Origin of the sequence: uncultured Algibacter sp. (genome assembly GCF_947490405.1) — a bacterium.
Lineage (GTDB): Bacteria > Bacteroidota > Bacteroidia > Flavobacteriales > Flavobacteriaceae > Algibacter_B.
In genome coordinates this window covers 1-57,671 of the sequence record NZ_CANLGU010000004.1, presented here as the reverse complement: position 1 = coordinate 57,671, position 57,671 = coordinate 1, and the positions used below count along the sequence as shown (strand labels likewise).

Genomic DNA, 57,671 nt, shown 5'->3' with positions numbered 1-57,671 from the left:
GTTCTGGCCTTGGACCTATCAAACTCATTTCGCCTTTTAAAATATTAATAAACTGCGGTATTTCGTCAAACCTTGAGTGTCTCAAGAATTTACCAAAAGGGGTTACTCGTACATCTCCCTTTTTTGCCCATGCTATGCCAGATTGTTCCGCATCCTTTATCATAGTTCTAAACTTTATAATCTTAAAAAGTCTACCATTCTTACCAACACGCTCTTGTGAATAAAATAATGGCCCACGATTTCCTATAAAATTTCCTAATAAAACAAACGGAATTAAAATTCCCCCTATTAAAACACCAATAAATGATATTATAATATCGAAAAGACGATGAAAAAAAAGATAAAGTTTATTCTGATTATTTCTACTGAAAGGGAAATACTTATAAAAATCTTTGCCTACAAACTGAACAGGTATCCGCTGTGTTAAATCCTCATAAACTTGTGTGTACTCATTTATAGGAAAACCTTCTTCCAATAGTTTTATAAGTGTATAATAAATTTCAGAAGTAATATTTTCTGAACTATAACTTGCAACAACAATCTCAGATAAATTTTCTTTTTTTATAACATCAATGATATGTCTTGGCGCGTATTCCTTAATAGCATTAAATTTTACAGACGACAATTTATCGCGCTCACAATTAACAAACCCAACAATTTTGTAATTTGGATCAGAACTTTTGAAGGCTTCAACTATAGTTTCAATATTTGAAGTTTCTCCAATAATTAAAACTTTCTTGTAAAACCTTGGAGACACTATAAACGTGATATAAGCAAAACGCCATAAGAACAAGGCAAAGAGAATTGAAAAATAAAAGAATAATATTTGCAACCTGTTATCTGGCAAAACGGGTGTATAAAAAGGTGTTAAAAGATAAAAAAGCACGGTTGTAGATACTGTAAATACAATACCTGAAGCTATTTTATCAATTCTACTAGATTTTTGCAAATCATAAAGCTCAAAAACGGTAGCAAAAATAGATACGTATAAAACAAGCACCAAAACCCACGTCCAGTTTTCTTTAGTGATTGTAAAATAATCAAAATCAAAACTATTACTAACGAAATAAAGTGTAAAAAGAATAGACAATACATCGAAAATACGGAGAAGTATTTTCCGTTCAGATATATTAAAATGAATACCACTATTAGACATTCGTCATAAATGAAAATTGAGAGATGATAAAGATAGTAAGTAAATTCAATTAAGCACCAATTATTTTAACAGTTTAATCCAACGCTTCTTAACAATTCCCCAATCAAACTGCTCTACATAATATCTAGCTTCTTTAGCTATTTGATTCGTTTTTTCTTCAGAATCAATAACCTCAACAATACTTCTTATAAATTCATCTGCACTATTAGGAGGTACCAAAAATCCATTTTTTTTATGTTCTATTAAAAAAGGTAACCCACCAACATTTGTAGATATTACAGGCAAACCTAGGGCCATAGCTTCTATGACACTAACAGGCATATTATCAAAATTTGTGGTATTTATAAAAATATTATAATGCTCTGACAACTTAACCCATTCCTCTTTAGTTAATTTTCCTTTAAAATCAACTTTTACTCCCAATTTATCTGCATGCTTTTTCACTTCAGATAAGCTCCCATCACCCTCTGGACCTACCATACAAAGTTCGCTATCAATATTTTTTTTCTTCAAACCGTTTAAAACTTCAACAGCCAATACCGGGTTATAAATTCTTGAAAATGAACGTACCCATAGCAATTTTACTGTGTCGAAAACTTTTTCTTTAAAAGCATAATTATTAACTTCAATTGTATTGGGAATACAAATAACATTTTTAATACCTAAGATCTCAAAATTTGACTTTACATATACTGAAGGTGCTACATTGGTATAGGCATTTTTAAATATAGCCTTAGACAATTTAGGCGATCTTTTTAATCGATCTGGAAGGTTACCTCCATGAAGAATTGGAATATAATTTAATCTCAATGCTCTACACAATTGACTCACTAAAAAAGCATAGTAGAAATTTAAAGTACTATAAACGTCAATTAAGACATAATCTGCTTTTCTACTATATTTTATACAAACCCAAAGCATATCCAACAACCTAATAACTATACTCCTTTTAGAGGACGCTGAATAAACGCTATAACCTGTCTCTGCCAATAAATTACCCAAGACATCTATAGAAGATAAATTTGCTTCTTTTTTTACGCCTTGTTTATTTCCAATATAGATTAAGGTTTTCAAGATTTCACAGAGATTAGTTTCTTTTTAGATTTTGAACGATTCAACTGCTTTACTTTACTATTTTTAAATTGTATATCTAACAAACAAAGTCCATAAACAAAAGCAGGAGCTGCAATTCGCATAGAAGAGTGATTAATGGTTAAAAACCAGAACAAGTAACATGAATAAAAGAAAATATTGGATTTATGCTGTATTCGAAATAATAAAGGTGTAAATAATAAAATTAAAAATGCAGCCATTCCAAATAAGCCATGTTCTGACAAAATTCGACTCATCTCATTATGAGAAGCTGCCTCTATACCTTCGCTTTTTTGTCTTAATTCTTTAATTTTCCCAACACCAACTCCTAAAACTGGATTTTTTAAAAACTCATCTATTTCAAAAGACACTAAATCTGCACGTCCTGTAGAAATATCAGCTTTCTCCCTACCAAGAGCATCTCTATTAGTATAACGTTTATCAATTAAACCACTCGTTTGTATCGAAGAAAACAACCATATTAATAAACCTATACTTATAAATAAAAAAACCGTCCTACTAATTCTAAACTTTGCTTTAGCATTTACTTTAATAAAATAAAAATAGATGAATGCCACAATCATAATTAACGCAGTAATTACCCCACCACGACTAAAGGTTACAATAGCTCTATAGCTTACTAGAGCCACTATAAATCCATTTATAAGTTTCATAAAAAGAGAGGGAGAGAGCATAAAAAACCGAATACTATAAACAAACATACCTAGTCCCAAAACAGTAGATACTTGATTTGGTCCAAATCCTCCTGATGCTGCAAAGTTGGATCCTGTTCCTGTTAGTGTATCTTTTATACTTGGTGTGTACAAAAACAGATATACCATTGTAGATAATAGAGGTAATGCCATAGCCAATAACACTCTATGCATATCTTGATAAGCAATTTTTCTCTTATAACAAAAAATGGATACAATACCCAAACAAACGGGGCCGCTTAAATTAAATGCAATGGCTGTTCTAATTGTAGTTTGTTCTGTAATATTAAATCCAGCTACTAATATTCCTGGTATCAATAAAAAAATATAAATAATGTATGGTATGGGTTGCTTTAGCCTTATGCCTACAATACCAAATAAACAAAACAGAATAACCAAATATTTTGAAGTTTCGTATAAGAAACTACCTCCTGTCATTCTTAGAAACACCTCTGCTCCTACAACATAACTACAAGCCATTAAAACCTGAACTACCTTTTTTGACGGCGGGCTCCTAAAAATCTGATTTGAAAAATATATAAAAATACCCAGCAGATATATTTTAGAAAGAAATTCTAAACTATAAATTGCAAACCCAATTAAGATATGTAAGCCAATGAGTTTTATGTAATTTAAATTTTTCAAACTAATGTGTTGCTTTATTATATACTTCTAAAACCCTATTTAATTGAGATTGTTCTGAGAAGTTATCCTTAACATGTTGGCTAAACTTAGTTGCGTACTCATTTCTAATTGAATCATTTTCTATATAAAAAATTAAAGCTTCAGATAGCTCTTCATAGCTTAATGCTTTAACTACTAAACCATTAAAATTATTATCAACCACACTACTAACCTCACCAACACTTGTAGCTACTACAGCTAAATTTGACAATCCATATTCTAATAAAGCTACTGGCAAGCCTTCAGATTTAGATGACAATACACCTATTTCACATTGCGTTAAAATATTAAAAACATCAGGTTTACTACCATAGATAAACACAGATTCATCTATATTCAATGTTTTAATTTTAGACTTAACTTGAGACGAATAATTATCATTAAAGTCTTTACCTACACAATGCAAAGTCCACTCAGGATGAAACTTTAAAACATTATTAAAAGCATCAAGCAGAGTGATGTGATCTTTTTGAGATCTTAGATTTGCCAAACAAACTATACGTTTACCTGCATTACCATTTAAAACTGTTGACGCATCATGACTATCAACTGAAGCAAAATTTGGTAAATAAGAAATATTTTTAGCTCTTAAATTTTGTTTTGCCCAAACCTCTAAAGCTCTATTAACACTAAAAACATGAAAAAAATACTTAGAGCAAAATTGCAACATACGAGATTTTCTGCCACTAAGAAACTCACTATTTCCATAATGATCATGCCACAAAACAATCAAATTTTTATTAAAAAACTTTGCGATTACTGCCAAAAAAAAAGATGATGAGTGCGCATGAATAATGTTTATACCATTCTCCTTTATAAAACGATTAAGTAACCTTATGGCTTTTAAATCAATAGTTTTTTTCTTTTCTAGAAAAAGATAACCTACTTCATTAAACAAACTTTTTTTTAACAACCCTTCTTTTCTAGTGGCACACAAAAAAGACGCCTCTATCTTAGCAGATAAGGCATTTGCCAAATTAACGGCAACACGTTCTGATCCACCAGTATCTAAAGAATCTATTAATTGTAAAACGCGCATTAAGTTTCTATTAATTTAATAATTTCAGTCTCAAAAACATCTAAAGTATAGCTTTGTGACCACTTAAAAGCATTTTCTGATATTGATTTTAAGCGCTCTGAGCTTTTCAAACTATTCAAAACACACTGTACTGCATTTTCTAAGTTATAATCAATTAAAATCCCTCTTTTGCCGTAATCCAGCATATATGAAACACATGAAACCGAAGTTGAAATAGGTATTACACCAAAAAACATAGCTTCCGCAATGGCTTTTGGCCAACCTTCAGATCTTGATGGCAGTATTAAAAAATGTGCTTTCTGAAATGCTTGTTTAAGCGTGTTCTTATCTCGATTACCCTTCAATTTAATATAATTATCAAGGTTATTATCATCAATATACTTTTGCAATTCTGATTTCAACACACCATCCCCATATAAGCACAATTCAGCTTGAACCCCTATTTTAACTAGCGCTTCAACAACTTGAATTGCGAATAATGGGCGTTTACCCTCAACTAAGCCACCAACAAACACGAATAGAAGACGATCTGAATAATCACGCACTTTTGGAGTTAAACGTTCTTCATTTTTATATGTTGCAGTAAAAAAAGGTTTTATGTTTTTTGATTGATTCTCCCAATCACCATAAACCAAAACTTTTATGTTTTTTGTTAGAAAGGTATTAGAAAGTATCCATTTTTGAAATTTATAACTTAATGGCTGGCTCGCATCAGGATCCCAGTTTCCAGCATACTTTGCTGTTTTAACTTTTTTAGGAAAAAGTATTTGAACCAAACACCCTAGCAACCCAATATTACCTGGACATCTTAAATGAATATGATCTGAATTTTTACATGCCTTAAAAATTTCAAAGAGTATTGAAGGTATTTTAAAAAGTGACAAAAACGCCTTTTTTACATTTGTAAACTCTATTGAATATACCTCTTTAAAATTCAGATTATCATGCTTATAATGTAAATCAATTAAACTTTTACTTTTATCACTTTTTGGCGCCAATAAAACCACCTGATCTACATGTTTTAACCATATATTCATTTCCCGCACATAGGGTGCGTATGCACAAATACCATCTTCATCCACTAAATGCGGCACATGAGTTATGATTAAAAAATTCATTTTTTCAAGGTATAGAATACTTTTAATAAATCTTTTGGTGTTCTTTTAATAGTATCTTTTTTAAAAGTAAAAGCATTACCAACTGGCATGGATACAGTTCTCTTACTTGGTTTTAAACCTCTAATTTTATCTAAATATTTTAACCACCCAAATAAGAATCTAGTTATAAATAATAAAGCACTTCTTATAATTCTTTTAGAACTAAGGTTTACTAAATAATTTGAAATTACAACTGCAACTAAAGAGGCACTACCTTCTGTAATTTCACTTTTTATAACTTCGCATTGAGGGAATAAACTCCTTAAACCTGTGTAGGTAAATCTAAAAAAATCATAAGGCTCTGCATGATAAGGAAAATTTTGAGGCGCTTCAATTTGAATAATCCCTCCAACCTTTGTTACGCGTTGTAATTCTGAGCAAAATAGCCATGGATTGATTGTATGCTCTATAACTTGTGCTGCTAAAACAATATCAAAGCAATCATTTTTAATAGGAATAAAATGTCCATCAAAAATATAATCAGGTTTGAATTGATTATGAACATCAGAAGTTACAATATCACAATTAGGAAACATTTTTTTATAATAATCACTTTTCTCTCCTACACCAACAATAAGCATTTTACTATTATCTGGCAAAGATTTAGCAAGCGTTGTATACCTATTGTTTATATAAAAATCTTTATTTAATGATGGTAATAATTGCCTTCTAATATAGTTTTTAAGGTTTGATTTATCTAGGTGCGCTTTGTCCTGTGTTGTTGCTTTAGCTTTAATAATATCCGATTCATCAAAAATAGACTCTCTACCTAATAATATAGGTATTCCATTAAACACAGGTAATTTAGATTGGTCCTCAAATAGATAATAGCTATCTGTAATCTCAATTAGTTTTGAGTGTGTATCAGGGTGAATAATATTATTAAACATTATAATTTATTAAGATATTAAAACTTTAATCCAACTTATAGTTCGCCCTAAAGCTTCACTAAATGCCTCCTTTTTTTTTGGTGTTGTTATCGTATTACTAAATCTAATTAAAATTAATAATAGCGTAATGGCATGCCATTTTACTTTTACTTTTAAAGTTGGCTTTGGGTTTTTAGTTCGCCATATATGGAAGCCATTCCTAACAACCATTTTACCATATTTATATAAATTTGGTCTGCCTGAAGCTTCATGGTAATGGTATACCTTTGCTGCGGTATTTAAAAATAATTTACCTGTTTTTGCAACACGTATTGAAAAATCGGCATCTTCGTATAATCCATAGCCTTCAAAAAAAGTAGAGAATTGATGTTTTTCAAAAACATCCTTTTTAAAAGACGACACACCTCCCATTAATAATTCAACTTGATAAACTTTATTACTTGGCGGCAAAAAACTAACACTTCTTGCATGAGAAAATAATGGCAAAATACCTGGTGAACAATCACAATCTAATCCAAACTTTTTTCGAAGTATAAAACGCTTACTGTCTTTACGTTTCCAACCATCAAAATAAAACTCATCAATTTTAGGCTTGTAGTTATCTCCAACAAACTCAAAATTAGTCTCATTTACAATATAACCACCAACCCCTAAAGCATCAGGGTTTTCACTATAAGTATTTAATATGCTTTCAAAATAATCTGGTTCTAAAACCGTATCATCATCTAAAAAACACACGATTTTAGAAGTTTTTGAAACCAAATTGATACCAAAATTTCGTTGCTTTGTTAATCCTCTTTGGGCTTCTTCAACCCTAAAATACTTTAAGTTATTAAATTTATTTTGCTCTAAAGAAATTTTTGTTTTTTGATTGGTAGAACCATCAACAATAAGTATTTCATCAGGATAAGATGTTTGATTTTGTACCGATTTTAGCAACTTAATTAGTGGCTCACCCCGCATGTAGGTACAAATAATTAATGTAAATTTCATATTCACACAGTATTACTTAAATAGTTAGCCCACTTGTTACTTACTTGCCATTGTTTTTTAAATAATGAAATATATTTAAACGGGTTTTTAATTGACTGATCTTTATAAAACTTTAAAAACAATATGGTTTTATAACCTAACAATTGATACTTAGTTGAATTTATTTTTCTGTAAAACATTACTGTTGGTGAAGGTTTTGGCTGAATCAAATCATCTTCCCATGGATGTTTAAACTGCGTTCTAAACCCACCGATAGGTGCTTTTAAATGTAAAATCTTAATATCGGGTGCGTATATTACATCTGCACCTAGATTTCTTAATTGCATACCAAAATCTGAATCTTCTCCATAACCAAATTCCAATGCATTCCTAAAGGCAATTTTTTTAAAAAACTTAGTAGACAATATACTACTACCACCTCCAAAGGCACTCCATTGTATGGGTGCTTTATGTTTTTCTATTTCATTTTCTTGTAAATAGCTCATGCTAATAACGTCAAATTTATAACGTTGCATTTTAACGATGACGTCTTTTAGTAAGTTTTTACCAAATTTATTATCATCGTCTGCAAGGTAAACGAAATTAGCTGTTACTTTTTGCAATGCCAGATTTCTTGCATTACAAACACCAGTTTGATGGATAAATTCATGAATTATTTTAAATGGCCAATCCTTATTTTTAATGTAGTCCAACACAGATTCCGATGTTTTATCATTATTCTGTTCTACAACTATAACTTGTTTTGGTAAAATGGTTTGATTTGAAAGGTCTATTAAAACATCATATAAATATTTTTTTCTTCCTAATGTTGGAATAATAACATCAATAGTTTTATTTAAATCAATTAAAAAATTACTAATTGGCTCTAGTTCAAAATTAATAGTGAAACTATTTTTCTTTATAAAAAATGTTTTTAGAAAAGCTATTAATGGAAATTTACGCTCATAAATAATAAAATTAATTAGCAATAAAATACTCCAAACAGCTTTATAATTAAGCTTTACAAACTTAAACAACTCACTAATAGGAGCTGAAACTTGATTAACTGAATTGTATTGTTTAAGTAAATTAGGCTCTGAATAACAAAACAAGCCTTTACTCATTCCTTTTTTTGCAATAACATTTAAAGCAAAATCAAATGTATTATTTAGATTAATTTTACTTTCAAACTTTAATAATTGTGATGTATAAATAGCCCCTACCTGACTACTCATAAGCCACGTAGGGTATTTAACGCGCTTGTTTACTTTTAAAAATGGAGAATCTTCAACATAACCAATCTGCTCTGGTAAATATTGATTTTCACCAAAAGAGACCATCATATTTTTAAGATGAAATGTCGATTTAATAGCATCAATATCTAATGACGCTTTTAACGATTCATGACACCACACTAGTATCGTGTTTTGATTGTAATTAGCAACACTAAACAAAGCTTTTAAAGGATTTTTTATGGTGTTTTCAATAAATTGATTAGTCTTTAAATCAACGATTTCTATAACAGTTTCATTATTGTGAGTTAATAGAATCATCTGTTCAAAATAGATTTATAATATTTAATATTAATATCTACATTTTTTTCAATATCAAAAGCATCCTCAACTTTTAATCTTGCTGCTTTACCAATTTGCTCACAAAGCTTTTCGTTATTTAATAGTTTAAGTATTGTATTTGCATAGCCTTCAATATTTGTTGGGTGCACCAAATAGCCATTAATCCCATCACCTATCAACTCTTGCGCCCAACCTATACTAGTATTAACAACTGGTTTTTGCATTGCCATAGACTCAATAGTTACCATCCCTAATGTTTCTGCAAATGATGGATATGCACAAACATGAGACTTTTTTATATACTCCTGAACTTTCTCATAAGGTACCCTACCTAGATAATTAACCTGTTTTTTAGCTTCTTCTGAAAAAATATCTTGCATAAGTTTAAAGGTTGAGGCGCTACCTGTTTTTATATCAGACGAATCCCCACCTATTAAAACCAATCTTGCTTCTGGCTCCTTTTCTATAACTTTATTAAAAATTTCAGCCAATTCTAAAACACCTTTTTTTCTTATGATGGTGCCAATATATAAAATGGTATTAGAATCGAATTCATCAGGTTTTTCATTAACAAAATGCTGTAACTGCAAACCGTAGTGAATGGTTTTTATTTTCTTTTGGTTTAATCCAAAAATTTTTCGCGTCTCTTCCCCTGCATAAGTGGTAGGCGCTATGTAAGCAGATGCACCTTTTAAAGCTAACTTTTCAAACATATAGTTTTTAAACTTCTGCTTACGCTTATCTAATTTACAGAAATAAGCATCACTTCCATGAAACCTAATAACTAAAGGCACTTTAAACCTCATAAACGCAGTAATACCTGTCCAATCTGGGGCTTCTAAAATATCGATACTTTTCTTTTTGACTATTTTATTGACATAATTTTGAACAAACTTTCGGTAGAAATACCACGTAAATAACTTGTAGCTCTCTCTTTTTATAAGGTGAATTTCAACACCTTCGTCATGCACAACAGTTGATTCTTCTTGATGATAAACAAATACCGTAACGTCAACACCCTTTTTAACCAAGGTAATAGCCAAATTTTTAATACTCGTTGCTATACCTGCAGCAAACTTAACTTGCGGATGTGGATATTCTGATGTTATAAGGCCTACTCGCATACTTTATTTTAAAATTGAGCTAATGGTGTTCCAAATATTTTTTGAGGCTTGTGTTGGAGTTTTTCCAACTACAATCTGATACCATGCTTTACAGGTTTCAACATTAGATAACTTACCCTCTAAAACCTGTTTTATTAAACCTTCCAAATTGTTTTTATCCGTACAAAAAATCGCAGCTTCTTGACTTGGCATGCTTCTAAAGTGCACGTACTTGTAATTCTGGCCAATATCTCGAATACCTTTTTTTAATTGTGGCTGCTCATAGTTATAATAAATACAAGGCTTATTATGCGTAACAAAATCAAAAACAGTAGACGAACACACATTAGTTACAAACTCACTATGCTCGCAAACATTATAGAGCATTTTAAAGTCTTCTGGTGTTGGTAGCACTTGATTCCATTGACTTCCAACTTGTTTCCAAATAGGATTTAACACGGCAATTATATCTTTATTCGCCTCTATAACCGCATCATACCTAGGTGTAAAATCGACTGGACATTTTCTGTAAATAATTCCTAAATTTTCGCCTTTACTATTTAAATTTCTAACAGCTTTTGCTAAATCTTCTAAATAATATTGATCTAAAGGTGAAGTAGTTTCATCATCACCAGAATAACAGATGTATTTTTTATTGACGTCTAAACCGTTCGACTTAAAAAAATCTACTCTTGTTTCTTTTAAAGACGTATCATAATGAGGTTCAAATTGAGGTGTCCCAGTAACAAATACCTGATTTTCTTTTACAAAGGGGTAATATTGCAAAACTTGTTGCTTCATTAAATCACTCCAAACAAAATAATAATCGGTTTCAACCACTTGCATCGCTTTCGGCACATTATCCCATGAATATACAAATGCCACAGTTGGAATTCCTAAATCCTGAGCTGCTAATAATGCACTTATAGATTGTGTTGCACGTTGTGTTGTACAAAACACTAAATCGGGTTTATGAGCTTCTAATTGTACTTTACAATATTTATATTTTGATGTAGAGCGCTCTAACTTATTGATTTTTGCTCGTAATTTAACCACACCCTTTTCCGAAGAATACAAACCTACCAAACATTTAGTATACAAACTTATTAGGCAGTTTTTTACGCCTTTATAGTTAAAAGGAAACTTATAAGTGGTGTAAACGCTATCATTAAACTTATCTCTAGAAACATTTAATTCTGCTCGTTTTCTAGCTCTTGAGTATATTGGCAATAAGGGATGCGCGGAGTGGTCTTCAATTTTAACTTCATTGAACCCCAAATTGTCTTTTAAGGAGAAAATAGTGTTATTCCAATAGGTGATATCAAATCCCATTTGCTCACCAATATCCTTAAAATCTGTAAAGGCAAAATTTCTTAAACCCACTCCATCAGGAAAAAAAACAAATACTTTTTTTTTCATCTGTTTTAATTAAACTTTAAAAGGGCAAACTTCCATAAGCCCGCTACACAATTTTTCTACAACACGCGTTTCAGGGAGTGATTCTTTATCTTTAAAAAGGTTTTCTAATGTATTTAAACTCATTTTAACATCAATTATTTTTGATGTATAATTTGAGATTTTTACAGACTCAAAATAATCTTGATATTTTATATCGTCTCCAAAAACATCACCAGAAAATTTTTGCCATATAGCAGAAATACCATAGGCATGAGCCACAATAACCCCATGAAGTGATGATGATACTATTTTTTCGCACTTTAGAAAAGCGTTCGTAGTTTCCTCAACATCATTCGTCATTAAATCAATTAATAAAATATCATTTTCATTTTTATAAAAATCTTTAATTTTATTAAAATCGCTATAATGCGGAATGACACCAATAGCATATTTTTTTTCTATTTTTGGATTATAATATTTTGGCAATAATAATGCTGGGTCTCCATAAACTTCTGGAACATCATAACCTTGTTGTACTAGATGACTTCTGGTTTGTGGCCCTCTTACTGCGAGGAATTTTGCTTTTTTTATAGGATAGTCTTTTGAAATAATACCACTACCCCAAACAATGCATTTATGATTTACATTGGTTAGTATGCTACCAATCGTTACATAGATAGGGCTAAAAAAATCTTGTATTGAAAATTTTGAAGGCTTAGTCCAAATCGCTTCTTTCTGAGATATTTTTTCAACTAGATATTTTCCGAGTAAATCTCCGTAGTTTTCTTTGGATTTACCTTGCATCTTTATTTCATTCCACCAAAATAATCTAATCTTACCTAATGAAAACATACTATCCTTTTTGATTTTTCAACTTATCACGCTGCACTTGTTCAATAGGCAAAATATCTTGATTTTTAAATTGAAGTGCTTTATAAACCGCATTAACATCTCTACTTAGCTTACGCAACCCCATTGGCTCTAGAGATGCTGCATGATCGGTTCCTTTCCAAGTTCTATCAATAGTATAATGTCTTTCAATAATATTGGCTCCTAAAGTATAAGCAGCAACATCTACAGCGATTCCTAAATGGTGTCCAGAAAAGCCAATATGCTTAACATCATCACCATATTCCTTGTTCAATAAATTAATATCTAAAAGACATACATCTCCAAACGGCACAGGATAGCCCGATGTACAATTATAAAGTACCAAATCTTGGTTTCTATTTTTTCTTTTGAAAAGATTAACCAAATCTTTAATCTCATCCTTTGTTGTCATTCCTGTTGAAATATGCAACTCACCTTTATAACTATCGCATAACCACTCCAACATAACAACATTATTATTACATGCTGAAGGTATTTTAATAAAATCAGGATTTAATGATACTATTTCTTTAGCTGATGTTAAATCCCAAACAGATGTTGAATATGTGATACCTATCTCTTCGCAATAGTTTTTTAATTCCTGGTGTTGATTAATATCAAACTCTAAAAACTCCCTATGCGCTCCGTAAGTATCACCATAAGAATTCATGGGGTTTGGGTGCGGTTGATTGTATTGCTCCTCTGTTAATAATTCTTTATTATTTCGTTTTTGAAACTTAACTGCATCAACATTACAGAATATTTTAGCTACTTTAATAAGCTCTTTCGCTATTTCTATATCACCTTTATGATTACAACCAATTTCTGCAATGATATATGGTTTTTTATACGAATTCATTGTAATTATTTATTTTAATCTAGCAATCAAAAGTTAATTATTTCGGCTAAAATACATTTTTAAAAATCAAAAAAGGATATAGAAAAATTGAATTTTAAATGAATGAGGTTTCAAGCAATTTATTAATATTTGAACACTTAAAATGTTTAAAAATTGTAGTCGTTTGATGCTATAATTTAGCATTAAAAAAATTATTCTTTTAGTTTATACCAATCATCATAGCTAGAAAAATCTTCAAAAACACGTTCATAGCCAGCATTTGTTAATAATTTATAAATTCCACTTCTGTTTTTAGAAAAATTATGTTCAACAGTAATAGATCTAAATTTGTACTTAGTAAAATCAAATCCTTCAAGAATTACTAATTCACTTCCTTCGGTATCAATCGATAAATAATCTATAATTTTTGGTGCTTTATGATAGTCAAGTAAATCATTTAAAGAAATAGATTCTACCGTATAGCTTATACTGTCTTTTCGTCTTTCACTATGGGCATCATCTTCGCCAAACCCTTTTACGGTTGATAAAATAGCGTTTTCAACCTCAACAAAAGCTAATTTTTCGCCACTATCTTTCCATACACATCTTTTATCTATTATTGATTGTCTATTTAAAGCTAGTTCTCCATGCCAATATTTTGATGGCTCTGCCAAAATACCTATCCAATTGAATTCTTTTTCTAATAGATAAGTATTGCTTAATGAAATTCCATTAGTAGCTCCAAATTCAACAAAATATCCATCTTGTTTGAATTTAGACTCCATTAAAGCGAATAAATCCTGTTTTAATTGTGCATTTGATAAAGTCTTGTATTTTAAATATTTTTCAATAAGTGAAACAGGGTATTTTTGCAAGAATATATACTCTTCGGCTATCTTTCTTTTTGAAACTAACATATCAAGATTCTTAATTGATAAAGTTGTGAATCCAAATTTTCTTAACACCCAATTGATTGTATTTCTAAATATCTTCTTCATAGGTATGATTACAAACTAGTAATAAAATTTAAGGCTTTTAATTAAAGGTTATGATTAAATTAAAATCTTTTATTGTAATTCATAACAAACTCACAAGCTTCTCGTATAGCACCTGCTCCAGAATTTTTTGATAATACAATATCAGCATGGGTTTTAACTATATCTGTAGCATTATTTGGAGCTAAAGACCAACCTACACTGCAAATATTTGTTAAATCGTTAACATCATCACCAACATAAGCCACATTACTTAAAGATATACCTGCATCAGCAACAATATTTTTTAATAAGGTATGTTTATCTTTTACACCAAGAAACACGTAATTTAGCTTTAGTTTTTCCATGCGCCTAGCTACTAATTGGGAGTTTTCTGAAGTCATAATCATAACTGCAACATTAAACTGTCTTAAAATCTCAAGTCCCATACCATCACGCATATCAAAGCTTTTGGTATGTTCGCCTTCTTTTGTATAAGTTATAGTGCCATCAGTAAAAACACCATCAACATCTAAAACTACATGTGTGATTTTGTCTGACTTTTTTTCTCGTTTTTGCCTTTCTATTAATAAACTTTCAACCGCAACCCAATCAGATTCACTATCAATTTCTAATAATGAATCTTCTGGCATTTTCACAATAGCTGTATTATCACCTATTCTATTTTGATGTTTTTTTAATGCTTGCTTGGTAATTGTATAAACAGCACCATTTTCAATTAACAGTCCTTCAAAATCTTGACGTCTTGGTCTTTGTAAAGGATTGTAATTTAATGGTTTCCCGTTTTTATCCCATAAAAAACGATGTGTATTAACAACGGTTAATGCAGAATCTATATTACCATCAAGCTTAAACAAACATGAGTTAATATCTTCTTTTTTGGTAAAAGGAGATGTTGCTTGTAATAAACAAAATGCATCAAAATCATAATTAATAGACTCGCAATACTCAATAATAGCTGTTTCTGTTGATGCCTTATCCGTAGCACTTACATCACTACGCTTTAAAGCTCTTACCTTATTAGTCCAATGATATTCTTTTTTAATAAAATCAATAATGCCTTCGTCATCGGTGTAAACTACAACTTCGTCAAGATTAGAAAAAATAGCTTCACCTAAAACCCAAGTAAATAATGGTCTCCCAACCATTTTTCTTTTATTCTTGTTAGATATACCTTTTGATCCTTTACGTAGTGGAATAAATCCTATTTTTCTAGACATTAATCTTATTTTTTGCAATTTATTTATTTTAAGTGTAATTAACTTATTTTTACCCATAAATATACACCATGCTATTTGATAATTTTACTAGTAACGAACTTATAAAATCCTTTCTTACACTAAACAAAAAGCATAATAACCAAGAATTAATTTTTCCGCTTACTAATCGTGGTTTCTTTTCTGAAATAAACAATTTAGCTTTAGCAGTTCTCTATTGTATTGATAATAATATTAATATTAAACTCTCTTCAAAAAATTGGGCAAGCGGCAATTGGAATGATTATTTTAATCCTATTATTAAAGAATATAATGGACTTGTAACCTTACCTTCAAAATCAATTTTTGATTTAACTAGAGTTGAAAAAATAGCAGCACTTTACTTTAAAAATGTAAAAAAAATAGATTTAGTTCAAACTCATTATTGGAAAATAATAAAGCATCCTAGCTTTTTAAACAAAACTTTTTTAATTCCAGAATTAAATATTGATGGTGATATATTTCATGCTTTACAAAACATCTACCCCATTATTTTAGATTTTAATAAACTAACTAAAAACAATTTAATTGTTTCTGATAAAGAAACTGTAGAATTTTCGAAAAACAGTTTTGGATTGCATATAAGAAGAGGTGATAAAGTTTTTGGAAATAATAAAGAAGCAGAAGAAATTCAATTTACAGATTACATTGAAAAAGCAATTGAAATAGACAATTCAATAAAAAGTTTTATTGTTTGTACTGATGATTACAGCCTTATTGAATCTATTAAATTAAAATATCATGAGTTTGTTTTTAAAACTTTATGTGCACCAACAAAGAATGGATACAACCAAACAACTTATAACAATTTAAAAGACAAAAATTTAAAAAGTAAAGAGGTTTTAGACGTACTAAATGATGCCATTTTGTTAAGTAACTCAAAATACTTTATTGGTACTAACTCTAGCAACTTATCTAGATTTGTAACTCTTGTTAGAAATAATGAAAACAGCTATTCTATGGATAAAACATGGTATCCTGGATAATTTACAAATACTATCTACTTATTAGTTTGCAACTATCGCATTAGCTTTTGCAACAATGTTTTCAAGAACTTTTCCTCTTCCGTTTTTTATTAATTCTTCTCTTTTATCGCATAAGGTATTATAAACGGTTATACATTTATTAATACGTTCAATATATTCTGCATCAGACATATTATCAATAAATTGAAATAACGCTTCAGGGCTATCAAATTTAGAGTAATCAATAAAACTGTTTTCAGGAAATAGCTCATAAGCATTCGTATGCTTTCCGTAATAAATGGGTAAACAATAGGTTAGTATACTATCCCATATTTTTTCTGTCATGTAGTTATGGGTAGCTGTATTTTCAAAACATAAATTGAATTGATAATCTGCCATCAATTCTTTTTTACGATAAAAATAGACACCATCTCTAGAATCTTCTTTAGAAATACCATCTGGCCAGCCTTTACCAAATACGTCTACAACCCCTAACTTATAGCCTTCAATACATATTTTAGATCTCAAACCAATTAAATCGATATTTACACCATTTTTAATAAGTGGTTCAGAATTAAGGCCTTTATAATAAGACATTAATGCGATTGTTTTTTTTGTTTTTAATTTAAAATCTTGGGGTAAGGTATGAAGGTGTTCACCAAATATGCCTGTAAAAAAAGTAACATTTGAAACAAAAACATCTCTGGTGTAAATATTCATAACATGGCATTTTATTAATCCAAAAAGTTCTTTTACTTCTGAAGTAAAATGGGTATCAAATCTAGGCTCTATAGTCCAAATTAGAAACTTCTTACCAAATAGAGCTCGCCAGAAATGAGGCTTTAAATATTTTAAATTTTGAGAAATAATAATATCTGCATCTTTTGCTTTATCTACAAAAGTTATATTGTTATTATTTAAATATTCTAAATCTCCATCAACAAAATTGTCAAAGGGCGTATATTTAAAATTAGAAGCTTTGTATAACTTGGGCATGGTATTAAATCTTAATAGAATTATATTTTGAGATTACTTCTTTCTTTATAATATTTCTATCTAATGTAAACTTAACGTCTTCCTGATTTGTTTTGAAAACCTTAGATTGTAAACTTTGATTGCTAATCGCTAACTCTATAAGCTTAAAAATAGAATCTACATTCTCACAATCTTGAATCAATAATCCGTTCTTTTTATGTTTAATTATATCTTCTGTCGCACCACCAGGATTTGATTGAATTGGAAAAGCCCCCATTATTATTGCTTCTAACAAAGTATTTGGCATACCATCAGAATTACTATTCCCTATATAAATCAGGGCTTGCCCCATGAGTTTAATAACTTCAATATGTGGCAGCATATCAGACTTTTTATAGATTTTTAAATTGCTTTTAATCAAACTACTTTGCTTGACAAACGTACAAACTTCATCATCTGCTCCTAATACGATTATTTGAAAATCATTAATTATTTCTGAAAGTGCTTCAAGGGCTTTTAAAACTGGAATAGCTCTTCCTGAGCGACCTTGATACCCCTTTACTAATATGGCATTTCTATTTTCAAGTGGTTGAATATATGCTTCAAAAGTATCGATAGAATACCCTCCTCCTCCTGGAAAAACGCCTAAAACCTTACCATTAAAACCATATTTTTTTGCTAATTCTACATCACGATTACAATCGGTAAATAAATAGTTAACTCTTGGTAGAACCCGCTTTATATCTTTTAAGTATTCGGGGTTTTGCTGAAAATAAAACAAATCACTACCCCAAGAAGAATAAATCCATTTTATATCGGCATAAACATTCATCACCTTCAAAATAGGTGCGCAAGACACGTAAAGCACAAAACTATGTACTACATCGGGTTTAACTTCTAAAAGTACTTTTTCAAAGGTTTTTGCTGTATTATTTTCATATAAAAAACTTAACTTATTATAAAGCCAAGGCAACCTTTTTTTTACAAATACTCTGCCTTTTAATTTAGGAAACTTTAATTTCCATCCGGTTATTTGCTTTACCCAATGAAGCTTCTCAGAATAGCCGCCATCTCTAATATTAAACCAAAACACCTCATGACCAGAATCTTTTAATTGATCTGTCCATCTTTGAAAATGAATAGAATTCATAGACACCATAAGTATTTTCATGAGACTATTACAGTTTAATAATTAATGAGATGTTTTGACTACTACTATCAAAATTATACTGATAAGGGGCATTTCTGAAATTTAAAATAATACATTCTAAAAGTAAATCATTAACCTCTTGCATATCTAAAAACGTTTTTACTTTTTTATCTAAAACCTTTTTAGCAACATGTTTTATACTTTTATATTCTGGGTGTTTCTTTACAGATATAGAAACAACTTTATTTGAACTATACATCAACAAATTACTTAAAAGCCCTTTAACTTCTGAAAGCTCATTGGTTATATTAAACACTACTTCTACACCCTTTAATTTCTTATAATCCTCCGGCTTGTAATAGCCCCAGTTTTGGTTCTGATTTGCTTTAGTATTGCCACTCCTTTTTGTAAACTCTAAATACTTTTGATTTATAGTTTCAAGTTTGGAGTGAAAAGGCTCTAAACTCGATGTACTTCTATATATTTTAGGATGCCACTGATGGAGTATTAACACGCTTTTTTCATAATAAAACACCTGTTTATTAGCATTTTTTAACCTTATATGAACATCGGTATCTTCACTACCCCAACCATGATAAAACTCATCATAACCATTTATATGTTTTAAAACATTTGTATTATAAAGTGTCATTCCAGTGGCTTCTCTGGTAGACTTAAAGTTTATCTCAAATTCGTTAAATACCTTTTCTTTTTTTGATTCCTCTTCGCTTAAAAATCCAACTTGAAAATATGTAGCGTCTGCCTTTGTTTGGTATTGATTTAATGTTTCAATAAAATCGGGATGGTATATCATATCAATATCACCCACAAAAAAATAAGACGTATTACAAGACTGTAAAGCAATGTTTATAGCTCTGGATTTACACCACAATTGTTCAGAAGTTTCACAAGAAATTAGATTAATGTGTTTAAAATCTTTTATAAAAATTTCCAAATCCTTGAGTTGCTTTTCAGAAGAACCATAATCTACTATAACGCAGTGAAAATCTGTATTTGATTGGTTTTCCAACGACTTTAAACAACGCTTAATTAGCCTTGAATCTCTATTTCTATTTGTTAAAACAATAGTAATCATAGTTTGTTAAATAGATTGCTTAAGTGAATATAAATAATACTTTATTAAATGTAATGGTTTTGAGTTTGAGAATAGCGCTTCAGCTAAAACTTGGAATGCCTTAAAATATTGTTTTTCTCTGTTATAACAAGCTATTAACCCTTTTTTATGCTCTAATACACTTTTTTTAATCACTTTTATTTTATCAGAAAAATTAGGATCTGCAGCCACATATTTTACAATTTCTAAATTTACTTTTGCTGTTTCACTATGGGTTTTTCTAATTTTAGCTGAAATACCAATATCTGTTCTATAAACAGCAGTAACATCTTCTAAAAACTGAATATTTCCAGATTTTTTAATAGTCCAAAGGTATGTAGGCCAATCGCCGTAAGGAAAATTCCCTATCCAATTAGGAACAGGGTCATCCTTTTGAATATTCTTAAACATCACTGTAACTGATGTTATTATATTTTCAAAAATTAAATCATCAAAAGTGAAACTGGGTTTTAACCTTTCTTTTTCTACAGCCTTTAAATTGCCATCGCTGTATAGTCTTTTAAAGTTTGTTCCAACAATAGAACACGCTGGATGAGCTTCTAAAAAATCAACTTGTTTTTGTAATTTCTCATCATCAATCCAATAGTCATCCCCATCACAAATAGCAATATATTTACCAGTACAAGCTTTTATTGTTCTAAGATAGTTTTTTATTAATCCAATATTTTCATTTAATGCTGGTAGTAATTTTATCTTTTCGGGATATTGTTCTGCAAAAGATTCACAGATTTTCCGAGTAGAATCTTTACTACAATCTTCACCAATAACTAATTGAAAATTAAAGTTAGTTTTTTGCATTAAAACACTGTCTATAGCCTGAGCAATATACTGCTCTTGGTTATATGTAAGCATAAATATACTAACTGTAATTTCAGACATTATTGAAAAACTTCTTTAGTAACCTCTAAATATTCTGTTCCCCATTTCTGGCATGGTTCAAGATGGTTTCCTTCTGCCCACTCATTCCACGCATTTATAAAAACAAAATTTTCTGGCACCTCGTTCCATGGGTAATTTTCTTTAATGTGCTTTAACCAATCTTTATATTTTTCTGGAGAAGATTGATGCAATATAAATGCTTTGTTTTTCCTTGCTGAGTTGTCCCACATTGGAGTCGCACCAGGATACACTGGAGCTTTATAAGCTTCATTTTTTTGAACATTAGCATAGGTTTGATAATCATAAACCGACGATATCCCATTTACTTCGAATCCCATTTTTGCTAAAACTTTACTTTTTATTCTTTTCAAAGCATGATTTCCTAAGGGTTTGGGTAACCTTCCAAAATTGGGTTGAAACTCAAAAGCAAAATCGAATCCTTCAGACAAAAACTCCAATTGTGATTTTTGTGCATACCCTAAATACAAATCTGGCAAACCTGACTTTTTAGCTTCATCTCGCCATATTTGAATGGTCTTTTTAATATCAGGAAACAATTCTGGACGATACACTATAAATACTGGTTTATCATTAACCCTAATATATCGAGAATCTTTAAAATAAGTTAATAGATATTTTATGTGATTTAAATCATCATCAAAACCATAATCTTGTTTTAGTAATACTTTATTCTCAGAAGCTTCCCAAGCTCTTGTCCAATCTTCATTAGCCCAACACATCATAAATGGCAAATCTTCCTTTGAATTTTTTAATTTTCTATCCAAAGGTTCATACAGCATTTTTTTACCATTAAACCAATAGTGGTAATAACAAAAGCCATGAATTCCGTAAGCTTTTGCCAAAGCTTCTTGTGCTAATCTTGCTTCTTCTAATCGTAAATCGTAAAACCCTAAATCTGCTGGTAAATGTGGTTGATAATGCTCCTCGAACCTTGGTGTTGTTTTAGTAACATTAGTCCATTCTGTAAAACCTTTACCCCACCAAGCATCATTTTCTGGTGTAGGATGAAATTGAGGTAAATGTATAGCTATAGGTTTAATTTTTTCTGACATATCGATAACAAAAAGCGAGTTTTGAATAGACTTTATTTTTTATTTTTTTAAGAAACGGCACTCTATTTTTATGATAAACTTCTTTATATTTTTCTTTTGAAAGCTTATGTAACTCCTCGTTGTTTTCAGCTTTAAAGAAATCTTGTAATATTTTTGCCGCTTGTAAAAAGCCTTTAAGCATGGGAACAAAATCAGTGGACATCGATCCATTTCTAATTCTATAAAAAGCTAATACTTCTGAGTTATTAAATAGACTTTCAGAGCTGTAAAATAGTTTTACCCAAAACTCCCAATCCTCATGATTACTTAGATTTTCATTAAATTTCATGTTATTTTCAGGAATCAATTTCCTTTTAAATAATACACAATGAGGGGGAAATGATTTTCTGTATTCCCAATCCCAAATTATTTCTTTTTTGTAATTTAGTTGAGAAAAAAAAGGGGTTAAATATTTATGTGGCGCTTTGTCCTTGGTACCGTCCGTAAACGAAAAATAATCACAAACTGAGATATCATGAGTTATTAAATCTTTAATTTGAATTTCTAGCTTATTTATACTAATATAATCATCTGAATCTAAAAATTGGACATAATCTCCAATTGCATTTTGTAATCCAACATTTCTCGCATTACTTAACCCGCCGTTTTTCTTATAAATATAATTAAACCTGTTATCTTTATTTACCCATTTATTAGCAATGGTTTCTGTATCATCTTCACTTCCATCATTAACAATTATGCATTCCCAATTTTTATAGGTTTGTTCAAACACCGATTTTAAGGCTTCGTCCAAATACCGTGCTTGATTAAAACATGGGATTATAACGGAAACAAGATGTTCATTCATAATTTCAAATGTATAAGTTACTTTGCTAATAAATTTTTATTTACCCCAACTGTGAGCTCTCCCGTTTCAAATAAGTAATAACCATACTCTTTTAAAATCACATAAATTTTTTCTCTTATATTAAACTCATCATGTATTTCAATGGCTATTAATTTCGTTATTTTTAAGAAGGACAAATCACTATCGTTATCAAAAATAAATCGTTCAGCGCCTTCTATATCTATTTTTATTAAGGTAATGTAAGATAAGTTGTTTTCTGAAATAATCTCGCCTATAGTTATACCTTCAACTTTACCATTAACATCCTGTTTGGTCATAATTGCCCAATCTTTGGCGTCTCTAAATTTGGTGTTTAACTGAAATTTAAGCCCTGATTTATGGCTTAATGCTCTGTGATAAAAATGGATTTTATTATCCAACATATTCAATGAAATATTTTCATTGCACATTGCTGCATTTTCAAACGATGGCTCAACAGCATAAACAGAAACACGACTTAAACTATTTGAAAAATACAAAGATGTATATGCCACATTAGCACCAGCATCAATAATTACATTTTTATCATTAGTCTTTTGGTTTGATTTTATTAGACTCGTAATAATCTCGTACTGTTTCAAATTAAAAACTTGCTGTAAAACCATATAATCACTATGATTTTCATTACGCATTTTTATAGTTAAAGTATTTTTTAATTTCACTAAATAACTATCATGCTCTTTAATAAATGATACAATCTCCCTATTATGATGCAATTGATGCTCAAAAAGCTCAGTTGATGAAAACTTTTTAGGAAAAAATATTCTAAATACTTTTCTTATTTTTTTAAATTTCATTTAGCCTAGTTATTTTATTAATCGTTTTAAATAACATATATCTAGTATTATTTTTAATTAAATTTTTCTGGTTTATTAAGGATGAATTTTATTTGATGTACATAACGTTTAATGACGTACCAAAAGTCAACAAAAAAGTTTTTAATCAATCTAAAAACAGACATTAAAAAACCCTTTGAAGCACTTAAAAAACTAACATCCTGATGCCAAAGTTGATAATTACCAACTAAATCATTTTTAAAACGAAAATACACTTGCTTTTTTGTTCTGGCTATTTGATAGCAAAAAATAGATGCTACAAAATCAATATCATACCCCGCTTTTAAAATCCGTTTGGTCCACTCTTTATCTTCAAAAGTAGCTACATCTTCTCGGAATGGATGTTGCTCCCAAACACTTCTACTAAATGCTGAACCTGAAAAAATTAGACCTGATTTATTTGGATCAACTTTTGCAGACACCTTATTGATATAATTTTGATAATCATTCGGATTATGCAGACATCTTAATCCAGCAAGATTAGAGTTAGCATCAAATTTTTGTTTTATTAATTTGAAAAAATCATGACTTACAGGGTACGAATGCGCACTAAACATAACCACAATAGGAAACTTGGTGTGTTTTGCAGCAAAATTAGCACTACCACCGTAACTGAAATTTTTTATGGATATAAATCTAGCATTATACGCTTTTGAAACCGCTTCACTTTTATCCGTAGATAAATTATCAATAACTATAATTTCACCAATATCATCAAGGTAACGCTCATTCAAATTTTTAAGTAAAAATGTGAGTGCTTTATCTTGGTTTTTATTTCGTATTACAACTGAAATCATAAAATAATGATACTATTTTTTAAAAAGATTTAAAGGTTTTTCAAAGAATTTAGCAATTTTATATGATGTTGATTGTTTTAAGTTTGAAGCGTTATCTTCATTAATTTTTAAAAGATATAACAGATAATCCACCGTCTTATCATGATGCTTTATATATACATCTTCGTGTTTTTTGAAAATATACTTCATATTAGAAATTCTATGATTTTCTAAAGTATCAATCAACATGGATTGTTTTTGCTTTCTATAGAAAAACAGAAATTCTTCTACTATTTTAAACGTCCATCCTTGTTTTGTAATAGCCAACCAAAACTCCCAATCTTCAAACCCCCTTTTCATGGTTTCATCATAACCACCAACATCTTCCCAACATTGTTTTCTGTAAAGCGAGGTTGCTATTAAACAGTTTTCAAAAAGTAACGCATGATAGGTCGTGCCTATAGGTTTTAATTCATGTATAATATTCGATTTATCTTTGAAGAAAAACTTACTATAACATGATACAATAGCCAATGATTCGTTATTAATTAACTCTGGAACTGTTGTTGACAAATATGATTCGTGAATGATATCATCTGCATCTAATGGTAAAATATAATCGCCTTTACTTGATTTTATTCCTGTATTTCTAGCACTACTTAAACCTCCATTTGATTTTTCTAAATAGCTAAAACGCTTATCTTTTTCCACCCATTTTTCAGCTATAGTTTTGGTATTATCTGTACTTCCATCATTTATAACAATACATTCCCAATTAGAATAGGTTTGATTTAAAACCGATTGTAATGCTTCGTCTAAAAAATGAGCGTGATTGTAACAAGGAACGATTATGGAAACCAATTTGCTCATTTTAAAATTTATTTAAAACCCCTAGTTTTATTAAAAGACTTATTGTTTTAGATGACCGTAAATTATCTAATATTTTTCTATTTGTAATAATAGCATCTACATCATGCATGTAAGTTAAATAATCTCCGTGGAGTACGGCTTCTTTTTCATTAAACTTAATAATTTGATTTTTAGGATTAGAACTTAGTCCTCCAATATAAAACGTTGAAAGTGGTTTTGCAATATGCTTGTAACTTAAATTATACTTACAGATAGCATCTATAAAGAATTTCCAGTCTGATACTATTTTAAAATCTTCTTTATACAAGTTTGTTTTTAAAAAAGCCTCTTTTTTTATAAAAGTGGCTGGATGAGGCAAAGTATCTTCAACAAAATAGGAAAACGATAACGTATCTGGATATGTTTTTGTAAAGGTTTTATTTCCCTCAACAACTTGCAAATTAAAATACACCAAATCAGAATCTTTAATGTGCTCTTTATTGTTTTCTAAAACTTTACTATTGTAAAAATGGTCTCCGCTATTTAAAAATAATAGATAGTCTCCTGATGCATGCTTTATTCCTTTATTCATGGCATGGTATACGCCTTCATCAGGCTCACTTACCCAAAAATCAAATAAACCTTTATTCTCCTTTATATAATTGGCACTTCCATCTGTAGAGTGTCCATCAATAACTATATATTCAAAACCTTGAAACGTCTGCTTCTTTATATTATCAACAGTTTTTTTTAGTCCGTCAAGATTATTGTAGTTAACAGTTATTATGGAGAATTTTGGTTTCATTGAGTTACAAAGAGATTCTATAAATCAGTTTATTTAGCTTTCTTTATAGTTTGCAAAAAATCTTCAACCTGAAAAAAATATTTTTCAACGAGGTGTAGATCATCACTATTATAATTCCACCATTTAATATCCAATAGCTTTTCAATGGTTACATCTTCAAATCTATATTTTATAATCTCTATTGGATTACCTACAGCAATAGCATACGGTGGTATATCTTTAGACACAACAGCACCTGCACCAATTATTGCACCATCAGCTATAGTAACACCATCCAGAACCGTAACGTTCATTCCTATAAAAACATCATTACCAATCGTGATGGGTTTAAATTCTTCAATTTTATTATCAGAACTTAAAGTCATTCCGTTTTGCTTTGCTGTAGAATAAAACATAGGATGCGTAGATATACCTGTGGTAGGATGAACACCTCTACCTGCCATGAAATTAGCTCCGATTGAACAAAATTTACCAATAACTGCATTATTAATCACGGAGTTTTCAGAAATGTAAGTATAATTCCCTATTATGCTATTAGACAACCTTGAAGATGGATAAACTTTAGTTTTCTTACCCAAGTATGTTTTGATTTGAACAATGTTTTGATTGTACCTAAGTACTTTTTTTAAATCTGGAAAAATTAAAAAAAACAGGTTTCTTAATTTATTTTTAATACTTCTTTTCACATGCTTTTTAGTTGGCTTTTCTTTAAGCGATTTGTAAAAGTTTTTAATAATTAAACTGGCGTTTTCATCTTCAATAACATCAATTAATTTCACTTCAATATCTTTTGCTAATTCTGAATGATGAAACTCTGTATGAACACCATTATGCTCTCCAGTATTATCAAATCCGAAATTTTGAACTAATGATTTATTCGGAAATAAAATATAGCCATTTTTAAGCAATACGGAAGCATGCCACTTTACAAACCACGTATTTAACTTACCTGAAATATTATCTGCTAACTGACTGCTTAAATAATCTCCACCAAATTTATCTAGATTATTGAGCAACTTTTTTTGTTTTAATTCATTCCAAAGAAAAAGTGCATCTTCATTAAAATGCTTCCAAGATTTCTCCCATGTTGCCCAACCCCAACACAATGGAACATTATAAAAAAAAGTGCTTTGTAAAGTTGATCTATGCGGAAACATATAACCTGAAATATGCATAACCTCATCATTCTCTTGGTAAAGATTCAAAGCATTATTCATGTAGTTTAAAAAACCCGAAGAGGTTTCAATATCATCTTCTAAAACAATAACGCGACCATGTTTTTTAACTACCTCGGTAACACCATTGATAATTGATTGCGCTAAACCCTTATTTTTATCACTAACAATAACTTTTACACTTTGAAATCTATCTTCTGCTTTTGCTATTTCATGAACTTTATTGATATTTTTTAACTCTTGCTCATTAATATGGTTTTTAGGACCATCGCAAAAAATATACAACTCACTTTTTGAAGCTTCGGGATTTGAGGAAAGGGCATCCAAAGTTCTTTGCGTATGTTTTGGCCTGTTAAAAGCAAAAAGAACTATTGGTGAAAAACTCATAATCTATTATTGTTTATACAAAAATGGGAAAAGTTTCTGTCTAAGCCTAACTATAAACGTGTATTAATTTATTGAAGCGATTTAAACTTTTTCATTTTCAAAAATAATTTTACTCTTCTTTTTACAGATGCTGGAAAAAATCTAAATACTCTAGATTTAATAGAATTCCGTTGAAATACATCCAATAAAATAAAACCCTCATTACCCCCATATTTCTGGGTTCTATAATGCTTTTTATATGTTTTATGTACCAACTTAAATAAGCTTGTTGGAACCCAACTTAAATTAAGGCTATTCATTTTTATATAGGTTGAAGATTCGATATGGTAACAATAAAAATTTCCGTTTGCATCAAAATATATTTTCTTTAAATATTGATTATTTAAAACAGAATCATACGTTTCATAACCATGCTCCATACAAATACAATCGTCAAACGATTCATTACCTATTATTTTATTTAGCCTTATACTATTTATATTTTCTTGCTCTCTATAGGCTTTATAAGCCCGCATCTCTGTAAAAGCGAAGTCGGCATTTTTAATAAAATCCTTTTTTTGTTCGTTTAAATATGCCTCATCTTTAAATAATGCATTAATCTTATTTACATACCCGTTAACAACTTGAAAAGATGAAATATAACCATTCATGCATATACCATTGCACTGTTCTGTACAGTCAAAGTCTTTAAATTTATGTTCTTGATTATTTAAATCTGATAAAATCATATTATCAGAATCAAAATGCCAAAAAGCATTTATATTATTTTTTTTTATAAAGTTATGGACATAAAACCATCTCTTGAACACAAAATTTGTCCAAAACTCTTTCTTATGCTTTACCCCTGCTACATGTTTGTACACTTGATCGAAAACTTTTATCTCATCACTTTCGTCGTAATTTTGAAAACAGTGATGCTCTACTTTAGCTTTTTTTGCTACAATCTCATTTTTTTCATCACCAAGTAAAATAATTCTATTCTGAGGATTTGTTAATTTTACTTGCTTAAGCGTATAATACAAATACGGTGAGTTACCATAATGGCAAAATATTATTGGCTTTTTTATATCTTCAATTTTCATCTTAACTTTTCTGTTCTTTTTAAATCACCACAATTGTTTGACTAATTAACCTAAAAATGCATTTAACATTCAAATGAAATAAGCTTGTTAATTTTTCTTGATTTTTTTGTAAAAAAATGAAAAAACTCTTTTACTAAGTAAAATCATTGGAAAATACTTAGTACTCAGTGATGAAAAAAGTATCTTCTTATTGCTAAAAAAAATATAAAACCAACAACCAAAATACTTAACTACACCTTTACCTTCTTGAAGCTTAAACATCCAATACTTACCAAGAAGTGCATCTATTCTTTTTAATGAAATATTATTTTTACAACTCCAAAAAACAAGTAACTCATATACTTTAGCTTTATTATATAAGTTTGCGTTATTAAACACATTGGCTTCATGTACACCTCTCATGGCAACTGGTTTATCTAGTAACCCACCAATCAATTTAGTTTTTAAAGCCATTTTTAAAAACATATGTGTGTCTTCATCAACTAATAAGGTCTCATTAAAGAATTCAACCTTATCAAATATTGATTTTTTCAAGGTTAAACCATCTATAGAAAAATGCCCTTTTTTATAATATAATAACTCTTCAAACAACTCTTCGGGCTTTAACTTTTCGCTGATGGTTGTTAACTTTAATGCAACTCTTTCAAATTCTTTAGATGCTCTATAGAAATGAGCACCTATTGCATTATAAACCCCATCAATACTACTATCTTCAGAAAATACTTTTTTATCGTTTTCAAATCTATTTTTTAAATAGAAATCATCTGAGTCTAAAAACGCAACATATTTACTTGAAGCCTTTTTAATACCTAAGTTTCTACTAGCAGAACGTCCTTTATTTACATTGTTTGGGTGATGGTATACTTTAATTCTAGAATCTTTAGCTTGTAATTTTGTTATTATTTGAAACGAATTATCAGTACTACCATCGTTTACAATAACAACCTCAACCACTTCTGGTTGTTCCAATACAGAGCTTATTGCTTTTTCAACATAGCGTTCTGTGTTGAAAACTGGTATAATTACAGATACTTCAAACTTCATGTTCTATAAATTCAAAATGACAGTTATGCTAAAATTTATGAATTAACCCTAATTTAATCATAAGTTTAATTGTTCTTGACTTTTTTAATGTTCTAAGTGTTCTTTCTAATTTATACTGTTCTTTTAAATCATTCATAAAAGCTTTAAACTCTTTATTTAAAACACCCTCTCGCTCTGCTTTTACTTGGTTTTGGTTTTCTTGTAATGAACTTAAACCATCTCTATAATATGTTGAAAAAGTATCTTCAACATACTTATAGCTTGCATGGTGCTTACATATAGCTAATATTAAAAATTTCCAATCTGATACAATTTTTAAATTTTCATCATAGTAGCCTAAATCATCAAATAAGCTTTTCTTAATAAAAGTAGCTTGATGCGCTGGCAAATCTTCATGTAAGTATTTAAAAGTTAATTGCTTTGGACACTTTTTTATATAGGATTCATTTTCTCCAACAACATTAATATCAAAATAAACAATATCAATATCTTTTAAATGCTTATTTACTTTATTTAAAGCATCAGCATTATTAAAATGGTCTCCACTATTTAAAAAAAACAAATATTCACCTTTAGCAGATTTAATTCCTTTGTTCATGGCATTATAAATTCCATGATCGGGTTCGCTAACCCAGTAACTAAAACTTTCTTTATTTAATTCGATTATATCTTTACTACCATCTGTTGAGTTACCATCAATTATAATATGCTCAAAATTAGAGTAAGTTTGATTTTGCACACTTTTTACAGTGCGCTCTAACCCTAATTTGTCATTATAATTTATTGTGATAATAGATATTAACATCATTATTTTACTTAACTAAACTTTCAAATAGTTTAATATAATTTTTAGCTTGAACTTTTTCATCATACTGATTCACAGCATCTTTTCTTATATCTTCAATGGAATAAGTTACTCCATTTTTTAGAAAGTCTGATATCGATTCTACTAAAGCATCTACACTAACCTCTTTTGCTAACAAACCATTCTTATTATGATTTATAATCTCAGGAATACCTCCCACAGGGAAACCAATTACAGGTGTGCCACAAAGTAAAGATTCTAAAACTGTATTTGGTAAATTGTCCATTAATGATGGTATAACAAAAGCATCAGCAGCAGAATATACAGAACTTAACAATTCTTCATCATACACCTTCCCATATTGGATAATGTTCTTAAAACGGTTTAAATCTTCATTTTTATTTCCTATTACAAATAATTGAATATTGGTTTGTTCTATTCTTTCAATAGCGCGGACTAAAAATTTTAACCCTTTTCTGTTTGCATCGATTAAATCTGCAACAAACAGTATTACTTTTTTTTCTTGTGGAATATTTAAAAGCTCTCTAGAACTTGATTTATCTCTAATTCTAAAAACATTAGAGTCAATTCCATTTGGTATTTTATGAATTGGAAATCTTTCAAAAAAATCATTTTGTTTCAATTGATTAGTCATCCAATTACATAGTGTTACAAAATGTAGATTATCTACGTTTGATAATGCTTCCATTTTTAAGTTTAAAACACTTTTAAATGTTGATATTTCTTCGTCTAGAAAAACTCTTTTAATTGGAAACCCTTTTTTATCTATACCTAAATATTTTTCTTCATAATGCTCTCCTCCTGAAAAAGGATTCATATCGTGTAGCGTCCAAACTACTGGTTTCGTGTTTTTTTTAAAAAACGATTGGTAATCTATAAATTCTGAAACCCAATGTAAATTTATTACATCTGCTTGTTTGTAGAGTTCAGACTCTGTTATATCATAATTTGAATTGGGAAAAGAAAACTTCTCTAAACCTTTAATTCTATTTTTTATGAATAGTTCTTCTTGAGTTTTTTTTGAAGGTTTTAAAAGTTTAATCCTTCTTAAAACACTAAGAACCTTGTTTTCTATTTTAAAGAATAAAGAATTATTGGTTTTTTGATGAAGCACATAAGACGCTTTGAAATCTGACATTTTCTTAGCCAACAGCAATTTAGAATCTACTTCCATATTTAGCAAACCAAGATGTAATCTTGCACATGCTTTACCAGCACCTCCCACATCGCTTGTATTAACCAACAATACCTTCACTGTAATCTTTAATTAATTGGTTAATAGTAAGTAGATTTTTTGATTCACTATTTTCAGAAATGTAAGCAGCTATTTTGCCTCCCAATGTATAATCAAGAGCTAAGAAATTAGTCTTTAATGTTTCAGCAAATAGTACAGAATGAAATCGCATACAAATGTTTAATTCAGATTGCTGCATACTTTCTACAATCGAATCAACAGTTGATAATTTTTTCTGATAGCCTACTCTAGAATCTTCTGAAAAATATGTTTTTATAAACCGTCTTGAAAAGTCTCTATCATCACCCCCTAAAACAAAATTATGCATATGATTAAACACTATTTTATCTACTTTAAACGCTTCTGCTTTCTTCTTAATTAAGTTTGCCAAGGCATCTTCAAATTCTTTTTTTACTGAAACAAATTCTGTTTCAGACATATTTCCTCTTGCATAAAGGTATTCCCAATCTCGAAGATATAAGGATAATACTTTTTCTTGTTTAAGCGGTGTTGATTTTGAGAAACGCTTTAAATAAGATTTTGCGGGGTCTCCTATCATTTCAGTATTAGGCACATTAAAATGCTTAGAAGCGTAAGCTTGACTCTTCTTATCTCTTAACTTAATCTCGTTAGAAAGCTTTAATATTTTATGAATGGCTGATTTATATTTATCATGATTTATTGGCCCCAATCCACAACCATAAACCGTTCTTTTTCTATTATATTTTTTTGCAATGGTAAATGATAACAAAGGGACATACAACTCATTCAAATCCATTAAAGGACCTCCGCCCATAATAACCTCATCACATGTTTTGGAATATCTTATAAACTCCAAATTACTCGTATTAACAACAGTAGCTTCAATTTGAAGTTCTTTTATAGTTTGATGGGTTATAAAAGGGTATAAACTACCAATAATTACATTTAAACTATCACCGTATTTCTGCTTATAAGCTTCAACAATACTTCCTAAAATAGCTTTATCTCCAACTGTCTCTGTTCCATACCAACCAACAATTAGTATACTATATTTGTTTTTTGGTAGTTTTGGTGTTCTTAAAAAACTAGATAGTTTTAAAACCTTATTCTCATTATGTAACTTTAAAAACTTCTTTTGAAATTTATCTTTATAAACTTCAACCTGTTCTGTATAAGTAATTTCAGAATGATAATCATGAATACAATCATCGCACTCGTTTAATATTATTCTCTTTTTTTCTTCAAGATTAGACTTATAAATTACAGAGGATGCTATTTCTATACCATTACCAATAGTTTTAGATTTTGGTGCGCAATAAGCCAACTCTCCTTTGGCATTAATATTTATTCCTTTTTTATGGTATGGGCACCCTGTAATTCTCTTACCTCCCAATAAAATATTTTGAATACTAGAATAGGTTCGCTTATAAGTCTTATTTGTTTCGTAAGTTATTTTAAGTTTCTCAAAAAACAAGGCTAAATGATAACTTTCATCTGCTGTAAAATTTCGGATAACCTCCTCTCTGTCTTCATTATATAAGCGCTTAATAAACTCTGCCACTCTAAAACGCCCATAAATATTATTTGCTTTTGCAAAATCTAACAGCTCATCAATTTCCCAAACATTCTCTTTTGAAATTGTTGCTCCAAAAGAAATTGGAATTTTTAAATCATGCTTTACATAATTTATAACTTCTATAGCTGTTTTAAAATTTCCTTCTCTACCTCTAATTTTATCATGCATCTCAGCATAACCATCTAAAGACACCATAACACTAAAATTAATATTATGTTCTTTACATAATTTGTTTACTGCATGTAATTGTTGCTTTACCTCATCAACTTTAATACAATTGGTAATTATACTTAAGTATTTTAATTTAGGAAGGAAATCTATACACGCTTTATATAAATCAACTAAATCATTTCTTAAAGTTGGCTCACCTCCAGTAATACCAACTCCAGTTATTTCAGAATAAAATGGATCAGAAAAAATGATTTTTAAATCGTCATACGATATTTCTTTGTCTTGCTTATTCTTCCAAATATTACACATGGTGCATTTGGAATTACAAATATCATTAGCATTAAGGTTTATGAGAACTGGCTTTTCTGTCTTATTAATAAAATTTACTTCATTAAGTTTTAAACGTAGTAGCGCTTTTAGCTTTTGAAATATTGCTTTTATTTTTTTCCACATAGAAAATTTGCCTGTAGAGACAATATGTTTAGTTTTTTAATCAGATTTAATATTCCATTTACAATCTAGTACAACGCAACCAAAATCTACACCTTTGTATTTATGAAACATGCTACCTGTTTCTTCAATTCTGAAATTCACAACATCAAATAAGCTTCTTATTTTTTGTTTATTCGGCACATGATATCCTACTATAACGCGATATTCGCTAGGTAATAATACTGATTTAGGAAATTTAATATTTGAAAAATAAACCCCCTCTTTTTCTATGAAATTATTTAAATCTTCTTCTGAAGAAAATACAGTACGCTCATTTTGATCTTTAATTCTAAAACCTACAGATCCATATTCAATGATATCTTTTGTAACTCTTAGTTTCACTTGCAAAGTTATTTGATCTTCAAAACCAAACAAACCTGAGATATTATTGTCCTTGTCTCGCATTGAAACTTCCAAAATATCAGCGCCTTCATTTGGATTATCGTTTACGTAATGTGCAATATCATTAGCTACATCACTTTTTAAATAAAAATCTACGGCATCATTAGTATTACCCTCAAAAACAGTAGTTCCATGCTGTAAAACTATAGCGCGCGTGCATAAACTTTTTACTGCCGCCATATTATGGCTTACAAATAACACAGTTCTGCCATCACTATTACTGATGTCTTGCATTTTACCTATGGCTTTCTTTTGAAATTCTGCATCTCCTACTGCAAGTACTTCATCAATCACCAAAATATCTGGGTCTAAATGTGCTGCAACTGCAAATGCTAAACGCACTGTCATACCTGATGAATAACGCTTTACGGGTGTATCTATATAGCGTTCACAACCTGAAAACTCAACAATTTCCTTTAATTTTGATTGAATTTCCTTTTTAGTCATCCCTAGAATAGCGCCATTTAAAAACACATTTTCTTTTCCTGTCATTTCTGGATGAAAACCTGTTCCAACTTCTAATAATGATGCTATTCTACCTTTAGTTTTTATCTCACCAGTAGTAGGCCCTGTTACTTTAGAAAGTATTTTAAGTAAGGTAGACTTACCTGCACCATTTTTACCAATAATACCTATTACTTCTCCGCGCTCAACCCCAAAATTTATATTCTTTAAAGCCCAAACATACTCTGAATCTCCTTTAGTACTTCTATCATTACTTTCACCAATTTTTAGATACGGATCTTCTTTTCCTCTTATCTTACTCCACCATCTATTTAAATCATGACCAAGTGTACCAGTACCAACTAAACCTAATCGGTATTGCTTTGAAAGATTTTCAACTTTTAAAATAATATCCTTTTCCATTTAGATGGTATCTATGAAACTCTTTTCCGTTTTATTAAAAATTATTAACCCCAAAAGAAAAACTACAAGGCTAAATAGTGCAGTATATAACATTTTAGGTAATGAATAATCGCCTACACCTAAAGTCATATATCTAAAGGCTTCAATAATTGTTGTCATAGGGTTGTATTCTACAACCCAGGAAATATTTGGCAATTTTTTTTTAAAGAATGACAATGGATACATAACAGCAGAGCCATACATAAGCAATTGCACTCCAAAGCTTATTAAAAACTTTAAATCTCTATACTTGGTTGTCATAGAAGATATAATCATCCCTAAACCTAATCCTAAAATCCCCATAAAAAATATTAGCATTGGTATAAAAACTATGGCTGATTTAGGACTTGCTCCTCCCGCTTTATCAGTAAAAAAAACATAGTAAATATAAAACCCAATAAACACTAATATTTGTATCCCGTATTTTACCAGATTTGTTAAAACTACCGACAATGGTACAATAACTCTTGGAAAGTATACTTTTCCAAATAACCCTTGATTTTGCGAAAACGTATTACTAGTACCCGTTAAACATTCTTTAAAATAATTCCAACACGTAATACCTGCTAGGTTAAACAAAAAAGACGGAACGCCTTCGCCTGTTGGTATGTTGGCCATGTTATTAAATATTAAAGTAAATATAACCGAGGTAAATAATGGCTGTATAAAATACCATAATGGTCCAAGTATGGTTTGTTTATAAACAGTAATAACATTACGTTTTACAAACAATAAGAGTAAATCTTTATAATACCATACCTCTTTAAGGTTTAAATCTATCAACTTTTGCTTTGGAGAGATGGTATAAAGCCAATTGTCGTTTTTATTAGCCAATATTTCTTAGTTTAAATTTTGAAAAAAGATTTAATCTTAGTTGATAATTTATTTTTAGCAGAGTCATCGTCATTATATCCATTTCCATAACTTCCATAACCGTAGCCATAACCGTAGCCATACCCATATCCATATCCATATTTGCCTTTTTGGTTATATCCGTTATAAATAAAACTTAGATTTTCAATTTCACTTTTATTGTATTTAGCATTGATAAGATTAATCATTCCCTTTTTTGTATAATCCTGCCTTACAACATAAATAGTGGCATCAGCATATTCTGTTAACTCCAAAGCGTCAGCTACAAGTCCTATTGGTGGTGTATCCAGAACTATATAATCGTAAGATTTTTTAAGGCTTTCAATTAAATCATCCATTCGTTCTCCAATTAATAATTCAGCAGGATTTGGAGGTATAGGTCCCGAAGTAATAACATCCAAATTAGGCACTTTTGTTTTTTGTAAAACTCCGTTTAAATCCTTTTGCCCAATTAAATAATTTACAACCCCAATATCATTTTGAATATCAAAGTCACCAAAGATCTTTGGTTTTCTTAAGTCTAACCCTACCAAAATGGTTTTCTTTCCACTCATTGCAAAAACTGTTGCGATATTTATGGAACAGAATGTTTTTCCTTCGCCACTTACAGATGATGTTACCATTACTGTTTTAGTGCCGTCCAAATTGTGTTTTTTGTAGAAATACTGTAAACTTGAACGTATAGACCTGAAAGCTTCAGCAATTGTTGATTTTGGTTTTAAATGAACCACTAAATTATTTTCTAAATTATTTTTACCAACTACACCTAGCATTGGTATGCTAGATAAATTTTCAAGGACTTGCGGATTGTGTATTTTATTATCAAAAAATGTTAATAAAAAAGCAAGAAGTAGTGGTGGTATTAACCCTCCAATAATTGCGAATAAGTATCGAGAACTTAACTTTAGATCTATAGGTGTTGCTCCAGTATCTTTTGCAGGATCAATAACAAGAATATCTGAAACGCTTGCTGATTTTATAATATCGGCCTCACCGCGCTTCGCTAAAAAAACATTGTAGGTTTTCTCACTTAAAGCATACTGGCGTTGTATGTCAAACATTTTTTGTTGTGCAGCTGGTAGCTTTCTTATTTTAGCGTCCTCTACAGCAATTTTATTATTTATTATTTGCCTCTCCCGCTTTAGCTCATTAGTAACCGAACTAATATTCTCCAATAATACTTCTTTTAACCCTTCAATTTGTCTGTTTAAATCTGCAAAAATTGTAGCATCTTTTCTAACCGTAGATCCGTATTTAGATTTTTGCACTGACAAAGCATTAATCCTAGATACATTAGCTAAAATATTACCTTCATCAATACCAGATATAGCAGGCGCTGGTAAATCTGTAAAATTATTACTTGTTATTAGGTAATTTTTTAAACTTGAATAATATGCTAGCTTTCTATTAATGTCATCTTTATTAATTTCTAAGTCTGATAGCTTACCATTAATAACAGCACTTTTATCATCCAAATTATAAATCCTATTTTTTTGTCGGTAATCATTTAAAGAATCAGCACTTAAAGTGAGTTGATTTTTCACCCTACTTAATTGATCATCAATGAAGGCTATAGTATTAGTAACAAATTGGTTCTTTCTATTAAGTTGGTCTTCGCTTAACACCCTAACTGTTTCGTTTAAATAGTCAACAATTTTAGGCTTGTTCACATCAACCATACTTAAATTTAAAATAGCTGAATTTCTAGGATTATTTATAGCTAATTTACTTCTGTACTTTGATACAACAGCATCAAAATCACTAAACTGAACATAAAATTCCTCATTAGGCTTTACAGTTCTTCCTTCAGCTAAATAAATCGTTCCATTAAAATAGGGCAGATTAACTACATCTCCTAAGCTAAAAACTTGCTTAAACTCACCAACTGTAATATCCAAATTAGTTTTCTTATAATCTGAAAAGTTTTGAGCTCTTACAGGAGTCGATTCAAAATTAAAGTATAATTCGTATTTATTATTTTCTAAAAAAGTTACCCGAATAGGCACATTTAACAGTTGATAGGTGTCTGGAGACAGATTAATCCTAAAAGGAGCGTCTGTATAAACATCATCTTTTCTGAACCTAGATTGTTTTAAATATGTGATGTAATACTGTAAATTTTCAACCACTTTCTCATGAATACTTCTTGATCTTAGAGCGTTAATCATGGTTTGTACTTTGCCAGAAACACCTCCCCAGTTAAATGTTAAGCTAGTATTTGATGTGAATAAAGGGTTAGACTCTTCTTCAATTGAGATTTGAGTTCCTAATCTGTAAGATTGTTGCGTACGAATATTTTGTTGATAGACTATAAATATTCCAACTCCAATAAATAAAACAAATAACTTCCAGTAGCTTAGAACGCGAATCAAAAATGCCTTTATGTCAAAAGATGGCTTTTGTATTTGTGAGTCTGCAACATCAAATTCTTCTTCCATAGCTTTTTAAAGATTCTTTGTTAAAAAGTAAGTAGAGACTAAGACAGATAAAATCGAAGCTATTGTAGTCAAGTTTTGAAAAGCTGTTTCTCCTGTACCAATAGCTTTACGTTTTAAAGGTTTAACCAAAATCATGTCATTAGGCTGTATAAAATAAAACGGCGATTTCATTGCTTTAATATCTGTTAAATCAATATGATGAATTTTTTGGCCTTCAGGATATTGTCTGATTACTAAAATATCTTTTCGATCAGCAGTTGCAGGAAGACCACCAGCATTTGCCAATGCTTCAATAATATTTACACGGTCTTGAAATAAGGTGTACACACCAGCCCCACCCTCTCCAGTAACAGTATATCTCAATCCAGATAATTTAACCGTTACAAATATCTCAGCTGTTTCTTTAAAATATTTCTCTAGTAAAGCATTTTCTACTTTAGTTTTTATTTCATCAATAGTATAGCCTAGTACATTGATTTTACCTAAAATAGGAAACTCAATATTACCGTGTAAATCTACCGTAAAACCACTAAAATATAAGCCGCCGTTTCCCAAACCCCCATTAGCACTTCCAACGGGATTAAAAATATCAACAAGCTCGGGATCTAGAGCTTTTACGTTAATACTTAAAATATCGCTTACCTGAACTTTATAGGGCTTTGGCAACTCATTAACTATTAAAGACGCATCTGCACTATCACCTTTATCTTGTAAATAAACAAGGTCTTTATTAGTAATACAAGAGCTTAGTACTAAGCTAATAATCAATAAAATAACAAGAAATCGACTCTTCATATTGAGGCAAATTGATTTAACACAAATATAACTTTTCGTGTTGAAGAATAAAACTTATGACGGGTTTTTTGGTTTTTTGTCCGTTATTTGCAAAAAACACTGCCTTTTGAATTACTTGACCGTTGAAAATATTTCCAAATCTTACGGAGAACTAACTCTTTTTGAGAATATTTCATTTAGTGTACATAAAGACCAAAAAATAGCTTTTGTAGCGAAAAATGGAACTGGAAAAACATCTATCTTAAACATATTATCTGGTGATGATGCAGCAGATTCTGGAAACGTTATTTATAGAAAAGACATCAAGATTTCTTTCCTGTCTCAAGACCCAAAATTTGATAATTCCCTAACCATAGAAGAAACAATTTTTGCTAGTGAAAACCCTATTTTAAAAATTATTTCAAATTATGAAAAGGCACTTTTAAACCCCGAAGACACAGAAGTTTATCAGCTTGCTTTTGATGCTATGGATCGCCATGAAGCATGGGATTTTGAAACGCTTTACAAACAAATCCTTTTTAAACTTAAGCTTGATAATTTAGGGCAGAAAGTAAGCACCTTATCTGGAGGACAAAAAAAGCGTTTAGCCTTAGCAAATGCTTTAATCAACAAACCTGACTTGCTCATTCTGGATGAGCCAACAAACCATCTGGATTTAGAGATGATTGAATGGCTAGAAGCCTTTTTTGCTAAGGAGAATATAACACTGTTTATGGTTACGCATGACCGTTATTTTTTAGAACGTGTGTGCAATGAAATTATTGAGTTAGATAATGGACAGCTTTATAGTTACAAAGGCAACTACTCGTATTACCTTGAAAAGCGAAATGAAAGATTAGAGCGAGAAGCTATAGAAGCTGGAAAAACGAAACAGCTTTTTAAGAAAGAGTTGGAATGGATGCGAAGACAACCAAAAGCCAGAACTACAAAATCTAAATCTAGAATTGATGATTTTTTCGATATCAAACATAAAGCGCATCAGCGAAGGAAAGAACATGAAATTCAGTTAGAATTAAATATGGAACGATTAGGAAGTAAAATCCTTGAGTTTCACAAAGTTTCAAAAGCATTTAAAGATAAATCCATTTTAAATGCTTTCGATTACACATTCAAAAAAGGTGAACGTGTTGGCATTATTGGAAAAAATGGCACAGGCAAAACTACTTTCTTAAACATTTTAACCCAAACTACCCAACCCGATTCTGGCAAAGTAGTAAAAGGTGATACTGTTAAGTTTGGATACTATACCCAAAACGGAATTACCATAAAACCCGAACAAAAAGTTATTGATGTTATTAAAGAATTTGGCGATTACATTCCTTTAAAAAAGGGACGTCAAATTAGTGCGCAGCAACTTTTAGAGCGTTTTTTATTCAGTAGAAAAAAGCAGTATGATTTTGTTGAAAAACTGAGTGGCGGTGAACGCAAACGCCTTTATTTGTGTACGGTTTTAATTCAAAATCCTAATTTTCTGATTTTAGATGAGCCTACAAACGATTTAGATATTGTTACACTTAATGTATTGGAAAGTTTTCTCCTAGACTTCCCAGGCTGTATTATTGTTGTTTCTCACGATCGTTATTTTATGGATAAAGTCATCGATCATCTTTTTGTTTTCAGAGGTGATGGGATTATTGAAGATTTTCCCGGAAATTATACAGATTATAGAGTTTATGAGGATAGCCTAACTGTAATTTCAAATACAACAACTGACGATAAAAAAGACAAAACATCTTGGAAACAGAACAAGGCATCAAAATTATCATTTAATGAAGAAAAAGAATTACGAAATATTGAGAGCAAGCTGAATACTTTAGCGTTTGATAAGAAAGCATTAGAAAGCAAGTTTAATAATCCAGACTTATCTCAAGACGAAATTAATAAACTTTCAGATGAGCTTCAAGGTATTATTGATACTATTGAAGCCAAAGAAGAACGTTGGTTTGAGCTCTCTTCTAAACTTGAGAGTTAGGCTTTTGCAAAAAATTCTGAATTAAAATAATGTTTCACCAAATAAAACGATACATTACGTTTCTTTTAAAAAGCACCAATCAGCATGGTGTACATTCTCCTTTCGTGTTTAATTTAGTTACTAAATGCTTTTATGATAAAAAGTATTATGAAGCATATAATTCCATTTTTGATTTTAGAAAATCGCTTTTAAGAAACAAGAGCAAAATTAAAGTTATTGATTTAGGTGCAGGCTCTCAGGTCATGAAAAACGAATGGCGCTTGGTTTCTGAGGTATCTAAAAATGCAGGTACAACATTAAAAAGAGCAAAACTACTTTTTAGATTAACTCAATATTTTAAACCTCAAAATATTTTAGAACTAGGAACTTCTTTGGGTTTAGCAACACATGCTTTAAGCTTAGGAAACCCGATAGCTAAAATCACAACTATTGAGGGGTGCCCAAATACTTCTGCTTTTTCTCAAAAACTTCTAAAAAATTCTAATATTCAGAATGTTTCACATATTAACGGTGATTTTAATGATGAAATTGAAAAATTAATTTCTAATAAATACGACCTTATTTTTTTTGATGGTAACCACCAAAAAGAAACTACATTAAACTATTTTGAAACCTTATTAAAAACAGCAACCAACCATTCTGTTTTTATTTTTGATGATATTTATTGGTCTAAAGGCATGACAGAAGCATGGGAAATCATTAAAAAGCACCCCAAAGTTAACGTAACAATTGATACGTTTTTCTGGGGTTTTGTTTTTTTTAGAGAAGAACAGGTAAAAGAACACTTCAAAATAAGAATTTAAGCTATATAAAAAAGCCTCAATATTTGAATAAACATTGAGACTTTTAACTTATAAGTAAACTTTTCTATTTATTTCTCTAAATTAATTTCAACACGTCTGTTTTGAGCTCTACCAGATTTAGTTCCATTACTAGCTACAGGCTTCGTTTCACCATAACCAACAGAACCTAATCGGTTAGAAGCTATTCCATTTTGTATTAAAAATGTCATTACAGAACTAGCGCGTTCTTCAGATAACTTTTGGTTTAAAATACTACTTCCAACACTATCAGTATGCCCTTCAATTGAAAACTTAGCTGATGGATATTCATTCAAAATCTTAACAATTTCCATAAGAACCTTATCTGATTCGACTTTTATTGATGATTTACCAGAATTAAATAATATTGTTTTTGCATAATCATTTAATGTTTTTTGAACCTCTTCGGTTACTACTGGGGCTTCAACAACCTCAGTTACTTCTGGGCATCCTTTGTTTGCAATTGTACCAGCTACATCTATACATTCATCATCTTTATCTAAAACAGAATCACCATCTGTATCTGGCCAAGGACAACCTTTATTTTCCTCTGGACCAAACTGCTCTGGGCATTCATCAACATTATCTAAAACTAAATCTCCATCTTTATCTCCCCAAGGGCATCCATTATTTTCTTCTGGCCCTGCCTCTTCTGGACACGCATCAACATTATCTAAAATACCATCTTCATCTTTATCTCCCCAAGGACAACCATTGTTTTCAACTGGTCCTACTTCTTTAGGGCAAGCATCTAATTTATCAATTACACCATCTTCATCTCTATCTCTTGGTTTGCGTTGTTTAACTGAAAACTTACCACCTGCGTAAAAATCTGCACCTCTAGTATCATCACCAGTAATAGCAGACAGAATAGATCCAGATCCTAAATAAAGTGGTCCCAATCTTAACCCTGCTCCAGCTTGAAAACCATTATTTTCAACAACACTTAACGGTAAATAAAAACTAAACACCCTACTTTCATAACGTGGTGTTAAAGACACTATATTTGATATTCTACTTGCATTTTCTTTTCCCTTAGCAACAAGTGAAAGATCTGTATTTAAGTTTAAGTAAAGATTTTTAGTAAAGCTCCAATCTGCATTTAAATGTAATGCTGTAGGTAAATTTGTTTTATACCCTACCTCAGAACCTGTTTGCGTGTATAGTGTATTTAAAATATCTTCAATATCTTCAGCATCTTCAATATCCTCTTCACTAATTCCTGAATTGGTAATATCAAAAGTTTCTTGAATACCATCTTTATAATTTATACTTCCAATATCTGTTATAGATACACCTAATTTAAGTTTGTATTTATTTTTATGCTTATGTGCATAAGTTTCACCGTCAGCATTTGTAGTTTTATAATCAGCATGGTTAGGTCTCCATTCATAAACAAATCCTAAATCAACTGCAAAACCATTAGCATCTGGCAAATCATATTCGTAATCATCATTATCAAAACTTTCAAAACGCCCATAAGTAATTTCTCCTGTAGAGCTAACATCACCAGTAGTTTCTCCACCTCCAAGATCAGTACCATCGGCGTCATAATCTATAGTAACATTTTTTCCGTAACCATAACCACTACCTAGACCTTGTAGATACTTTAAAGTAACTCCACCTTTCATGAAATGTTGCTCACTATTCTTAAAAACTCTAGCATAAGTTAATCCTAGTTCTCCCCAGGCTTGACCAAAAACGCCAAAATTTCCTTCATTTACCATAAAATCATCGGTCTCATCATCATCAATAGCATCCACTGTATTTCCATTAATTTCACTGATGTTAATTACAGATCTAACTCTGGTAGAAATAGCTAGAGAACTCTTTTTATTTAAATTAAACATAAAAGAAGGTCCTAGAACATCAGAATATAAAGCAATATTATTATCATTGCTTGGAGATTTATTGGCGTCTAAATCAAAATCATAATCAGATTTTAAAGCATCCATAACGTTAACTCCATAATAATCGTTACCAACAAATATGCTTGAACCAATTATATTGATATCTGTTTTAAAACGTGAATCTACAATATTTGCTGGGTTTGAAATTACACCATGCACACCACTATAATTATCTGTAAGGTAGCCTATATAAGACTGAGCTTTTACAGTAAAAGTAGCTAAAGCAAGTAGTAATAATAAAGTAATTTTTTTCATAATCTTCATTTAGGTTAAAATATGATTTCGTCGACAAAAATAACATTTTTATCGACAAAAGGTAATTTTTTATGTGATTTTTTAGACAAAAAAATTATCAACAGCCTTATTTTGAAAATCTTAAGCCTTTATAAAAAAAGAATATGTTATAATCGGGAAAACTAATTGTACACATAAATACTGTTATAACACTATTTAAAACAGCTTTAAGTCATCGTTTGGGTTACTTAAATCATTATTACCTGCAAGAGACTTCAATCTTCTTTTTCTGTGGCTTACCGCTGTTATTTGATACACTAACGCTTTGCTCTAGCTTTATAATACCAGCCTTGGGAATATGTATAAGAGTTTCTTCATATTAAGGTGTGGTTAATACAGTTATCGTTAAATTATAAAAATCAACAGTTGTGCCTTGCGCAGCGTTAAACATATCTACTATAATATACCCTGCACCATCCGCTGAGGCAGTCATAATACCAGTATGGTTTCCTTCGGTTGTAGTAATTTCTATATCTGCGTCAAAACTCACATTTGAGTGATGTGTTGTATCCCAGATTCTAGCTGTAGCACCCGAAGATACGCCAGAAATATTAAAATTGTAAGTTGCGCCATTCATTAAATTAGGAATATCAAATCGCATCCTTGTAGTACCTGCTGTATCTACAACTAATTGCGCTTTGTAGCCACCACCAGTTTTTGGTTGTGGCGATATTGTCGCGTCCCCAAACCATATTTGCAATCCATCAACGTCGTTTTCGTTGGTGGTGGCACTTAAGGCGTTTCCTTCTGTGTAAACATTATTAACTGACGATGGTAACGGTGTGTAAGCAATACAATTCCCTCTGGCGCGCCATGTACTAGCACCATCTTGAATATAAGCAATCATAGTATTATATTCAGTAACATCAGATTGCACCGTATCACCTGTAGCACTTCCAGAATAAACAAACTGTATATTCCCACCATTTGCTGGATTAACGTCCACAGTAAAGTTAAAACCTAAAGCGGCTTCATCTGTTAAACCTAAACTAGCATTATCAGGAATAGTTATAGTAATGGTTGCAGAACCGTTGTAATCAATAAGTTTACCATTCCAATCCGCACTAACTGTAACATCACCTGTAATTTCATTACCAAAAGCAAAGTTTGAGGAAGCTGATATATTTGCATTTGCTACTAAATTAATTACTTGCCCTAATGTTGGCAGCTCTGTATTTACTGTGGCTTCTGCTGCTGTTGCTGTACCTGTAGCTGTAAAATCCCCTGTCGTTCTTTCAAAAGTGAATCTATCAACTGTATTATCTCTTATAAAAAAATTTGAATCTAATAAATTTAAGACACCACTTACACCACCTCCAATAATTTCAAATCTATGATTAAATACGACGCCACCTCCGCTACCGTAAAAGCTTTTATTATTAAACTCAGAGTATAAAGCCCAATTGGTAGTGCCTTTGTTAAGTAAGGGGATATAAATACCATATTGATTTGTAACAGCACCTTCACCTGTAGCATTTGTAACTCTTAAATGCTGAAGATTTTTAACCGTACCCGCAGTAACGTCCAATCCAGAGTAAAAGCCATAAAACTCATTCATTTCATTGGTATTGCCATAACTTGGCAAAGATTGAAAAGCTGCATAGTGATCGTAAGGATTAGTACCGCCTATGTTTATACGAGCATCATAAGAATTATACGCAAAATTTGTTCCCATGTTTAATAAAGAACTATCTGAAAAAGCATGGCCATTTATAGTGTTATTTGTAACATTTCGAGATATGACTATTTGCGCATCAGAGCTGTTAAGTACATTTCTATCACCAACGGTTATTGGTGCCAAACTTTCGTTTAACAACACAGGAGATGAGCCGCCTGTTAATATGATAGATTGAGCTGCTGAATTGCTAAAATCTAAAACACCTTGTAACCCACCATTACTAGTTATTGGTAAATTTTCAACCTTAACATACTTTAATCGTTTACTTATGGTATCATAAACAACCACTCTAGTAGTAATACCAGGATTCAATAATTCATTAACCGTTTTAATTTCAACTACGCCATTAAGTTTCTCAACTTGAGACGAAGCTATGCCTATTGAAAATAAGGCAAGTAATAATATTAAGCACTTTTTCATAATTCTGGATTTGATGATTCTAATAGTTTATAATTCGGATTTTGTTTTTCTCCTAAATACACGGCAGTTCCAAACACACGATCACCGCTTTTGGGGTCAATAAAAAAGCCTGTTAGCATATCGCCACGTTCGGGCTTTGTAACTAGGCTAGGTTTTGCCTTGTAAATATGATACTCACCATCCTTTATTAATCGGCTATTCCCTCTAAACCATGCCAAAATAGTTTGCAAAAGGGTTTTTGGTTCTTCAAAAATTATATTCATAATTGTGGTATTTCTTAAGTTGATTCTAATACATTCCAATTGCCCTTAGTATCTTTATCAGTACCTAAAGCAATGGCAATGCTCCAATACTCAGTAGCATCCCAAAAATCATCCAACACATAATCATTTACCACTAAAGTTTTTGTGTTGACAGGATTGTTATTTATAAAAACGGTTGGTCTTAAAGATGCACTATCAACTTTAGAATCCAACAAATCCTGTAAATCTTCTATTGAGGCCAATGTATGGATTTAACTACTTTAAATGAACAGAGAAAACTAAAACATCTAAAATCCTGATAGATTAAATAGCTTTTATAAAAACACACTTACATGAAAGTTGAAAAATTTAATTCTTAACCAAGTTTATTTCAACACGCCTATTTTGTTTTCTTCCCGCTTTGTACATATTTGTTGCAATAGGACGTCTTTCTCCATAGCCTATAGCCGAAAGTCTTGTTGAATCAACTCCATTTTTAACTAAGTACGCCTTAACTGCATTAGCTCTTTTTTCTGACAACACCTGATTGATTTCATAACTACCAATACTATCGGTATGCCCTTCTATGGAGAATTTAGCGTTAGGATAATCGTTTAGAACCGAAATAATATCAGACAATATCCCATAGGATTCTGTACTTATGGAAGATGTACCATAATCAAATAAAATAACCTTAGCAAAATCATTTAATGTCTTTTGAAGTTCTTGCATAACCGCCTCAGGACACCCATTATTTGCTACTGTTCCAACCTGATCAATACAATCGTCATCTTTATCATACACACCATCTCCATCTGTATCTGGCCAAGGACAACCTTTGTTTATTGATGTACCTGCTTCATCTGGACAAGCATCATCTTTATCTAATACGCCATCTTCATCTTTATCGCTCCAAGGGCACCCTTTATTTTCTTCTGGTCCGGCTACTTCTGGGCATTCATCCACATCGTCTAACACGCCATCTTCGTCTTGATCCTCTACAGGGCAACCGTTATTTGATTCTGGTCCAGCTTCTTTGGGGCAATCATCTAATTTATCAATAATTCCATCTCCATCTTTATCTTTAAATGGACTTTGATATATAGGTACTTTCAACCCAGCATAAACATCAGCTTGTCTATTATTATCACTAGAAAATGCAGAAATAACAGACCCAGAACCCACGTATAAAGGACCAGCTCTAAATCCTGTTCCTATTCTAAAACCATTATTTTCTATAACACTTAACGGCAAATAAAAACTAAACCATTTTGTTTCATATCTTGGTGTTAATGAGACTGTATTTGCTATACGGTTAGCAGTAATTCTATCTTTAGACATTAAGGATAAGTCTGTATTAAGATTAAGATATATTTTACTATTCATATTCCAATCTACATTAACATGCAATGCCGTTGGTAAATCTATTTTATAAGCTGAATCTTGGTTGGTACGTGCGTAAAACGCATTAAGAAACTCACCAATATTATCAGCAGTATCAAAATCGTCATAACTCACATTTGCATTATTAACATCAAACCCCTCTCTAATGCCATCTTCATAATCAACAAATCCAATATCTGTTACTGAAACTCCTACTTTAAATTTATATTTGTTTAAGTGCTTATAATTGTTGTTTTTGATATCATCACTTTCAAAATCAGCATAATCTGGTCTAAATTCATAAACAAAACCTATATCTGCTCCAAAACCACTTGCGTTTTTAGCCAATTCTACATCATAGTCATCATCATCAAATTCATCAGAACGTGCGTAAACAAAAGCACCACTAGTTGTTATACTTCCTGTTGCCTCTCCTCCTCCTAAATCAATACCATCGGCATCATAATCAATAGAAGCATCTCGAGTTTCAGCATAAACACTACCTATACCCTTTAAATATTTTAAGGATAACCCGCCTTTTAAAACATGTTGTTTTTTATTTAAAAGTGTTCTTGCATAAGCAACACCAAATTCGGCCCAAGAATGTGCTAAAACACTCATATTAACATCTTCAAAGCTATAATCATCGGTAGTATCATCATCAATGGATTCTATGGATGCGCCATTAATATCATTTGCGTTTACCAAAACTCTTGCTCTTGAAAAAAGAGCTATGGAACTGTTTTTGGAAAGATTAAACATAAAAGAAGGCCCTAGAACATCTAAATTCACCCCTCCAGAATTAGAATCCTTAGAGTCTGTTTTGGCTTCTAAATCGAAACTATAACCATCTTTAGTGGCATCCAAAATATTAATACCATAATAGTCATTATTTCCAAAAAAACTTGCACCAGCTAAATTGATATCTGCTTTAAAACGAGAATCTGTAATACTAGCGGGATTGGATATAACACCGTGTACACCACTGTAGTTATCTGTTAAAAAACCGATGTAAGATTGGGCTTTTAAACAAAAAGATAAAGAAGTTAGTAAAACTGTTAATATAATTTTTTTCATTATTCTGGTTTTGCTTTTCAATGCAAAAGTAATAGATTTCTGTTAGAATAATTAAAATGAATTTTCTTTTAATCTTTGTAATGTACTGAATTACATAGTCTTCAAAAATTTTCAATAAACGCAAAGGATTTTTTTAAATAAAATACTCTAATAGTTAATTTTCACATCAGATTAGTATTAATTACTCTTTTAAACCTCTAAAGTAATTTTAAGTAAATTGCAATGATTAATCTTGATATGATACTAATTCTTGTAGTCATTGTAGTAATAATTACTTATTCTGTTGGAAGCACAAGAAGTAAAACAAGAGATTTTAAAAAAAATTACAAGATTAAAAAGGAAAGGAATAGATTAAAAAAAAGATAAACAAATGACAAGTTATTGGCTAATAATAGCTATTATACTAGGTGGATTTTTTACTTTGCTAAACAACAAGAGAAAATTTGTTAATCATTTTTATAAAAACCTTTCTAATGACCAATTAGCTAAGGAAACCATGCTAATTTTGAATAAGATTTTGAAGCTTCACAATAAAGAATCTTACTTTACCTATACAAAAATAGATAGTTATACTGATTTAGAAGATATTATTTCCAAGTATAATGAATTACTTTCTAAAAAGAATTTTAAAACTATTTTTGATTTAAGAAATGAATTTGCTCCCACTGGTTTATTTCAAGAATTATCGATACAAAATGGATGGACCGAAGCTTACAAAGAACTCTTATATAAATTCGGTATCATACATAATATATTTTGTGAAAGGTTAAAAAACACTTCTTAAATCCTTTATAACATCCTTTTGCCTTTTCCGTTTTAACTTTTACCTTTATGACATGAAAATTTACACTAAAACAGGAGATAATGGTACTACCGCTTTATTTGGCGGAACTCGTGTACCAAAACATCATATTAGAATTGAAAGCTATGGCACCGTTGATGAATTAAACTCGCATTTGGGTTTAATTCGAGACCAAGATATAAATACCCATTACCAAGAATTGTTAATGACCATACAAGATAAACTTTTTACTGTTGGTGCCATTTTAGCTACCGACCCCGAAAAAGCTATTTTAAAAAATGGTAAAGAACGCTTGAATATTGAGAAAATCTCGACTAATGACATTGCGCTTTTAGAGAAAGAAATGGATACCATGAATGCTGCTTTACCACCTATGACGCATTTTGTTCTTCCTGGTGGGCATCAAACAGTGTCATTCTGTCACATAGCACGTTGCGTATGCCGTAGAGCCGAACGTTTGGCTTCAGCGCTTAATGAATTAGAACCTTTTGAAACAAATGCTTTGAGATACCTAAACCGCCTTTCTGACTACCTTTTTGTATTGGCACGAAAGTTGTCATCTGATTTACAAGCAAATGAAGTTAAGTGGATTCCTGAAAAAAAATAGGCTTTCTTATTTAACTTGATTTTGAATTGAAAACGTGAATTGCGTTAGGGATTGTAGCGGCATCCTTTTTAAAGCTTGAATGAAATAACAGATTGATGAGAACTATAATTTAGCAGATTGCTACGTCCTACGTCCTCGCAATGATACTTTAAAAAGATATAGCGAAAAGCCCGACCCCCTTTTTGGGGTAACGCCCAAACAATTTATTTGGACACGTTATTATTAACCTCGCAGAAATAATTGCAAGGGTTTAGAATACAAAAAGATACGTTCTTATAAGTAATGATTAAATATTTCATTTTTTTCTTGTGTGTTTAAACTAAAAAATTATTTTTGCAAAAAATTAAACATTAAGAAATGTATTGGACATTAGAATTAGCATCGTATTTAAGTGATGCACCTTGGCCGGCTACCAAAGACGAATTGATAGATTACGCAATTAGAACGGGAGCACCATTGGAGGTTGTAGAGAATTTACAATCTATTGAGGATGAGGGGGACTCTTATGACTCTATTGAGGAAATCTGGTCTGATTACCCTACCGATGAGGACTACCTCTGGAATGAAGATGAATATTAATAAAGCATAAAGAACTGTTAAAAAGTCTCGATTTTGAGGCTTTTTTTTTGTTCTAAATTACGCTAAAACCTCAACAAAATGTATCTTTGAATACCTTTTAAATGAGGCACATAAAAATTGACAAAAAACTAGGGTAATCCTAGAAATATATATAAAATTACACTCATGAGTTTTTTAAATTCTGTATTAAAAATGTTTGTTGGCGACAAGTCTAAACAAGACGTAAAAGCCATTACACCTTTAGTTGATAAAATTAAAACCTTTGAATCTGCTCTGGAAGCCTTAAGTCATGATGAATTAAGAGCAAAAACTGCTGAGTTTAAAGCTAAAATTGCTGAGGCTAATGCGGATATTGATAAAAAGATTGCTGATTTAACTGAAGAGGCAGAAAACACAGAAGACATTGATGTTCGTGAAGATATTTATGAGCAGATTGATGCCCTTAAAGATGATGCTTACAAGATTACTGAAGATGTTTTAAATGCTATTTTACCTGAAGCTTTTGCAGTTGTTAAAGAAACCGCTAAGCGTTTTGTAAACAACAGCTCTATTACGGTTACTGCTAATGAGTTTGACCGTAGTTTATCTGGTGAGAAAGATTATGTGTCTTTAGACGACGAGAAAGCCATTTGGGCAAATTCTTGGGATGCAGCTGGAAAACCGATTACTTGGGACATGATACATTATGATGTGCAGCTAATTGGTGGTATTGCCATGCACCAAGGTAAAATTGCCGAAATGCAAACTGGTGAAGGTAAAACACTTGTGGCTACCTTGCCTGTTTACTTAAATGCCTTAGCTGGAAAAGGTGTGCATTTGGTAACAGTAAATGATTACTTAGCGAAACGTGATAGCGCGTGGATGGCACCTATTTTTGAGTTTCATGGTTTAAGTGTGGATTGTATTGATTACCACCAACCTAACTCTGCAGCTCGTAGAAAAGCTTACAACGCCGATATTACATACGGTACAAATAATGAGTTTGGTTTTGATTACTTGCGTGATAACATGTCTCATGCTCCAGAAGATTTAGTACAACGTCCGCACCATTATGCGATTGTAGATGAAGTTGATTCTGTTTTGGTAGATGATGCGCGTACACCACTGATTATTTCGGGACCTATACCAAAAGGTGATCGCCATGAGTTTACAGAATTAAAGCCTAAGGTTGATGATATTGTTTCTGTACAACGTAAATACTTAACTGGAGTTTTAGCTGAAGCAAAAAAACTAATTGCAGCAGGAGATACTAAAGAAGGTGGTTTCCAATTACTACGTGTTTACCGTGGTATTCCTAAGAACAAAGCTCTTATTAAATTTTTATCTGAAGAAGGTGTTAAGCAATTACTTCAGAAAACCGAAAACTTTTACATGCAAGACAACAACCGCGAAATGCCAAAGGTTGATGCGGAATTGTATTATGTGATTGAAGAAAAAAATAATCAGATTGAACTTACTGATAAAGGGGTAGAATATATCTCAGGTAAAGACAATCCTGACTTCTTTATTTTACCTGAAATAGGTATTGAGATTGCTAAAATAGAAGAACAAGGACTTTCCACTGAAGAAGAAGCAAATCTTAAAGAAGATTTATTTAAAGAGTTTGGTGTAAAATCTGAACGTATCCACACGCTAAATCAGCTTTTAAAGGCTTATGCGTTATTTGAAAAAGATACACAGTATGTGGTGATGGACAATAAAGTAATGATTGTTGATGAGCAAACGGGTCGTATTATGGATGGTCGTCGTTACTCTGACGGATTACACCAAGCCATTGAAGCTAAAGAGAATGTAAAAATTGAAGATGCTACCCAAACTTTTGCTACTGTAACATTACAAAACTATTTTAGAATGTACCGCAAACTGTCTGGTATGACGGGTACTGCATTAACTGAAGCTGGTGAATTCTGGGAAATCTACAAATTAGATGTTCTTGAAACACCAACTAACCGCCCTATTGCACGTGATGATAGAGAGGATTTGGTTTATAAAACCAAACGTGAAAAATATAATGCTGTTATTGATGAAGTTACTAAATTATCTCAAGCAGGTCGTCCGGTACTTATTGGTACTACATCCGTTGAGATTTCAGAGTTGCTTGGTAAAATGCTAAGTATTAGAAAAATACCACATAACGTATTAAATGCAAAGCAGCATAAAAAAGAGGCTGAAATTGTAGATCAAGCGGGTAGGTCTGGACAGGTTACTATCGCCACCAATATGGCTGGTCGTGGTACAGATATTAAATTATCAGACGAAGTTAAAGCTGCTGGTGGTTTAGCCATCATTGGCACAGAGCGTCATGATTCGCGTCGTGTAGACAGACAGTTACGTGGTCGTGCTGGTCGTCAAGGAGATCCAGGAAGTTCACAATTTTACGTATCGCTTGAAGATAACTTGATGCGTTTATTTGGTTCTGAACGTATAGCAAAAATGATGGATAAAATGGGATTGAAAGAAGGCGAAGTGATTCAGCATTCTATGATTTCAAAATCTATTGAGCGTGCACAGAAAAAAGTTGAAGAAAACCAGTTTGGTGTTCGTAAGCGATTATTAGAATATGATGATGTAATGAATGCGCAACGTGAGGTAGTTTACAAACGTCGTTATAATGCTTTAAACGGAGAACGTTTACGTGTGGATTTAGCAAATATGATTTTTGATACTTCAGAGGGTATTGCTGAAACTAACAAGGGCGCTAATGACTTTAAAAACTTTGAGTTTGAATTGATTCGATACTTCTCGATGAGTTCGCCAATTACTGAAGAAGAATTTGGAAAATTATCAGCTCAAGACATTACATCAAAAATATACAAAGCAGCTTTTGAACATTACAGAGATAAAATGGAACGCAATGCGGATATTGCTTTCCCTGTAATTAAAAATGTATACGAAACACAGCGCGATAAATTTAAGCGTATTGTTGTACCGTTTACTGATGGTGTTAAGAGTTTAAATGTGGTTACAGACCTTGAAAAAGCTTACGAAACCAATGGTAAACAATTAATTACTGATTTTGAAAAGAACATCACCTTAGCCATTATTGATGATGCTTGGAAAACGCATTTACGTAAAATGGATGAGTTAAAGCAATCAGTTCAATTAGCTGTACACGAGCAAAAAGACCCGCTTTTAATTTATAAGTTTGAAGCTTTTGAGTTGTTTAAGGCTATGATAGACCAAGTGAATAAAGATGTAATTTCATTCTTATTTAAAGGTGAATTGCCTCAAGAAACACAAGATACCATTCAGGAAGCACGAGCTAGAAAGAAAGAAAAACTTAACGTACAAAAAGACGAAATTCCTAATTTAGATGAGCGTTCTGCGCAAAATAGAGCTGCAGGAAATACACAACGCCAGCAAGAAGTTGTGGAAACCATAGTACGTGATAAGCCAAAAATTGGACGTAATGATCGTGTGACTATAAAACACGTAATGAATGGTGAAAACAAAACCTTAAAATACAAACAAGCTGAGCCTTTAATTGCTAAAGGAGAATGGGTTTTAGTTGAGGAATAACATTATTTTTTTGAATAATAAAAAGCCCTTTGAATCATAAACTATCCAAAGGGCTTTTTATTTTATTTATATGCCCTTGAGATACTTTTGTATAGAGCTGAGTGGTTTTAATGGAATGATGCCCTAGAAGCTCTTGAATAAAGCGCAAGTCTGCACCAGATTCTAGCAAATGTGTGGCGTAACTATGCCTTAACCCATGAATACCTATTTTCTTTTTAACTCCAGCTTTTAGCAATGCCTTTTTAAAAATTTGCTGTAAACTGCTTTTGGAATAACTTCCGCCATATTGTCCTTCAAATAAATACTCGCTAGGTTTATAAATTATATAATATCGTCTTAGCTCATTCAAAATAGTACTTGGCAAAGGTACATATCTGTCTTTTTTACCTTTAGCACCAACAATATGAACAACCATTCTAGAGCTATTAATATGATCTAGCTTTATGTTAACTACTTCTGAGACTCTTAAACCCATACCATAACATAATTTTATGGCAACTTTATGCTTAAGATTGGTTGTAGCATCAATTATTCTTTTTATTTCGTATTTACTTAGTAGCTTAGGTAGAGTACTTGGTTTCTTAGGTCGAGGTATATCAAAAAACATCTTAGGTCTATGAATTACTTGCTCAAAATAAAACTTCACTGCATTTATCTTTCCATTCATTTTGCGTTCTTTCATTTTAAGGTGCTGAACACAATACAAAAAATAATCTTTAAGTCTTTTTGGGTTTAAATCTTGTACGGGATAATCATTTATTAAAAACAACAACTCAGCAAATTCAGATAAGTATATACGTTGAGTATTAATACTATAAGATTTAATTTGCAATTGATTTCTATAATCAATAAATGCTTGCTTATTAATATGATGTATTTTATTTAAGAGCTTCTTACCTGGTAATTCTTCTTTAATTTTTAGTGCCTTTCTAATAACAGGAAGATCTGGAAGATACCAACATTTATTTGTGGCACTGTATGATGCTGATGGAAATTGCTTTCGTAATTCTAATTGCATTTCCTTATTGTATGCAAACAAAATCCAAATAACGTTTTTCTCTTTGTGTATACCTAGTTTGAAATCATAATTAGCAAGATTCATAAGTAGAGCATTTTGTATATCAAAATTGAAATATACTAAATTATGATATACAAAATGCACACTATTGAAAACTTTGTAACACATTATTAATAAATAAATTACTACGGTTTTTCAATTTTATTTATATTAGCATTAACTGCACATATATATGTGTTACCCACAAGCTAAAAACCAACCGCACATTTTAGCACTTTCGGTTTTTTCCGACACACAAATCCAACGCTATAAAAACCAAAAGAGCTAAAATTTTCCCAACGCTCGAAATTTATGTATTTAAGTATTTGCTTAAATAAGAAATAAACGTAACTTTGTTTTATGGAAAATAATTCTTGCATAAGACAGCAAGCGGATATTGAACAAATAAACCGTTGCAAAGACACAGTTTCGGAATTAAATGAATCGTTCGACTATTTAGCAAATGGACTTTCATTAGTCGGAAATAGCGTTCGACTGAAAATACTTTACCTACTCTTTGAGGAAAAAAGACTTTGCGTTTGTGATTTGAGCGACATTCTCGGAATGAATATTTCTGCTATTTCTCAACATTTAAGGAAAATGAAAGACCGAAATCTATTGGAAACCGATAGAGAAGCTCAAACGATTTTTTACTCACTCACGGCTGAATACGAAAAATTACTAAATCCATTCTTTGAGATACTTGATAAAAACAAAATTTTAGAAACGATATGAAAAGCGAAAACAAATTAATTGGTGCAGGTTTGTTAACTGCAATTACAGCTTCATTATGTTGTATTACACCAGTTTTGGCTCTAATCGCAGGAACAAGCGGAATTGCTTCTGCATTTTCTTGGATTGAACCTTTTAGACCTTATTTAATCGGACTGACAATTTTAGTTCTTGGTTTTGCTTGGTATCAAAAACTAAAACCTCAAAAAGAAATTGACTGCGAATGTGAGACGGACGAAAAACCAAAATTTATTCAATCAAAAAAGTTTTTAGGAATCGTAACTGTATTTGCAATTGTAATGTTGGCTTTTCCATACTATTCAGGAATATTTTACCCAAATACAGAAAAGCAAATAATCGTAGTTGACAAATCGGACGTTAAAACGACTGAATTTAAAATAAGCGGAATGACTTGTGCGAGTTGCGAAGAACACGTAAATCACGAAGTAAATAAGCTCAACGGAATTGTGAACTCAAAAGCGTCTTACGAAAATGGAAATGCAATCGTTGAATTTGACAAAACCAAAACCAACGAAACAGAAATCGAGAATGCGATAAACTCAACAGGTTATAAAGTAACCGATAAAAAAGAAAACTAATGAAAGTCAAATTAAATTCAGAAATCACTTGTCCTAATTGCGGACATAAAAAAGTAGAAGATATGCCAACAAACGCTTGTCAATTTTTCTACGAATGCGAGAATTGTAAAACGGTTTTGAAACCAAAAGAAGGAGATTGCTGTGTTTATTGCTCATACGGAACAGTTGCTTGTCCACCAATTCAAGAAAATAAAAGTTGTTGTTAAAAAGCCAACGCTAAAAGCCATACACATTTGCAATTCGCACCAACCAACACACAAGCCCAAAATTGCAAAAGAGTATGTCTTTGCCAACGCTGAAAACCAAGCTGAACGGAATAAAGCCAGTGGGTAACAACGTATATAAAAAATAGCGGTTTAAGTGCTTAATCTAAAGTGATTTTTATAAATTTAACGTCAGTACCAAACCGAAAAGTTAGTGTGTAAAATCCGCTACTTTTCATATACAAGACCGTTGTGTGTAATGTGAGCAATGAAAGATTTAAGAAAAATTATAGAACTGATTTCAAAAGACTCTAATTGTAGAGTTTT

At 30.9% G+C, this 57,671-nt stretch carries 50 protein-coding genes (1 of these 50 running past the window's edge); 10 read left to right on the top strand and 40 right to left on the bottom strand.

What is annotated here, in order from left to right; translation table 11 throughout:
• The 14 genes from Q0772_RS09855 to Q0772_RS09790 form a co-directional block, all read right to left on the bottom strand.
• Nucleotides 1-1,156 carry the 5' portion of an exopolysaccharide biosynthesis polyprenyl glycosylphosphotransferase gene (locus Q0772_RS09855; protein ID WP_298343728.1) on the bottom strand. 236 nt of this gene lie to the left of the window's left edge, so the window shows 1,156 of its 1,392 coding nt (coding positions 1-1,156); the start codon lies at nt 1,154-1,156; the stop codon falls past the left edge of the window.
• A 60-nt stretch (nt 1,157-1,216) separates the two neighbouring features.
• Nucleotides 1,217-2,230: a glycosyltransferase family 4 protein gene (locus Q0772_RS09850; protein ID WP_298343724.1), complete on the bottom strand. Its 1,014-nt coding sequence runs from the start codon at nt 2,228-2,230 to the stop codon at nt 1,217-1,219.
• Nucleotides 2,227-3,606, bottom strand: a complete 1,380-nt coding sequence (locus tag Q0772_RS09845) for an O-antigen ligase family protein (RefSeq protein ID WP_298343721.1) — start codon at nt 3,604-3,606, stop codon at nt 2,227-2,229. Before Q0772_RS09845 ends, Q0772_RS09850 begins: the two co-directional genes overlap by 4 nt.
• A gap of 1 nt (nt 3,607) precedes the next feature.
• Nucleotides 3,608-4,684 carry a glycosyltransferase family 4 protein gene (locus tag Q0772_RS09840; protein WP_298343718.1) on the bottom strand — a complete coding sequence of 359 codons (1,077 nt, stop codon included), beginning with the start codon at nt 4,682-4,684 and terminating at the stop codon, nt 3,608-3,610.
• Nucleotides 4,684-5,802 carry a glycosyltransferase gene (locus tag Q0772_RS09835; protein WP_298343715.1) on the bottom strand — a complete coding sequence of 373 codons (1,119 nt, stop codon included), beginning with the start codon at nt 5,800-5,802 and terminating at the stop codon, nt 4,684-4,686. The genes Q0772_RS09840 and Q0772_RS09835 overlap by 1 nt, the downstream gene beginning before the upstream one ends.
• Nucleotides 5,799-6,731: a methyltransferase domain-containing protein gene (locus Q0772_RS09830; RefSeq protein WP_298343712.1), complete on the bottom strand. Its 933-nt coding sequence runs from the start codon at nt 6,729-6,731 to the stop codon at nt 5,799-5,801. Before Q0772_RS09830 ends, Q0772_RS09835 begins: the two co-directional genes overlap by 4 nt.
• A gap of 9 nt (nt 6,732-6,740) precedes the next feature.
• On the bottom strand, nt 6,741-7,724 hold the full coding sequence (locus Q0772_RS09825; protein ID WP_298343709.1) for a glycosyltransferase family 2 protein: 984 nt from the start codon (nt 7,722-7,724) through the stop codon (nt 6,741-6,743).
• A 2-nt stretch (nt 7,725-7,726) separates the two neighbouring features.
• Nucleotides 7,727-9,256, bottom strand: a complete 1,530-nt coding sequence (locus Q0772_RS09820) for a glycosyltransferase family A protein (RefSeq protein WP_298343706.1) — start codon at nt 9,254-9,256, stop codon at nt 7,727-7,729.
• Nucleotides 9,253-10,401, bottom strand: a complete 1,149-nt coding sequence (locus Q0772_RS09815; protein ID WP_298343703.1) for a glycosyltransferase family 4 protein — start codon at nt 10,399-10,401, stop codon at nt 9,253-9,255. The genes Q0772_RS09820 and Q0772_RS09815 overlap by 4 nt, the downstream gene beginning before the upstream one ends.
• A gap of 3 nt (nt 10,402-10,404) precedes the next feature.
• Nucleotides 10,405-11,799: a UDP-glycosyltransferase gene (locus Q0772_RS09810; protein WP_298343700.1), complete on the bottom strand. Its 1,395-nt coding sequence runs from the start codon at nt 11,797-11,799 to the stop codon at nt 10,405-10,407.
• 9 nt (nt 11,800-11,808) lie between these two features.
• On the bottom strand, nt 11,809-12,630 hold the full coding sequence (locus Q0772_RS09805; RefSeq protein ID WP_298343697.1) for a polysaccharide pyruvyl transferase family protein: 822 nt from the start codon (nt 12,628-12,630) through the stop codon (nt 11,809-11,811).
• Between the two features lies 1 nt (nt 12,631).
• Nucleotides 12,632-13,507 (bottom strand): N-acetylneuraminate synthase family protein, encoded by an 876-nt coding sequence (locus Q0772_RS09800; RefSeq protein ID WP_298343694.1) that lies wholly within the window; start codon nt 13,505-13,507, stop codon nt 12,632-12,634.
• A gap of 191 nt (nt 13,508-13,698) precedes the next feature.
• Nucleotides 13,699-14,484: an FkbM family methyltransferase gene (locus Q0772_RS09795; protein ID WP_298343691.1), complete on the bottom strand. Its 786-nt coding sequence runs from the start codon at nt 14,482-14,484 to the stop codon at nt 13,699-13,701.
• Nucleotides 14,485-14,543: 59 nt separating this feature from the next.
• Nucleotides 14,544-15,701 (bottom strand): acylneuraminate cytidylyltransferase, encoded by a 1,158-nt coding sequence (locus Q0772_RS09790; RefSeq protein WP_298343688.1) that lies wholly within the window; start codon nt 15,699-15,701, stop codon nt 14,544-14,546.
• A gap of 68 nt (nt 15,702-15,769) precedes the next feature.
• Here Q0772_RS09790 and Q0772_RS09785 point away from each other — a divergent pair, with 68 nt between their 5' ends.
• Nucleotides 15,770-16,723 (top strand): hypothetical protein, encoded by a 954-nt coding sequence (locus tag Q0772_RS09785; RefSeq protein WP_298343683.1) that lies wholly within the window; start codon nt 15,770-15,772, stop codon nt 16,721-16,723.
• A 21-nt stretch (nt 16,724-16,744) separates the two neighbouring features.
• Here the strand turns inward: Q0772_RS09785 and Q0772_RS09780 are convergent, their stop codons facing one another.
• From Q0772_RS09780 to Q0772_RS09685, 20 genes are all read right to left on the bottom strand, one after another.
• The gene (locus Q0772_RS09780) at nt 16,745-17,698 is read right to left on the bottom strand and encodes a glycosyltransferase family 10 (protein WP_298343679.1); all 954 of its coding nucleotides are present in this window, start codon (nt 17,696-17,698) and stop codon (nt 16,745-16,747) included.
• Between the two features lie 4 nt (nt 17,699-17,702).
• Nucleotides 17,703-18,848 (bottom strand): glycosyltransferase, encoded by a 1,146-nt coding sequence (locus tag Q0772_RS09775; protein WP_298343676.1) that lies wholly within the window; start codon nt 18,846-18,848, stop codon nt 17,703-17,705.
• Between the two features lie 7 nt (nt 18,849-18,855).
• Complete coding sequence (locus Q0772_RS09770) at nt 18,856-19,923, bottom strand: glycosyltransferase (RefSeq protein ID WP_298343673.1); 1,068 nt, start codon at nt 19,921-19,923, stop codon at nt 18,856-18,858.
• Between the two features lie 6 nt (nt 19,924-19,929).
• A complete protein-coding gene (locus Q0772_RS09765) occupies nt 19,930-20,841 on the bottom strand; it encodes a glycosyltransferase (RefSeq protein WP_298343670.1) in 912 nt (303 codons plus the stop codon).
• The gene (locus tag Q0772_RS09760; RefSeq protein WP_298343666.1) at nt 20,841-21,914 is read right to left on the bottom strand and encodes a glycoside hydrolase family 99-like domain-containing protein; all 1,074 of its coding nucleotides are present in this window, start codon (nt 21,912-21,914) and stop codon (nt 20,841-20,843) included. Before Q0772_RS09760 ends, Q0772_RS09765 begins: the two co-directional genes overlap by 1 nt.
• Nucleotides 21,898-22,761, bottom strand: coding sequence for a glycosyltransferase family 2 protein (locus Q0772_RS09755; RefSeq protein ID WP_298343662.1), 864 nt, complete (start codon nt 22,759-22,761; stop codon nt 21,898-21,900). The genes Q0772_RS09760 and Q0772_RS09755 overlap by 17 nt, the downstream gene beginning before the upstream one ends.
• A gap of 17 nt (nt 22,762-22,778) precedes the next feature.
• Nucleotides 22,779-23,597: an FkbM family methyltransferase gene (locus Q0772_RS09750; protein ID WP_298343659.1), complete on the bottom strand. Its 819-nt coding sequence runs from the start codon at nt 23,595-23,597 to the stop codon at nt 22,779-22,781.
• A 53-nt stretch (nt 23,598-23,650) separates the two neighbouring features.
• The gene (locus Q0772_RS09745) at nt 23,651-24,433 is read right to left on the bottom strand and encodes a glycosyltransferase (protein ID WP_298343656.1); all 783 of its coding nucleotides are present in this window, start codon (nt 24,431-24,433) and stop codon (nt 23,651-23,653) included.
• A gap of 12 nt (nt 24,434-24,445) precedes the next feature.
• Nucleotides 24,446-25,282 (bottom strand): glycosyltransferase family A protein, encoded by an 837-nt coding sequence (locus Q0772_RS09740; protein ID WP_298343653.1) that lies wholly within the window; start codon nt 25,280-25,282, stop codon nt 24,446-24,448.
• A 1-nt stretch (nt 25,283) separates the two neighbouring features.
• Nucleotides 25,284-26,066, bottom strand: a complete 783-nt coding sequence (locus Q0772_RS09735) for a glycosyltransferase family 2 protein (RefSeq protein WP_298343650.1) — start codon at nt 26,064-26,066, stop codon at nt 25,284-25,286.
• A 29-nt stretch (nt 26,067-26,095) separates the two neighbouring features.
• Nucleotides 26,096-27,628 (bottom strand): DapH/DapD/GlmU-related protein, encoded by a 1,533-nt coding sequence (locus tag Q0772_RS09730; RefSeq protein ID WP_298343647.1) that lies wholly within the window; start codon nt 27,626-27,628, stop codon nt 26,096-26,098.
• Nucleotides 27,629-27,696: 68 nt separating this feature from the next.
• Nucleotides 27,697-28,710 (bottom strand): hypothetical protein, encoded by a 1,014-nt coding sequence (locus tag Q0772_RS09725; protein WP_298343644.1) that lies wholly within the window; start codon nt 28,708-28,710, stop codon nt 27,697-27,699.
• Between the two features lie 87 nt (nt 28,711-28,797).
• Nucleotides 28,798-29,754 carry a glycosyltransferase family 2 protein gene (locus Q0772_RS09720; RefSeq protein ID WP_298343641.1) on the bottom strand — a complete coding sequence of 319 codons (957 nt, stop codon included), beginning with the start codon at nt 29,752-29,754 and terminating at the stop codon, nt 28,798-28,800.
• Between the two features lie 28 nt (nt 29,755-29,782).
• Nucleotides 29,783-30,562, bottom strand: coding sequence for a glycosyltransferase family 2 protein (locus Q0772_RS09715; RefSeq protein WP_298343639.1), 780 nt, complete (start codon nt 30,560-30,562; stop codon nt 29,783-29,785).
• 4 nt (nt 30,563-30,566) lie between these two features.
• Complete coding sequence (locus Q0772_RS09710) at nt 30,567-31,835, bottom strand: glycosyltransferase (RefSeq protein WP_298343636.1); 1,269 nt, start codon at nt 31,833-31,835, stop codon at nt 30,567-30,569.
• Nucleotides 31,816-33,996, bottom strand: coding sequence for a polysaccharide pyruvyl transferase family protein (locus Q0772_RS09705; protein ID WP_298343634.1), 2,181 nt, complete (start codon nt 33,994-33,996; stop codon nt 31,816-31,818). The genes Q0772_RS09710 and Q0772_RS09705 overlap by 20 nt, the downstream gene beginning before the upstream one ends.
• Before the next feature lie 36 nt (nt 33,997-34,032).
• A complete protein-coding gene (locus Q0772_RS09700) occupies nt 34,033-35,304 on the bottom strand; it encodes an ABC transporter ATP-binding protein (RefSeq protein ID WP_298343632.1) in 1,272 nt (423 codons plus the stop codon).
• Nucleotides 35,305-36,177 (bottom strand): ABC transporter permease, encoded by an 873-nt coding sequence (locus Q0772_RS09695; protein WP_298343630.1) that lies wholly within the window; start codon nt 36,175-36,177, stop codon nt 35,305-35,307.
• 11 nt (nt 36,178-36,188) lie between these two features.
• The gene (locus Q0772_RS09690; protein ID WP_298343627.1) at nt 36,189-38,654 is read right to left on the bottom strand and encodes a tyrosine-protein kinase; all 2,466 of its coding nucleotides are present in this window, start codon (nt 38,652-38,654) and stop codon (nt 36,189-36,191) included.
• 6 nt (nt 38,655-38,660) lie between these two features.
• Nucleotides 38,661-39,449 (bottom strand): polysaccharide biosynthesis/export family protein, encoded by a 789-nt coding sequence (locus tag Q0772_RS09685; RefSeq protein WP_298343624.1) that lies wholly within the window; start codon nt 39,447-39,449, stop codon nt 38,661-38,663.
• 106 nt (nt 39,450-39,555) lie between these two features.
• On the opposite strand from Q0772_RS09685, the gene Q0772_RS09680 reads away from it, so the two are divergent.
• Together Q0772_RS09680 and Q0772_RS09675 are read left to right on the top strand one after the other, a co-directional pair.
• Complete coding sequence (locus Q0772_RS09680) at nt 39,556-41,421, top strand: ABC-F family ATP-binding cassette domain-containing protein (RefSeq protein WP_298343622.1); 1,866 nt, start codon at nt 39,556-39,558, stop codon at nt 41,419-41,421.
• Between the two features lie 29 nt (nt 41,422-41,450).
• Nucleotides 41,451-42,224 (top strand): class I SAM-dependent methyltransferase, encoded by a 774-nt coding sequence (locus Q0772_RS09675; protein WP_298343619.1) that lies wholly within the window; start codon nt 41,451-41,453, stop codon nt 42,222-42,224.
• A gap of 68 nt (nt 42,225-42,292) precedes the next feature.
• Here Q0772_RS09675 and Q0772_RS09670 read toward each other — a convergent pair whose 3' ends face one another.
• The 5 genes from Q0772_RS09670 to Q0772_RS09650 form a co-directional block, all read right to left on the bottom strand.
• Nucleotides 42,293-44,407 carry a DUF5723 family protein gene (locus tag Q0772_RS09670; protein WP_298343617.1) on the bottom strand — a complete coding sequence of 705 codons (2,115 nt, stop codon included), beginning with the start codon at nt 44,405-44,407 and terminating at the stop codon, nt 42,293-42,295.
• A 358-nt stretch (nt 44,408-44,765) separates the two neighbouring features.
• Entirely contained in the window at nt 44,766-46,544 is a 1,779-nt protein-coding gene (locus tag Q0772_RS09665; RefSeq protein ID WP_298343613.1) for a hypothetical protein, read from the bottom strand.
• Nucleotides 46,541-46,807, bottom strand: a complete 267-nt coding sequence (locus Q0772_RS09660; protein WP_298343610.1) for a hypothetical protein — start codon at nt 46,805-46,807, stop codon at nt 46,541-46,543. The genes Q0772_RS09665 and Q0772_RS09660 overlap by 4 nt, the downstream gene beginning before the upstream one ends.
• Nucleotides 46,808-46,821: 14 nt before the next feature.
• The gene (locus tag Q0772_RS09655) at nt 46,822-47,049 is read right to left on the bottom strand and encodes a hypothetical protein (RefSeq protein WP_298343606.1); all 228 of its coding nucleotides are present in this window, start codon (nt 47,047-47,049) and stop codon (nt 46,822-46,824) included.
• A 106-nt stretch (nt 47,050-47,155) separates the two neighbouring features.
• Nucleotides 47,156-49,246 carry a DUF5723 family protein gene (locus Q0772_RS09650; protein WP_298343603.1) on the bottom strand — a complete coding sequence of 697 codons (2,091 nt, stop codon included), beginning with the start codon at nt 49,244-49,246 and terminating at the stop codon, nt 47,156-47,158.
• Nucleotides 49,247-49,616: 370 nt separating this feature from the next.
• Between Q0772_RS09650 and Q0772_RS09645 the strand changes: the two genes are divergently transcribed.
• From Q0772_RS09645 to secA, 4 genes are all read left to right on the top strand, one after another.
• Entirely contained in the window at nt 49,617-50,030 is a 414-nt protein-coding gene (locus Q0772_RS09645) for a hypothetical protein (protein WP_298343601.1), read from the top strand.
• A gap of 52 nt (nt 50,031-50,082) precedes the next feature.
• Nucleotides 50,083-50,655: a cob(I)yrinic acid a,c-diamide adenosyltransferase gene (locus tag Q0772_RS09640; protein ID WP_298343598.1), complete on the top strand. Its 573-nt coding sequence runs from the start codon at nt 50,083-50,085 to the stop codon at nt 50,653-50,655.
• A gap of 357 nt (nt 50,656-51,012) precedes the next feature.
• Nucleotides 51,013-51,234 (top strand): DUF2795 domain-containing protein, encoded by a 222-nt coding sequence (locus tag Q0772_RS09635; RefSeq protein ID WP_019387375.1) that lies wholly within the window; start codon nt 51,013-51,015, stop codon nt 51,232-51,234.
• Between the two features lie 165 nt (nt 51,235-51,399).
• Entirely contained in the window at nt 51,400-54,753 is a 3,354-nt protein-coding gene (gene secA / locus Q0772_RS09630) for a preprotein translocase subunit SecA (protein WP_298343591.1), read from the top strand.
• Nucleotides 54,754-54,787: 34 nt separating this feature from the next.
• Here the strand turns inward: secA and Q0772_RS09625 are convergent, their stop codons facing one another.
• Nucleotides 54,788-55,855, bottom strand: a complete 1,068-nt coding sequence (locus Q0772_RS09625; protein WP_298343588.1) for a tyrosine-type recombinase/integrase — start codon at nt 55,853-55,855, stop codon at nt 54,788-54,790.
• A 315-nt stretch (nt 55,856-56,170) separates the two neighbouring features.
• On the opposite strand from Q0772_RS09625, the gene Q0772_RS09620 reads away from it, so the two are divergent.
• Genes Q0772_RS09620 through Q0772_RS09610 form a run of 3 tightly spaced genes read left to right on the top strand, consistent with a single transcriptional unit; the run spans nt 56,171 to nt 57,347 of the window.
• On the top strand, nt 56,171-56,545 hold the full coding sequence (locus Q0772_RS09620) for a metalloregulator ArsR/SmtB family transcription factor (protein ID WP_298343584.1): 375 nt from the start codon (nt 56,171-56,173) through the stop codon (nt 56,543-56,545).
• Entirely contained in the window at nt 56,542-57,141 is a 600-nt protein-coding gene (gene merTP / locus Q0772_RS09615; RefSeq protein ID WP_298343581.1) for a mercuric transport protein MerTP, read from the top strand. The genes Q0772_RS09620 and merTP overlap by 4 nt, the downstream gene beginning before the upstream one ends.
• The gene (locus tag Q0772_RS09610; protein ID WP_298343579.1) at nt 57,141-57,347 is read left to right on the top strand and encodes a GDCCVxC domain-containing (seleno)protein; all 207 of its coding nucleotides are present in this window, start codon (nt 57,141-57,143) and stop codon (nt 57,345-57,347) included. The genes merTP and Q0772_RS09610 overlap by 1 nt, the downstream gene beginning before the upstream one ends.
• Nucleotides 57,348-57,671: the final 324 nt, after the last annotated feature.

Coding starts and splice junctions, on each gene's coding strand:
- Q0772_RS09840 (WP_298343718.1), bottom strand. CDS start 4,684: ATGCGCGTTTTACAATTAATAGATTCTTTAGATACTGGTGGATCAGAA.
- Q0772_RS09835 (WP_298343715.1), bottom strand. CDS start 5,802: ATGAATTTTTTAATCATAACTCATGTGCCGCATTTAGTGGATGAAGAT.
- Q0772_RS09830 (WP_298343712.1), bottom strand. CDS start 6,731: ATGTTTAATAATATTATTCACCCTGATACACACTCAAAACTAATTGAG.
- Q0772_RS09825 (WP_298343709.1), bottom strand. CDS start 7,724: ATGAAATTTACATTAATTATTTGTACCTACATGCGGGGTGAGCCACTA.
- Q0772_RS09820 (WP_298343706.1), bottom strand. CDS start 9,256: ATGATTCTATTAACTCACAATAATGAAACTGTTATAGAAATCGTTGAT.
- Q0772_RS09815 (WP_298343703.1), bottom strand. CDS start 10,401: ATGCGAGTAGGCCTTATAACATCAGAATATCCACATCCGCAAGTTAAG.
- Q0772_RS09810 (WP_298343700.1), bottom strand. CDS start 11,799: ATGAAAAAAAAAGTATTTGTTTTTTTTCCTGATGGAGTGGGTTTAAGA.
- Q0772_RS09805 (WP_298343697.1), bottom strand. CDS start 12,630: ATGTTTTCATTAGGTAAGATTAGATTATTTTGGTGGAATGAAATAAAG.
- Q0772_RS09800 (WP_298343694.1), bottom strand. CDS start 13,507: ATGAATTCGTATAAAAAACCATATATCATTGCAGAAATTGGTTGTAAT.
- Q0772_RS09795 (WP_298343691.1), bottom strand. CDS start 14,484: ATGAAGAAGATATTTAGAAATACAATCAATTGGGTGTTAAGAAAATTT.
- Q0772_RS09790 (WP_298343688.1), bottom strand. CDS start 15,701: ATGTCTAGAAAAATAGGATTTATTCCACTACGTAAAGGATCAAAAGGT.
- Q0772_RS09785 (WP_298343683.1), top strand. CDS start 15,770: ATGCTATTTGATAATTTTACTAGTAACGAACTTATAAAATCCTTTCTT.
- Q0772_RS09780 (WP_298343679.1), bottom strand. CDS start 17,698: ATGCCCAAGTTATACAAAGCTTCTAATTTTAAATATACGCCCTTTGAC.
- Q0772_RS09775 (WP_298343676.1), bottom strand. CDS start 18,848: ATGAAAATACTTATGGTGTCTATGAATTCTATTCATTTTCAAAGATGG.
- Q0772_RS09770 (WP_298343673.1), bottom strand. CDS start 19,923: ATGATTACTATTGTTTTAACAAATAGAAATAGAGATTCAAGGCTAATT.
- Q0772_RS09765 (WP_298343670.1), bottom strand. CDS start 20,841: ATGTCTGAAATTACAGTTAGTATATTTATGCTTACATATAACCAAGAG.
- Q0772_RS09760 (WP_298343666.1), bottom strand. CDS start 21,914: ATGTCAGAAAAAATTAAACCTATAGCTATACATTTACCTCAATTTCAT.
- Q0772_RS09755 (WP_298343662.1), bottom strand. CDS start 22,761: ATGAATGAACATCTTGTTTCCGTTATAATCCCATGTTTTAATCAAGCA.
- Q0772_RS09750 (WP_298343659.1), bottom strand. CDS start 23,597: ATGAAATTTAAAAAAATAAGAAAAGTATTTAGAATATTTTTTCCTAAA.
- Q0772_RS09745 (WP_298343656.1), bottom strand. CDS start 24,433: ATGATTTCAGTTGTAATACGAAATAAAAACCAAGATAAAGCACTCACA.
- Q0772_RS09740 (WP_298343653.1), bottom strand. CDS start 25,282: ATGAGCAAATTGGTTTCCATAATCGTTCCTTGTTACAATCACGCTCAT.
- Q0772_RS09735 (WP_298343650.1), bottom strand. CDS start 26,066: ATGAAACCAAAATTCTCCATAATAACTGTTAACTACAATAATCTTGAC.
- Q0772_RS09730 (WP_298343647.1), bottom strand. CDS start 27,628: ATGAGTTTTTCACCAATAGTTCTTTTTGCTTTTAACAGGCCAAAACAT.
- Q0772_RS09725 (WP_298343644.1), bottom strand. CDS start 28,710: ATGAAAATTGAAGATATAAAAAAGCCAATAATATTTTGCCATTATGGT.
- Q0772_RS09720 (WP_298343641.1), bottom strand. CDS start 29,754: ATGAAGTTTGAAGTATCTGTAATTATACCAGTTTTCAACACAGAACGC.
- Q0772_RS09715 (WP_298343639.1), bottom strand. CDS start 30,562: ATGATGTTAATATCTATTATCACAATAAATTATAATGACAAATTAGGG.
- Q0772_RS09705 (WP_298343634.1), bottom strand. CDS start 33,996: ATGTGGAAAAAAATAAAAGCAATATTTCAAAAGCTAAAAGCGCTACTA.
- Q0772_RS09700 (WP_298343632.1), bottom strand. CDS start 35,304: ATGGAAAAGGATATTATTTTAAAAGTTGAAAATCTTTCAAAGCAATAC.
- Q0772_RS09690 (WP_298343627.1), bottom strand. CDS start 38,654: ATGGAAGAAGAATTTGATGTTGCAGACTCACAAATACAAAAGCCATCT.
- Q0772_RS09685 (WP_298343624.1), bottom strand. CDS start 39,449: ATGAAGAGTCGATTTCTTGTTATTTTATTGATTATTAGCTTAGTACTA.
- Q0772_RS09675 (WP_298343619.1), top strand. CDS start 41,451: ATGTTTCACCAAATAAAACGATACATTACGTTTCTTTTAAAAAGCACC.
- Q0772_RS09670 (WP_298343617.1), bottom strand. CDS start 44,407: ATGAAAAAAATTACTTTATTATTACTACTTGCTTTAGCTACTTTTACT.
- Q0772_RS09665 (WP_298343613.1), bottom strand. CDS start 46,544: ATGAAAAAGTGCTTAATATTATTACTTGCCTTATTTTCAATAGGCATA.
- Q0772_RS09660 (WP_298343610.1), bottom strand. CDS start 46,807: ATGAATATAATTTTTGAAGAACCAAAAACCCTTTTGCAAACTATTTTG.
- Q0772_RS09650 (WP_298343603.1), bottom strand. CDS start 49,246: ATGAAAAAAATTATATTAACAGTTTTACTAACTTCTTTATCTTTTTGT.
- Q0772_RS09645 (WP_298343601.1), top strand. CDS start 49,617: ATGACAAGTTATTGGCTAATAATAGCTATTATACTAGGTGGATTTTTT.
- Q0772_RS09640 (WP_298343598.1), top strand. CDS start 50,083: ATGAAAATTTACACTAAAACAGGAGATAATGGTACTACCGCTTTATTT.
- Q0772_RS09635 (WP_019387375.1), top strand. CDS start 51,013: ATGTATTGGACATTAGAATTAGCATCGTATTTAAGTGATGCACCTTGG.
- secA (WP_298343591.1), top strand. CDS start 51,400: ATGAGTTTTTTAAATTCTGTATTAAAAATGTTTGTTGGCGACAAGTCT.
- Q0772_RS09625 (WP_298343588.1), bottom strand. CDS start 55,855: ATGAATCTTGCTAATTATGATTTCAAACTAGGTATACACAAAGAGAAA.
- Q0772_RS09620 (WP_298343584.1), top strand. CDS start 56,171: ATGGAAAATAATTCTTGCATAAGACAGCAAGCGGATATTGAACAAATA.
- merTP (WP_298343581.1), top strand. CDS start 56,542: ATGAAAAGCGAAAACAAATTAATTGGTGCAGGTTTGTTAACTGCAATT.
- Q0772_RS09610 (WP_298343579.1), top strand. CDS start 57,141: ATGAAAGTCAAATTAAATTCAGAAATCACTTGTCCTAATTGCGGACAT.